The organism is Clostridium sp. 2218st1_F5_2218SCRN_220325 (assembly GCF_039062665.1).
Classification (GTDB): Bacteria; Bacillota; Clostridia; order Peptostreptococcales; family Peptostreptococcaceae; genus Intestinibacter.
Genome location: NZ_JBCLNH010000011.1, coordinates 1 through 57671, shown reverse-complemented (window position 1 = coordinate 57671; position 57671 = coordinate 1). Strand labels below are relative to the sequence as shown.

General features: G+C 28.8%; 57 protein-coding genes and 1 pseudogene (1 of these 58 running past the window's edge). 54 read left to right on the top strand and 4 right to left on the bottom strand.

The window, feature by feature from the left end; translation table 11 throughout:
* From rnmV to ABCM86_RS08135, 5 genes are all read left to right on the top strand, one after another.
* Positions 1 to 329: the 3' portion of a ribonuclease M5 gene (rnmV, locus tag ABCM86_RS08155; RefSeq protein WP_195930216.1), read on the top strand. Its footprint begins 217 nt before the window's first position; only the last 329 of its 546 coding nucleotides appear in the window; its start codon lies beyond the left edge, outside the window; its stop codon occupies positions 327 to 329.
* Between the two features lie 131 nt (positions 330 to 460).
* Positions 461 to 1327 (top strand): 16S rRNA (adenine(1518)-N(6)/adenine(1519)-N(6))-dimethyltransferase RsmA, encoded by an 867-nt coding sequence (gene rsmA / locus ABCM86_RS08150; protein WP_195930215.1) that lies wholly within the window; start codon positions 461 to 463, stop codon positions 1325 to 1327.
* Between the two features lie 64 nt (positions 1328 to 1391).
* Positions 1392 to 2726, top strand: a complete 1335-nt coding sequence (locus tag ABCM86_RS08145; protein WP_343003818.1) for a hypothetical protein — start codon at positions 1392 to 1394, stop codon at positions 2724 to 2726.
* A gap of 314 nt (positions 2727 to 3040) precedes the next feature.
* On the top strand, positions 3041 to 4015 hold the full coding sequence (locus ABCM86_RS08140) for a cation diffusion facilitator family transporter (RefSeq protein ID WP_343003817.1): 975 nt from the start codon (positions 3041 to 3043) through the stop codon (positions 4013 to 4015).
* A 68-nt stretch (positions 4016 to 4083) separates the two neighbouring features.
* Positions 4084 to 4875, top strand: coding sequence for a hypothetical protein (locus ABCM86_RS08135; protein WP_295778772.1), 792 nt, complete (start codon positions 4084 to 4086; stop codon positions 4873 to 4875).
* Positions 4876 to 4984: 109 nt separating this feature from the next.
* On the opposite strand, the gene murC is transcribed toward ABCM86_RS08135, so the two are convergent.
* Positions 4985 to 6337, bottom strand: coding sequence for a UDP-N-acetylmuramate--L-alanine ligase (murC, locus tag ABCM86_RS08130; protein WP_343003816.1), 1353 nt, complete (start codon positions 6335 to 6337; stop codon positions 4985 to 4987).
* Positions 6338 to 6567: 230 nt separating this feature from the next.
* Between murC and purR the strand changes: the two genes are divergently transcribed.
* From purR to ABCM86_RS07930, 40 genes are all read left to right on the top strand, one after another.
* Entirely contained in the window at positions 6568 to 7416 is an 849-nt protein-coding gene (gene purR / locus ABCM86_RS08125) for a pur operon repressor (protein ID WP_195930210.1), read from the top strand.
* Between the two features lie 128 nt (positions 7417 to 7544).
* The gene (gene spoVG, locus ABCM86_RS08120) at positions 7545 to 7823 is read left to right on the top strand and encodes a septation regulator SpoVG (protein ID WP_343003815.1); all 279 of its coding nucleotides are present in this window, start codon (positions 7545 to 7547) and stop codon (positions 7821 to 7823) included.
* Between the two features lie 345 nt (positions 7824 to 8168).
* The gene (gene glmU, locus ABCM86_RS08115; protein WP_295778766.1) at positions 8169 to 9551 is read left to right on the top strand and encodes a bifunctional UDP-N-acetylglucosamine diphosphorylase/glucosamine-1-phosphate N-acetyltransferase GlmU; all 1383 of its coding nucleotides are present in this window, start codon (positions 8169 to 8171) and stop codon (positions 9549 to 9551) included.
* A gap of 63 nt (positions 9552 to 9614) precedes the next feature.
* Positions 9615 to 10565, top strand: a complete 951-nt coding sequence (locus ABCM86_RS08110; RefSeq protein ID WP_343003813.1) for a ribose-phosphate pyrophosphokinase — start codon at positions 9615 to 9617, stop codon at positions 10563 to 10565.
* 339 nt (positions 10566 to 10904) lie between these two features.
* Positions 10905 to 11960: a PilT/PilU family type 4a pilus ATPase gene (locus ABCM86_RS08105; RefSeq protein ID WP_343003812.1), complete on the top strand. Its 1056-nt coding sequence runs from the start codon at positions 10905 to 10907 to the stop codon at positions 11958 to 11960.
* 111 nt (positions 11961 to 12071) lie between these two features.
* On the top strand, positions 12072 to 12638 hold the full coding sequence (locus ABCM86_RS08100) for a prepilin peptidase (protein WP_243269575.1): 567 nt from the start codon (positions 12072 to 12074) through the stop codon (positions 12636 to 12638).
* A gap of 13 nt (positions 12639 to 12651) precedes the next feature.
* Positions 12652 to 13215 carry an aminoacyl-tRNA hydrolase gene (gene pth, locus ABCM86_RS08095; RefSeq protein WP_195930206.1) on the top strand — a complete coding sequence of 188 codons (564 nt, stop codon included), beginning with the start codon at positions 12652 to 12654 and terminating at the stop codon, positions 13213 to 13215.
* 11 nt (positions 13216 to 13226) lie between these two features.
* Positions 13227 to 16622: a transcription-repair coupling factor gene (gene mfd / locus ABCM86_RS08090; RefSeq protein WP_343003811.1), complete on the top strand. Its 3396-nt coding sequence runs from the start codon at positions 13227 to 13229 to the stop codon at positions 16620 to 16622.
* A gap of 18 nt (positions 16623 to 16640) precedes the next feature.
* Complete coding sequence (locus tag ABCM86_RS08085) at positions 16641 to 17663, top strand: peptidylprolyl isomerase (protein ID WP_295677477.1); 1023 nt, start codon at positions 16641 to 16643, stop codon at positions 17661 to 17663.
* 325 nt (positions 17664 to 17988) lie between these two features.
* Positions 17989 to 18528 (top strand): stage V sporulation T C-terminal domain-containing protein, encoded by a 540-nt coding sequence (locus ABCM86_RS08080; protein WP_195931679.1) that lies wholly within the window; start codon positions 17989 to 17991, stop codon positions 18526 to 18528.
* 266 nt (positions 18529 to 18794) lie between these two features.
* Entirely contained in the window at positions 18795 to 20411 is a 1617-nt protein-coding gene (locus ABCM86_RS08075) for a polysaccharide biosynthesis protein (RefSeq protein ID WP_295574733.1), read from the top strand.
* Between the two features lie 76 nt (positions 20412 to 20487).
* A complete protein-coding gene (gene mazG, locus ABCM86_RS08070) occupies positions 20488 to 21936 on the top strand; it encodes a nucleoside triphosphate pyrophosphohydrolase (protein ID WP_343003808.1) in 1449 nt (482 codons plus the stop codon).
* 81 nt (positions 21937 to 22017) lie between these two features.
* Positions 22018 to 22299, top strand: coding sequence for an HU family DNA-binding protein (locus tag ABCM86_RS08065; RefSeq protein WP_007287615.1), 282 nt, complete (start codon positions 22018 to 22020; stop codon positions 22297 to 22299).
* A 201-nt stretch (positions 22300 to 22500) separates the two neighbouring features.
* Complete coding sequence (locus ABCM86_RS08060) at positions 22501 to 22743, top strand: RNA-binding S4 domain-containing protein (RefSeq protein ID WP_039906471.1); 243 nt, start codon at positions 22501 to 22503, stop codon at positions 22741 to 22743.
* Between the two features lie 57 nt (positions 22744 to 22800).
* The gene (locus ABCM86_RS08055; RefSeq protein WP_295574743.1) at positions 22801 to 23055 is read left to right on the top strand and encodes a YabP/YqfC family sporulation protein; all 255 of its coding nucleotides are present in this window, start codon (positions 22801 to 22803) and stop codon (positions 23053 to 23055) included.
* A gap of 496 nt (positions 23056 to 23551) precedes the next feature.
* Positions 23552 to 23833: a septum formation initiator family protein gene (locus ABCM86_RS08050; protein ID WP_295777016.1), complete on the top strand. Its 282-nt coding sequence runs from the start codon at positions 23552 to 23554 to the stop codon at positions 23831 to 23833.
* 148 nt (positions 23834 to 23981) lie between these two features.
* Positions 23982 to 24908, top strand: coding sequence for a Ppx/GppA phosphatase family protein (locus tag ABCM86_RS08045; protein ID WP_295777013.1), 927 nt, complete (start codon positions 23982 to 23984; stop codon positions 24906 to 24908).
* Between the two features lie 86 nt (positions 24909 to 24994).
* Positions 24995 to 27361: a stage II sporulation protein E gene (gene spoIIE, locus ABCM86_RS08040; RefSeq protein WP_343003807.1), complete on the top strand. Its 2367-nt coding sequence runs from the start codon at positions 24995 to 24997 to the stop codon at positions 27359 to 27361.
* Positions 27362 to 27695: 334 nt separating this feature from the next.
* Positions 27696 to 29645 carry an oligoendopeptidase F gene (gene pepF / locus ABCM86_RS08035; RefSeq protein WP_207743870.1) on the top strand — a complete coding sequence of 650 codons (1950 nt, stop codon included), beginning with the start codon at positions 27696 to 27698 and terminating at the stop codon, positions 29643 to 29645.
* A 112-nt stretch (positions 29646 to 29757) separates the two neighbouring features.
* Positions 29758 to 30696, top strand: a complete 939-nt coding sequence (gene galU, locus ABCM86_RS08030; RefSeq protein ID WP_195931356.1) for a UTP--glucose-1-phosphate uridylyltransferase GalU — start codon at positions 29758 to 29760, stop codon at positions 30694 to 30696.
* 356 nt (positions 30697 to 31052) lie between these two features.
* Positions 31053 to 32057, top strand: a complete 1005-nt coding sequence (gene glpX, locus ABCM86_RS08025; RefSeq protein ID WP_343003832.1) for a class II fructose-bisphosphatase — start codon at positions 31053 to 31055, stop codon at positions 32055 to 32057.
* A gap of 275 nt (positions 32058 to 32332) precedes the next feature.
* Positions 32333 to 33994: a transcription termination factor Rho gene (gene rho, locus ABCM86_RS08020; RefSeq protein WP_195930119.1), complete on the top strand. Its 1662-nt coding sequence runs from the start codon at positions 32333 to 32335 to the stop codon at positions 33992 to 33994.
* 182 nt (positions 33995 to 34176) lie between these two features.
* Positions 34177 to 34377: a 50S ribosomal protein L31 gene (gene rpmE / locus ABCM86_RS08015; protein WP_039906460.1), complete on the top strand. Its 201-nt coding sequence runs from the start codon at positions 34177 to 34179 to the stop codon at positions 34375 to 34377.
* Positions 34378 to 34587: 210 nt separating this feature from the next.
* Positions 34588 to 35499, top strand: coding sequence for a DUF1385 domain-containing protein (locus ABCM86_RS08010; protein ID WP_295676486.1), 912 nt, complete (start codon positions 34588 to 34590; stop codon positions 35497 to 35499).
* Positions 35500 to 35509: 10 nt separating this feature from the next.
* Positions 35510 to 36361: a peptide chain release factor N(5)-glutamine methyltransferase gene (gene prmC, locus ABCM86_RS08005; RefSeq protein WP_195930121.1), complete on the top strand. Its 852-nt coding sequence runs from the start codon at positions 35510 to 35512 to the stop codon at positions 36359 to 36361.
* Between the two features lie 12 nt (positions 36362 to 36373).
* Positions 36374 to 37438 carry a peptide chain release factor 1 gene (prfA, locus tag ABCM86_RS08000; RefSeq protein WP_195930122.1) on the top strand — a complete coding sequence of 355 codons (1065 nt, stop codon included), beginning with the start codon at positions 36374 to 36376 and terminating at the stop codon, positions 37436 to 37438.
* Between the two features lie 169 nt (positions 37439 to 37607).
* Positions 37608 to 38288, top strand: coding sequence for a ZIP family metal transporter (locus ABCM86_RS07995; protein WP_295676488.1), 681 nt, complete (start codon positions 37608 to 37610; stop codon positions 38286 to 38288).
* A 20-nt stretch (positions 38289 to 38308) separates the two neighbouring features.
* Positions 38309 to 39349 carry an L-threonylcarbamoyladenylate synthase gene (locus ABCM86_RS07990; RefSeq protein WP_295574760.1) on the top strand — a complete coding sequence of 347 codons (1041 nt, stop codon included), beginning with the start codon at positions 38309 to 38311 and terminating at the stop codon, positions 39347 to 39349.
* Positions 39350 to 39655: 306 nt separating this feature from the next.
* Positions 39656 to 40108 (top strand): ribose 5-phosphate isomerase B, encoded by a 453-nt coding sequence (rpiB, locus tag ABCM86_RS07985; protein ID WP_295574763.1) that lies wholly within the window; start codon positions 39656 to 39658, stop codon positions 40106 to 40108.
* A 74-nt stretch (positions 40109 to 40182) separates the two neighbouring features.
* Positions 40183 to 40812, top strand: coding sequence for a uracil phosphoribosyltransferase (gene upp / locus ABCM86_RS07980; protein ID WP_195931157.1), 630 nt, complete (start codon positions 40183 to 40185; stop codon positions 40810 to 40812).
* 293 nt (positions 40813 to 41105) lie between these two features.
* Positions 41106 to 41333 carry an AtpZ/AtpI family protein gene (locus tag ABCM86_RS07975; RefSeq protein WP_195931156.1) on the top strand — a complete coding sequence of 76 codons (228 nt, stop codon included), beginning with the start codon at positions 41106 to 41108 and terminating at the stop codon, positions 41331 to 41333.
* A 4-nt stretch (positions 41334 to 41337) separates the two neighbouring features.
* Positions 41338 to 41727 carry an ATP synthase subunit I gene (locus ABCM86_RS07970; RefSeq protein WP_195931155.1) on the top strand — a complete coding sequence of 130 codons (390 nt, stop codon included), beginning with the start codon at positions 41338 to 41340 and terminating at the stop codon, positions 41725 to 41727.
* Positions 41728 to 41730: 3 nt separating this feature from the next.
* Positions 41731 to 42435: a F0F1 ATP synthase subunit A gene (atpB, locus tag ABCM86_RS07965; protein WP_195931154.1), complete on the top strand. Its 705-nt coding sequence runs from the start codon at positions 41731 to 41733 to the stop codon at positions 42433 to 42435.
* Between the two features lie 86 nt (positions 42436 to 42521).
* Positions 42522 to 42767, top strand: a complete 246-nt coding sequence (atpE, locus tag ABCM86_RS07960) for an ATP synthase F0 subunit C (RefSeq protein ID WP_007287638.1) — start codon at positions 42522 to 42524, stop codon at positions 42765 to 42767.
* Between the two features lie 95 nt (positions 42768 to 42862).
* Complete coding sequence (gene atpF / locus ABCM86_RS07955) at positions 42863 to 43363, top strand: F0F1 ATP synthase subunit B (protein WP_195931153.1); 501 nt, start codon at positions 42863 to 42865, stop codon at positions 43361 to 43363.
* Positions 43360 to 43899, top strand: coding sequence for a F0F1 ATP synthase subunit delta (locus ABCM86_RS07950; RefSeq protein WP_195931152.1), 540 nt, complete (start codon positions 43360 to 43362; stop codon positions 43897 to 43899). The genes atpF and ABCM86_RS07950 overlap by 4 nt, the downstream gene beginning before the upstream one ends.
* Positions 43900 to 43917: 18 nt before the next feature.
* On the top strand, positions 43918 to 45420 hold the full coding sequence (gene atpA / locus ABCM86_RS07945; protein ID WP_195931151.1) for a F0F1 ATP synthase subunit alpha: 1503 nt from the start codon (positions 43918 to 43920) through the stop codon (positions 45418 to 45420).
* Between the two features lie 29 nt (positions 45421 to 45449).
* A complete protein-coding gene (atpG, locus tag ABCM86_RS07940) occupies positions 45450 to 46316 on the top strand; it encodes an ATP synthase F1 subunit gamma (protein ID WP_195931150.1) in 867 nt (288 codons plus the stop codon).
* Positions 46317 to 46328: 12 nt separating this feature from the next.
* Complete coding sequence (gene atpD / locus ABCM86_RS07935; RefSeq protein ID WP_195931149.1) at positions 46329 to 47720, top strand: F0F1 ATP synthase subunit beta; 1392 nt, start codon at positions 46329 to 46331, stop codon at positions 47718 to 47720.
* A 3-nt stretch (positions 47721 to 47723) separates the two neighbouring features.
* Positions 47724 to 48008 carry a hypothetical protein gene (locus ABCM86_RS07930; RefSeq protein ID WP_195931148.1) on the top strand — a complete coding sequence of 95 codons (285 nt, stop codon included), beginning with the start codon at positions 47724 to 47726 and terminating at the stop codon, positions 48006 to 48008.
* Between the two features lie 65 nt (positions 48009 to 48073).
* Here the strand turns inward: ABCM86_RS07930 and ABCM86_RS07925 are convergent, their stop codons facing one another.
* Positions 48074 to 49012 carry a DMT family transporter gene (locus ABCM86_RS07925; protein ID WP_343003805.1) on the bottom strand — a complete coding sequence of 313 codons (939 nt, stop codon included), beginning with the start codon at positions 49010 to 49012 and terminating at the stop codon, positions 48074 to 48076.
* A gap of 214 nt (positions 49013 to 49226) precedes the next feature.
* On the opposite strand from ABCM86_RS07925, the pseudogene ABCM86_RS07920 reads away from it, so the two are divergent.
* The 8 genes and pseudogenes from ABCM86_RS07920 to ABCM86_RS07885 all read left to right on the top strand — a co-directional run bounded on the left by ABCM86_RS07920 (position 49227) and on the right by ABCM86_RS07885 (position 54586).
* Positions 49227 to 49869, top strand: a pseudogene (locus tag ABCM86_RS07920) (LysR family transcriptional regulator).
* 51 nt (positions 49870 to 49920) lie between these two features.
* On the top strand, positions 49921 to 50301 hold the full coding sequence (gene acpS / locus ABCM86_RS07915) for a holo-ACP synthase (protein ID WP_295574779.1): 381 nt from the start codon (positions 49921 to 49923) through the stop codon (positions 50299 to 50301).
* Positions 50302 to 50374: 73 nt separating this feature from the next.
* On the top strand, positions 50375 to 50971 hold the full coding sequence (gene gerS / locus ABCM86_RS07910; RefSeq protein WP_195931479.1) for a germination lipoprotein GerS: 597 nt from the start codon (positions 50375 to 50377) through the stop codon (positions 50969 to 50971).
* Positions 50972 to 51392: 421 nt separating this feature from the next.
* On the top strand, positions 51393 to 51674 hold the full coding sequence (locus ABCM86_RS07905) for an antitoxin (RefSeq protein WP_195931478.1): 282 nt from the start codon (positions 51393 to 51395) through the stop codon (positions 51672 to 51674).
* On the top strand, positions 51667 to 52032 hold the full coding sequence (locus ABCM86_RS07900) for a type II toxin-antitoxin system PemK/MazF family toxin (protein ID WP_195931477.1): 366 nt from the start codon (positions 51667 to 51669) through the stop codon (positions 52030 to 52032). The genes ABCM86_RS07905 and ABCM86_RS07900 overlap by 8 nt, the downstream gene beginning before the upstream one ends.
* Positions 52033 to 52253: 221 nt before the next feature.
* Entirely contained in the window at positions 52254 to 53081 is an 828-nt protein-coding gene (locus ABCM86_RS07895) for a transketolase (RefSeq protein WP_195931476.1), read from the top strand.
* Positions 53074 to 54012 carry a transketolase family protein gene (locus ABCM86_RS07890; protein WP_295734978.1) on the top strand — a complete coding sequence of 313 codons (939 nt, stop codon included), beginning with the start codon at positions 53074 to 53076 and terminating at the stop codon, positions 54010 to 54012. Before ABCM86_RS07895 ends, ABCM86_RS07890 begins: the two co-directional genes overlap by 8 nt.
* A gap of 133 nt (positions 54013 to 54145) precedes the next feature.
* Entirely contained in the window at positions 54146 to 54586 is a 441-nt protein-coding gene (locus ABCM86_RS07885) for a hypothetical protein (RefSeq protein ID WP_243269618.1), read from the top strand.
* A gap of 83 nt (positions 54587 to 54669) precedes the next feature.
* Here ABCM86_RS07885 and ABCM86_RS07880 read toward each other — a convergent pair whose 3' ends face one another.
* Positions 54670 to 55239: a 5-formyltetrahydrofolate cyclo-ligase gene (locus ABCM86_RS07880; protein WP_343003802.1), complete on the bottom strand. Its 570-nt coding sequence runs from the start codon at positions 55237 to 55239 to the stop codon at positions 54670 to 54672.
* A 173-nt stretch (positions 55240 to 55412) separates the two neighbouring features.
* Here ABCM86_RS07880 and ABCM86_RS07875 point away from each other — a divergent pair, with 173 nt between their 5' ends.
* Positions 55413 to 56555, top strand: a complete 1143-nt coding sequence (locus ABCM86_RS07875) for a S41 family peptidase (RefSeq protein ID WP_343003801.1) — start codon at positions 55413 to 55415, stop codon at positions 56553 to 56555.
* A gap of 454 nt (positions 56556 to 57009) precedes the next feature.
* On the opposite strand, the gene ABCM86_RS07870 is transcribed toward ABCM86_RS07875, so the two are convergent.
* Positions 57010 to 57207: a hypothetical protein gene (locus ABCM86_RS07870; protein WP_195931472.1), complete on the bottom strand. Its 198-nt coding sequence runs from the start codon at positions 57205 to 57207 to the stop codon at positions 57010 to 57012.
* Positions 57208 to 57671 lie beyond the last annotated feature (464 nt).

Here is a 57671-nt window from a genome sequence, read left to right as displayed (position 1 = left end):
GATGTAAACATGCATTTTTACCAAGGGAAGAAGCTAAAAAAGATGGAGATATAGGGATAGAAAATGCATCTCCAGAAAGTATAATAAAAGCACTTAATAAAGTTAGAACTGAAAGTAGCAATAAGAGAGACGAATTTGGACAAGTTGACTTAATAAGAAATAATTTAATCGGAAATGAAGATGCATCTTATAGAAGAGATAAAATCGGTCAAATATTAGGGATAGGATACGGAAATGCAAAACAATTCCTAAGCAGATTAAATAATTATGGAGTTTCAAGAGAAGAATTTGTTGAAGCTGTAAACTCTATAGATAATACTGAAGAATAATAAAATAAAGATAGCTTTTATATTAAAATTGAAAATGTGTCAATAAAAATGTCTTAGTATTAATAAGATAATAATTGATAAAAATAATAGAAATATTTTAATAAAATATTATTTAAGGAAAGGAAAAAATAATGGATAGACTTTCATCACATAGAGCTACCAAAGAAGTAGTAAATAAACACAACTTTAAGTTTTCAAAGTCTTTAGGACAAAACTTCTTAATAGATGATAATGTAATAGACAGAATATTAGAAGGAGCTAGATTATCAGAAACTGATAAAATAATCGAGGTTGGACCTGGTATAGGAACACTAACAAGAGAGATGGGAAAAGTAGCTGAAAATGTAGTTTCTATCGAGATAGACAAGACATTAATCCCAATATTAAAAGAAACATTAGCTGATTTAGATAATGTTGAAGTTGTAAATGAAGACATATTAAAAGTAGACGTACAAGGATTAATAAAAGAAAAGTTAAATGGAGGACCAGTAAAATTAGTTGCCAATCTTCCATACTATATAACTACACCAATAGTTATGAAATTCTTAGAAGAAGATATTCCTGTTACTGACATAGTAGTAATGGTTCAAAAGGAAGTTGCAGACAGAATGAATGCACAACCATCTACAAAAGATTATGGTGCATTATCAGTAGCTGTTCAATATTACTGTGATACAGAAATAGTTGCAAAAGCTCCGAGACATATGTTTGTCCCACAACCAAATGTAGATTCAATAGTTATAGGACTTCATGTTAGAGATGAGAAAAAATATATTGTTGATAATGAAGATATTTTCTTCAAAACAGTAAAAGCATCTTTCGGACAAAGAAGAAAAACTTTATTAAACTCTTTAGGCGGCTTAGGATTCTTATCAAAAGATCAAATAAAAGAGGCGTTAAAAGCTGCAAACATAGATGAAAAAAGAAGAGGAGAAACTCTTAGCATAGATGAATTTGCTAATTTATCTAATGAAATAAATAAATTTTCATCTAAATAATACTATTTTCCAAAACCTTAAACATATAATATTTTGAGCAAGTATGTTTAAGGAGGGATAAGTAGTGGTTTCTAAAAGAAAATTTAAAAGAGACTATATCATATTAGAGGCAAAGGACATGAACTTTAGAAGTAAAGAACGTGTTCTTCCTAAAGCCTTTGCTAAAATAGAAGTAAATGATGAAAAATCAATAGTAGCGCTATATGTTGAAAATTTAAAAAATCTAAAAGATGGATATGATGTAATCGCTCTTCGTACTGATTATGAAAGATTAAATTTAGGAAGAATTAATCTAAACTCTCAAGGAAAGGGTGAATTTGTACTAGATTTAGGTGAAGATGATAGTGATATTAAGGCAATTGCACTTACTTATGATAAATATGTTCCACTTATCGGATTTAAAGGTAATAAAATAGAAAATTATGAAGAGTTAATATTTGAACCGGAAGAAGAAATCGAGGAATACACAGAAAGTGATGAAGAAGAATATATCGATAGAAATGATGTATACGAAGAAGTAGAATATGTAAATCCTGATGAAGGCGAATATGAATATGAAGAAGTAGAATATATATATGAAGATGATTTAGATAATGAAGATGACAACCTACAAACACAAGATACAAGTGAACCGGAAGAAATACAACAGACAGAAGAGGTCGAACAACAAGATACAGAAGATATTGAGGAGTATGAATATATTGAATACGAAGAACCTGAATACGAATATGAAGAGGTAGAAGAAATAGAAGAAACAAATCAAGAAGAAAATACACCAAATCAACAGTCAAAACCGAAAAAAGAATGCGCAAAACCTCTACAAATGCCAAAAGATGAAAGAGACAACAATATCAAACCAAAACAACAAAAATTAATTTCTAAAGATAGAACCCAAAACAAACGAAAAAATATGAAACAAGAACAATACAATCAACCAAAAACTATTCAAAAAAGCAACACAGATTTTGATGAAAAATTAAGTGCAGGAAAATTACTTATGCCTAGACAAATAAAGAAAGGTCTAAAATATTTTAAAGAAGTTAAACCATTTGCAGCAGATTATATCCCAAATACAAGATGGTGGAAGATAGAAATTACACCAACTACAATGAGTGGTTATACAATGCCTTATTTAGGATATGTAAATAGTTTAAATTATACTATGTATAGTGATATAGCTATGAATTCATATAAATATAGACATTACTTATTTGGAGTTCAATATGATGAATATAACAAGAGAAAAAATTATATTTATGCAATACCGGGCAAAAAATCTGAACAACCGGATAAAGGAACAACAGGTTTTACAACATATCAAACATGTGACAATAGAAGTACTAGTCTTGGATATTGGTTGTGCTTTATAGATTCTAAGGCTAGAAAAATAGAAAAATAGCTGTAAAATCAATTGAGAATTAATTGAAAAAACTTGCTTATTTTGATTACAATTTCTACTTTTAGGTGTTATAATATAATGAATAACACAATAAAATATACAAAAATTGTTTTAAAACGAACTTAATGGGTATATATAAATAAAATAAAAAATATCATATAAGTGGAAATAATAAACATAATTTAATATAAAAATAGAAAAATCGCCTAGAATTCCTAGGTGATTTTTACGTTTTAGGGAAATGATAATTAATATTGAAAGAAACATATATCCATTAGCAATATAGAAGTTTATTTAATTAGGAGGGAATTTATATGGAAACAAGATATGAAGAGGCAAGTAAAGTAACAATTTTGGCGATTTTGTGGAATGTATTTTTATCAATTATAAAAGTATTAGCAGGGGTAATTGGTAATTCAACTGCTATGATAGCAGATGGTATTCATTCTGCATCAGATATTATAACTTCAGTTGGAGTTTTAATAGGAAATAAAATTTCATCAAAACCAGGCGACAAAGAGCATAATTATGGGCATGAAAAAGCAGAAACATTAGTATCATTTTTATTATCAATTATGTTGATTGTTGTATCTGTAACTATAGGTGTTGATGGAGCAAAGAAAATATTTAATTTAGATGAAGTGAAGGTACCGACATTAATACCACTTATAGTGGCAGTAATATCAATAGCAATAAAAGAATATCAATATAGAATAACTATAAAGGTAGCAAAAAAAATAAATTCACCATCTCTTAAGGCTGATGCATGGCATCATAGATCTGATGCACTTTCATCAGTAGCAGCATTTATAGGTATCGGTGGAGCTATGCTAGGTTATAAAATTTTAGAACCGATAGCAACTATAGTAGTTGCGCTTATAGTGTGTAAAGTTGCATTAGAGATATTTACAAATTCAATGAATGAACTTATGGATGTTTCTATAGATGAGGAACAAGAGAAACAAATAATAGAATACTGTAAAGAAACAACAGGCGTAAAACATATAAAAACTATGAGAACGAGAAAACATGGTGCATTTGCATATGTAGATTTAGTTATTTGTGTAGATGGAGCTTTAACAGTAAAACAAGGTCATGATATAGCTAATGATTTAGAAAAGAAATTAATTAATGAATTGGCAATTATAAAAGGAATAACAGTCCATGTAGAACCATGTATAAGTGAGTTTGATTTATGTAATAAAGAAGTAGAGATAGAGCCTAAAATAATAGATGAAGTTCCATGTATTGACTGTAATTCTAAAGAATGTCTTAATAATGATAAATAATACTTAAAAAATTAAATAAAAAGTTATATAATTATCATAGATAATTTTAAGGCATGGAGGGAAATATAATGTCAAAAAGAAAGGTGAAGAAAAGTGCCATTTTAATAATGGGGATAATTTGTTTCTTTATAATATATTTTGCTGCTTTTAATTACTTTTCTAATATAGGAAAAGGTCAGGGTACTAAGATTCCAGATGTGGAAGAAAAAGTAGATGCAAGAAGTCTTTTAAGTCAATTTAAAAGCAAGAAGAAAATATATATATCAGATGGGAATGTTTCTAACGTTAGAATGGAAGAAGAAAAAGTACAAGAATTCCAATATTCTTTCAATGAATTTAGTAAAATTAGAACACCGGATTCTTATAAACCTATATATGAGGGATATACAGATGATGATATAAAATTTTCTACAGATTTAAATGTATTTAGGGTTTATACAGTAAACAAAGAAGAATATTATAAAGTGCCAGTAGCTTATAAAAAAGAATTCAAAGAAATTTTAGATACGAGTATATATACTTCTTTTGATTTTATAAAACAATATAAAACATGGAAGCAAGTAACAATAGATTATGGAGATGAAACAAAGAAAATAAGTGGATGGAGTTATGACGATTTGGCTAGTAAAATGGTACAAAAAAGATTAGTCGGAAAAATACAACCAGAAAAAGCTAGAGAAAGATGTAAATATAAATTTACTATTAACATAACTTCAGATAATTATGAAGCTAGAGTAGATATAATGGGAGAGGATTATGTAAAAATAACAGTGAATAATTTAATCTCTTATTATGAAGTTTCAAATAATCTTTTTGACTATATAAAAACAGATATATTTAAAATATCAGATAGTGAATAATTTAAATATATGTAAATTTTATAAAATAGATAACTTTTTAAAATTAATAAAAATAAAAATAGACTAATTTGTTTTTCAAATTAGTCTATTTTTTTATAGAAATATACAATTAAGCTTCTTTTATTAATTGTTCACCAACTAAGTAAATTGGTCCAGCACCAGTAGTTATTACTACATCGTTTGGTTGAACATTTTCTTTTAAGTATTTAACTATATCATCAAATTCTGATATATATATAGCATCTACGTTATTGTGTTGTAATTTTTGAACTAAGTCTTTTGAATGAACAGTTCCTGGGTCATCTTCTCTAGCAGCATAGATATCAGTTATTATAACTTTATCAGCTGAGTAGAATGCTTCTGCAAACTCATCTAGTAAAGATATTGTTCTACTGTAAGTATGTGGTTGGAATACGCACCATAAAGTTCCTTTTTTGAATCTTTTTGCAGTAGATAATGTTGCTTTTATTTCAGTTGGATGATGTGCATAATCATCTATTACAGCAGCATTATTATATTCACCTTTTCTTTCAAATCTTCTACCAACACCAGTATAAGCTAAAATTCCTTCTTGTATAGTTTCTAAATCTATTCCAGAAACTAATGAAACGATTATTGCTGATGTAGCATTGTATATATTGTGAAGTCCAGGTACACTTAATTTAAATCCAGTTAATTTTTTACCCATGTAATTTAAATCAAAAGATCCACATCCTAAATCATCAAATTCAATGTTTTCTATTATAACATCATTTGATTCTTTTTTACCAAATTTAATAGCCTTTGCCTTAACATCATGTAATATATCCATGTTAGGGTTATCTCCATTGATTACAAAGTAACCATCTTTAGGTAAAAGTTTACCGAATTTGTTGAATGATGCTTTTATTTCATCTATTCCAGAGAAGTAATCAAGATGATCTTCTTCTATATTTAATACTATTGAAATTTTAGGGTTGAAGTTTAAGAAACTATCAACATATTCACAAGCTTCTGTTATAAAATGATCTGAATGACCTATTTTAACATTTCCGCCTATTGATTTTAAGTTACCACCAACTAATATTGTAGGGTCTAATTCAGCCTGTTCAAATACAGTAGATAACATTGATGTTGTAGTAGTTTTTCCATGCGTTCCTGAAACTGCAATTGAGTTTTTGTACTCTCTCATTAATTGGCCTAAAAATGCCGCTCTATTTATTGTCAATTTATTTTTATTTTTTGCTTCAACTAATTCTGGGTTTTCTGGATGAATAGCAGCTGTATATACAACTATATCTATATCATCAGATATATTTTCTTTAGCATGACCTATAAAGATTTTTGCGCCTTGAGATTCTAATTTTTCAGTAAGTTCTGAGCCATGCATATCAGAACCAGAAACAGTATAATTTTTATTAAGACATATTTCTGCTAAGGCACTCATACTGATACCACCAATACCAATAAAATGTATATTCATAAATAAAACCACCTTTCTTTTTAATTAAGTCCTATAATCTGAACTATTTATGTGGTATAATTAACTAATGTTCAATATTTAAAGTATAATATGTACATACTATTAATATATATACTTTTATTTATTAAATATTATGTTTAAACATAAATCTTATTATACCATATTATGAGAGATTATGCATTAAATACTTTAAATTGTAAGGATAGTCGTTTTAGGAGGTTTTAATAATTATGAAGTTTAAAAGAACGGAAAGAATAGGCGCTATAGTAAAAATATTATCAGATAACCCCAACAAAATATACACATTAAGTTACTTTACTGAGAAATTTAATGCTGCAAAATCTACAATAAGTGAAGATTTATTAGTTGTAAAAAATGTTTTTGAAAAATTAGAATTAGGAAGAGTAATTACAATTTCAGGAGCTGCTGGAGGAGTTAAATATATACCAAAAACATCAATTGAAGAAAATAAACAATTCTTAATGGAATTATGTGAAAAAGTAAATGATGACTCAAGAAAACTTTCAGGAGGTTTCTTATATTTAATAGATTTAATCTACAATCCAGCTATAGTTGCTAAAATCGGAAAAATCTTTGCTTCTAATTTAGATTACACTGAAGCTGATTATGTAGTAACTATGGAAACAAAAGGTATTCCTATGGCACTTATGACAGCTAAAGCTATGAATCTACCTCTAGTTATAATAAGAAAAGATATGAAAGTTTCAGAAGGACCAACATTAAGTATGACTTATGTTACAGGTGGAAACAACAAAGTAGAAAGTATGAGTTTACCTAGAAAAGCATTAAAACCAAATAGCAAGGTTATATTAATTGATGATTTCATGAGAGGTGGCGGAACATTAAAAGGTATGACAGATTTAATGCATGAGTTCGGAGCACAAGTAATGGGTACAGGTGTATTTATATCTACAACAAAACCTCAAGAAAAAATGGTAAAGGATTACATATCATTAATTGAAATAGATAATAACGGAGATAGTATAATAGCAAAACCTAATTTCAAAACATTTAAAGATGAATATAGAGATTCACAATTTGAATCTGATGATAAATAATACGATAGTTAGAAAAATTTAATTAAAATTCAAAAAAAAAGAGGATATCAGTTTTCTTTATAGAATTATTTAGAATACAGTTTATAATAAGTAATATTTTGTCAAAATCATAAAGGGGGATATTGAGAATGAACATAACTGACGTAAGAGTAAGAAAAATAACAAACGAAGGAAAGATGAAATGTATAGTTTCTATAACTTTCGATAACCTATTTGTTGTTCATGACATTAAGGTAATAGAAGGTCATAATGGACTATTTATTGCTATGCCAAGTAGAAAAGTAGGAGAAGGTAACTTTAGAGATATAGCTCATCCAATAAATGCAGAAATGAGACAAGTTCTTGAAGATACAGTTTTAAAAGCTTATCATGAAGCTTTAGCTCAATTAGAAGTTGCTGCTGAATAAGTTTATAATTTAATTTGTTATATATTAAAACCGAATCATAAGATTCGGTTTTTTTGTATAAAAATACATAATTTGAGATATTATCATACTGTGGTAAGAACTCATTTTTACACTAATTATTATTAATGCGAAAAACCTAGCAATTTTCAATAAAAAATGTTATATTATTAGAGATAAATACGGATATTAATATGTATCTATACGATTTATTTAGCATACTATAATATTTTTCATACGTTTTTGAAAAAAATACAACTTTATTGAGAAAAAAAACGGACAAAAGTATATAATATTGTATGTAAATAATTACTTTACAGAAAATATTTATATGAATGGAGTGAAATAATGAACTTTAAAGCAATAATACTTGCTGCTGGAAAAGGTACTAGAATGAAATCTAAAAACCCTAAGGTAGTACATAAAGTATGTGGAAAAGAAATGGTAAACCATGTAATTGATATTTCAAATAAATCAGGTGTGAACGATGTCGTAGTTATATTAGGACACGGTTCTGAAACTGTAAAAAATGTAATACCAGAAGATGCTATTGTAGTAATGCAAACTGAGCAATTAGGAACAGGTCATGCTGTTAAAATGGCTAAAGATACTATTAATGATGATGATATAATAGTTGTACTATGTGGAGATACTCCTTTAATAGAAGAAGAAACTCTTAAAAAGCTATTTGATTATCATTTAGAAAATGAATATATGGCTACTGTTTTAACAACTAAAGTTGACGATCCAACAGGATACGGAAGAGTTATAAGAGATTCAGAAGGAAACTTCGCAAGAATAGTAGAACAAAAAGATGCTAATGAAGAAGAATTAGCTGTCAATGAAATCAATTCAGGAATTTATTGTTTCAAAGGTGATAAACTAAAAGAAGCATTAGATCTATTAGATAACAATAATGCTCAAGGAGAGTATTATTTAACTGATACTATGAAAATAATAAAAGATAGAGGTTCTAAAGTAGGAGCTTTTGTAGGAGCTACTATAGAAGAACTTATGGGTGTAAATTCAAGAGTTCAGTTATCACAAGCCGAAGCAATCATGAGAAAAAGAATAAATAAAAGACATATGGATAATGGAGTTACAATAATCAACCCAGAAAATACATATATAGAGTCAAATGTACAAATCGGTAAGGATACAATTATAGAACCAGGTGTAATGTTGAAAGGAAACACTGAAATAGGTGAAGAATGTATAATAGGAATGAATTCTTCTATAACAAATTCTAAAATAGGTAATTTTACAGAAATAAAAATATCTACTATAATAGATAGCGCTGTTGGCGAAAATACGACTGTTGGTCCTTATGCTTATTTAAGACCAAAAAGTAACGTAGGAAACCACGTTAAAATAGGAGATTTCGTAGAAGTTAAAAATGCTAACATAGGAGATTACTCAAAAGCATCACACTTATCTTACATAGGAGACGCAGATGTAGGAAAAGATGTTAATATTGGATGTGGAGTAGTATTTGTAAACTATGATGGTAAAAATAAATTTAGGTCAGTTGTGGAAGATGGAGCTTTTATAGGTTCTAACTCAAACTTAGTTGCCCCAGTTCATATACAACATAAAGGATATATAGCAACAGGTTCTACTATAACTGAAGATGTTCCAGATGGAGCATTAGCTATAGCAAGACAAAGACAAGTTGTTAAAGAAGGTTGGGTAGCTAGAAAAGAAGCAAAAGACGCTAAAAATAATAAATAAATTTGCTTTTAATAGACATAATTGTCTAATAATATAATATATAAATTTTTCGGGAGGATAATAATGAATACTAGCGGAAGTGAGATTAAAATAATCACTGGTAATGCAAACCCAGAACTAGCAGCTAAAATAGCTGAAAAAGTAGGAGTTAAACTTTCAGATTGTGTAGTTACTAAATTCAGTGACGGAGAAATATCTGTAAATATGAATGAAACGGTAAGAGGATGTGACGTTTTCGTAGTTCAATCTACAAACAATCCAGTAAACCAAAACTTAATGGAATTATTAATAATGATAGATGCATTAAAAAGAGCATCTGCAGGTAGAATAACAGCTGTTATTCCTTATTACGGATATGCAAGACAAGATAGAAAAGCAAAATCAAGAGATCCAATCACTGCAAAATTAGTTGCAAACTTATTAACAGCAGCTGGTGCAGATAGAGTTTTAACTATGGACTTACATGCTGCACAAATACAAGGATACTTCGATATACCAGTAGATCATCTTTTAGGACAAAACCTACTAGCTAACTACTTCAACAAAATGGGATTAGAAGACTTAACAGTTGTTTCACCAGACTTAGGAAGTGTTACTAGATCTAGAAAATTTGCTAACCAATTAGATGGAGATGTTCCACTAGCAATAATCGATAAGAGAAGACCAAAAGCTAACGTTTCAGAAGTTATGAACTTAATAGGAGACGTTAAAGACAGAAATATCATAATGCTTGATGACATGATAGATACTGCAGGTACAATAACAAACGCTGCTAATGCATTAAAGAAATTTGGTGCTAGAGATATATACGCTTGTTGTACACATGCTGTTTTATCTGGACCAGCTATAGAAAGAATAAAAGAATCTTCTATAACTAAGTTAATAGTATTAGATACTATAAAACTTCCAGAAGAAAAGAAATTAGACAACATAGAAGTATTAACAGTAGCAGACTTATTTGCAGATGCAATCAAGAAAATATTCAATAACGAATCTGTTAGTGTATTATTCTAATAAGAAAATTATATAAGAATTTATTGATCGTAGGTATTGCCCAAGTGATAATCACTTGGGCAATATTTTTTTAATTTCCAACTTATTACCTTAAGCAACGGAATCTCCGATTCATTGGCGCCATGAGCAAAGCGAATTTTTTTGATTTTTAGTTAAATCTAGGATTATATTAAAAATCCATAAATCATAGAGCATCTGTATAGGTCAAAAAATAAAGTTATTTAATCTAGAATTGTATATAAATATTAAAATTTAGCGATAATACAAATACTTAAAAAATAAATTACTTGTATTTATATGATTATCCACATATAAGTAATTTTTAGAAAGGAGAGATAGATGGATTTATATCAAATAATAGATAAAGCAATCACTTTAAATGCATCAGATATCCATATTACCGTCGACTTATCCCCAGTTGCTAGAATAAATGGCAAATTTAAAAAATTATCAAATGAATTATTAACAAATGATAATGTGTATAACTTAGTAAACCAGATTACGGATGAAAGTCTTATGAATAAAATCAAAGAATATGGAGATGTGGATTTTTCTGTTTCATTACCTAATAGACATAGAGCTAGAGTAAATATTTATAAACAAAAAAACAATTACGCTATGGCACTAAGAATAATTCCAAACAATATCCCTAAATTTGAAGAATTAAAACTTCCAGAAGTCATGAGAGAATTTACTAAAAAACAAAAGGGATTAGTTTTAATTACAGGACCAACTGGAAGTGGAAAATCTAGTACACTAGCAAGCTTAATTGATTTGATTAACGAAAATAGAGAATGTCATATTATAACTTTAGAAGACCCTATAGAATATATCCACACTCATAAAAAAAGTATTGTAAATCAACGTGAAATAGGAAGAGATTCAAAGAACTTTAATTCAGCATTAAAATCAAGCTTAAGACAAGACCCAGATGTAATTTTAATAGGAGAGATGAGAGATGCTGAAAGTATTTCTATAGCATTAAGAGCAGCAGAAACGGGTCATTTAGTTTTTTCTACTATGCACACTATAGGAGCGGCTAAAACTATAGATAGAATAATCGATACATTTGAATCATCTAAACAGCAACAAATTAGAAGTCAATTATCCACAGCATGCACAGGAATTGTATCTCAACAACTAATTCCTACAATTGATAAAAAATCTCGTATAGTTGCAACTGAAGTCATGATTACAAATACTGCAATAAGTAATCTTATTAGAGAAAATAAAATATATCAAATTCAAAATATTATCCAAACTTCATCAAAACAAAATATGTTCTCTATGGACCAAGACATTTCGAGACTCTATAAACAGGGTTTGATATCTAAAGAAACCTTAATAAATCGATGTAATGATTTACAATATATCGAAAAAATAATAAAAATTTAAAATGAAAAGTAAAATCCATCTTAAAAATTTTATATGATTTATGCAATAATAACTATTTTTTTTATAATTTCTTATATAGAAAATAAATTAATATACTTAATATGCAAGGAAATGAAGTACTCTTTATCTAATAGTATAATAGTGTATTTAACAAGTATAATAACTTTACTGTTAATATATAATAAATATGATATAACTTTAAATTCTATAAGTTATTTACTATTAATCCCATTTATAGTTGTGATTTCTATAATAGATTTTCGAACAAGTTTTGTATACGATATAACAGTAGTTAGTGGTATAATAGTTCAGAGTATAATATTTATATTGGCTAGAATTCCTCATACAGAGTTATTAGACCATTTTATTGGTTTAATAATAGGTCTTCTATTGTCTTTTTTAATTTGTAAATTTACAAGGGCATTTGCAGAAGGCGATATAGGAGTTTATGGATTATGTTGCTTTGTATTAGGTGCAAAACACAGCTTTAATATATTCGCATTATCTTTTATTATAACTTCTTTATTTGGAATTTTAATAATCTTGAAGCAAAAGAAAGTGGACTTAAAGAGGAGAATACCTTTTACGCCATTTATTTCTATGGCTACAATTTTAATTATACTAACACAATATGATATAATAAAAATCTATTTTGAAATGATAAACAATGGTTTATAAGGAGGCGAAAATTTTGTATATAATAGTGGGATTAGGAAATCCAGGAGACAAATACGAAAAAACAAGACACAATGTTGGATTTAATGTTATAGATCTTTTGGCAAAGGAATATTCAATAGACGTAAGTAAATTAAAACATAAAGCATTGATAGGTGAAGGAAGAGTTGGAACTGAAAAAGTAATTTTAGTTAAACCTATGACTTATATGAATTTAAGTGGAGAATCAGTAGTAGATATATGCAATTACTATAACGTTGATTTAGAAAATGTAATAGTAATATATGATGATATCGACTTAGATGTAGGTAAAATTAGAATTAGAAAAAAAGGTAGTGGTGGAACTCATAATGGAATGAGATCTATAATTAAATGCCTAGGTTCTAATGAATTCCCAAGAGTAAGAGTTGGAATCTCAAAACCTAAAAATGGACAAGATTTAGCAGATTTTGTTTTATCTAGATTTGCAAAAGAAGATGAAAAATCACTTAATGAAAGTTTTGAAAATGCTGTAGCCGCAATTGATTGCGCTATTAGACAAGATCTAGATTTAGCAATGAATAGATATAATGTAAAATAAGGAGGGGCTATATGGAGGATGTTTTTGTATACCCTTTAAAAAACTCAAATGAGTATAAGGAGATTATAAATACAATATGCAATAAAGAGGGATCATTACAACTAAATGGTCTCTTAGATATGCAAAAGCCACATATAACTTATTCTATATTTAAAGAACTAGCTAGACCTACTTTGTTTATTGCAAACAGTGATTTGGAGGCAAAGAAGGTCTACAATGAACTTTGTTTTTATACTAAGGATAAGGTGGAGTATTTAGGCAGTGATGAAATTTATTTTTATCACCTAGATGCAAAAGATAGAAATGAAGAAGCAAAGAAATTAAGAGTACTATTAAAACTGGCTAAAAAACAAAAAACAATCGTTGTTACATCTGTAGATGCAATATTAAGAAAGTATATACCTAAAAATGTTTTATTAGATAATATATATACTTATAAAATTGGAGATATTATCGATTTAGAGGAATTGAGTCAAAAATTAGTCAGACTGGGTTATGAAAGAGTCTCAAGAATAGAAGGGCTAGGTCAATTCAGTATTAGAGGTGGAATAATAGATATATATTCATTAGAATATACTAATCCTATCCGTATAGAGTTATTCGATGATGAAATCGATTCTATACGTACTTTTGATGTTTTTTCACAAAAATCAATAGAAAAAATTAAAAAAGTAGTGATCACACCATCACGTGAATTTATATATCCAGAAGATACAACATCAGCAGTTGAAAAGATACAACTTGAAACAAATCAGTATACAGATGATGATGTGTTTAATAATATAGAAAATATTGTCCAAAAGACATACTTCCAAGGGGTAGAAAACTATATAGATTATTTATATGAAGAAAATAATAAAAGTATATTTAGCTACTTACCAGACAACGCAATAGTAGTTATGAATGATATATCTAGGCTAAAAGAAAGATGTGAAAACTTTGTAAATGAGTTTAATGATAATTTTAATCTAAATCTTGAAAGAGGTTTAGCAATAAAAAACCAAGGTAATTTAATTTATTCATATGACGAGTTACCATTCTTATTAGAGAACAAGAATTTAATTATAAATTCTCTGTTACCAAAGCCAGTAAACGGATTTTCTGTTACTAATATTATTAATTTTGATTCTAGAGAAGTACCTTCTTACAACTCAAAATTAGATGTGCTAGTAGAAGATTTAAATAAACTTAGATATAACGGATACAAAGTTATACTAGCTGTAAATTCTACAGATAGATGTAAAAAGCTACATAAAGATTTATTTGACTTAGGTTTAGAAGTAGCTATATCAAAAAGCAGAAATATAGAATTAAAGTCATCACAAATAGTTATTGTTCCAGCCAATCTTAGCAAGGGATTTGAATATAAATCTATTAAATTCCAAGTAATAACTGATAGTGAAATAATAGGCGTAAATAAAAAAGTTTCTAAAAAATCTAAAAAGAAGAAAAATAAAAACGGACAAAAAATAGAATCATTTTTAGATTTAAAAATAGGAGACTATGTAGTTCATGAAAATAGCGGTATAGGTAGATATACAGGTATTGAACAGATATTAGTTAATGGAGTTAAGAAAGACTACCTAAAAATAATTTACCAAGGTGGAGATAATTTATATGTTCCTATAGACCAAATGGACAAAGTTCAAAAATATATAGGTGCAGATGCTCAAAAGGTTAAATTAAATAAGCTTGGAACAAATGAATGGACTAAAGCAAAGGCAAAAGTTCAACGTGAAATAGAAGATATGACTAAAGATTTAGTTGAACTTTATGCAAAAAGAGAAAAGGTAAAAGGATATAAATTCTCTAAAGATACAGTTTGGCAAAAAGAGTTTGAATCAATGTTTCCATATGAAGAAACTGAAGATCAGTTAAAAGCAATTAAAGAAACTAAAAAAGATATGGAATCATCAAAAGTAATGGATAGACTTGTCTGTGGAGATGTTGGGTATGGTAAAACAGAAGTTGCTATAAGGGCAGCATTTAAGGCTTGTATGGACCAAAAGCAAGTCGCTATATTAGTTCCAACAACTATATTAGCTCAACAACATTACAACACATTTAAACAGAGATTTGAAAACTATCCAATAAGAGTAGAAGTTTTAAGTAGATTCAAAACGGCTAAACAACAAAGAGAAATAATAAATGATGCTAGAAAAGGTTTAGTGGATATTCTTATCGGAACACATAGAATAGTATCTGATGATATAAACTTACCTAATCTAGGACTAGTAGTAATAGATGAGGAGCAAAGGTTTGGAGTTAGACACAAAGAATCGCTTAAAAAGATAAAAAATACTGTTGATGTACTTACATTATCAGCAACTCCTATTCCAAGAACGTTACATATGTCATTAAGTGGAATAAGAGATATGAGTGTAATTGAAGAGCCACCACAAGAAAGACATCCAGTTATAACTTATGTTGTAGAAGCAAAAGAAAGTATAATTCAAGATGAAATAGAAAGAGAAATCGCTAGGGGTGGACAAGTCTTTTTCGTCTACAATCGAGTGGAACAGATTGAAGAGATGGCGAGTATGGTACAAAAATTAGTACCAGATGCTAGAGTAGCTGTTGCACATGGTAGAATGACATCTAAGGCACTTGAAAATATTATATTAGGATTTTTAAATAAAGAATATGATGTGTTAGTCTGTACAACAATAGTTGAAACAGGAATGGATATATCAAATGCAAATACAATGATTATATATGATGCAGACAAAATGGGGCTTGCTCAGCTTTATCAGTTAAGAGGTAGAGTAGGTAGAAGTTCTAGACAAGGTTATGCATATTTAATGTATGAAAAAGACAAAGTATTAAGTGAAATAGCAGAAAAAAGACTAAAAGCAATTAGGGAGTTTACAGAATTTGGTTCTGGGTTTAAAATAGCTATGAGGGACTTAGAAATAAGAGGTGCTGGAAATATCCTAGGAGCACAACAACATGGTCACATGGCAGTGATAGGTTATGATTTATATGTAAAAATGCTAAACGAGGCTATAAAGAAAGTAAAAGGCGAGGTAATAGAAGAACCTATAGATGTCGAAATTAACTTAGCTGTAAATGCATATATTCCTAATTCTTATATTTCAGAAGAGATTGATAAAATAGAAATGTATAAGAAAATAGCATCTATAGAAAATAAAGATGATATGGAAGAAGTTAAAGAAGAATTAGTAGATAGATTCTCAGATGTACCTAGATCAGTTCAAACTTTACTTTATATAGCATATATAAAATCTATGTGCAAAAAACTAAAGATAGAAAGAGTCACTCAAAATCAAAATGAAATTAGTTTAGTACCTTTAACAAGATACAAAACTAAAGAAAAGGTTGGCTACAAAATTGTAAATGAATTAGTAGATTTACTAGAAAAAATGTGTAAGCTAAACGAAAAATAATATGAAGAGGTGCATGATATGAAAAAAGTTATGGCGTTAGTACTATCATTTGTTTTAGGGATAAGCATGATAGGGTGTTCTGACAAGGCAGTTGCAACAGTAAATGGTGAAAAAATACCTGCTAAATATTTTGAAACTTATGTTAACTGGACTAAGTTAGTATATGAATCTAATTACGGATATACATCTTCAGTTTGGAAAACTGAAATGGAAGATACAGCAAGTTCTAGTGATTCAAAAAGTAAAAGTGATGAAAAACAAACTTATTGGGATGCTTTCAAATCTCAAATACTTGTATCTATGGAACAATCAGAAGTAGTATATCAAAAAGCTAAAGAAGTTAAAGTAACTCCAACAGATAAAGAAGTTCAAGAACAAGTAGATACTTTTAATAAAACTGTAAATAGCAATGATTCGACAAAAGAACAAGCTAAAAAAGCTGGTATAAATGATGAATTCTTAAAATATATTTTAACTAGAGAATTAGCATATAGTGCTTATAAAGAGTATTATAATAAAAATACAAAAGTAGATGAAAGTACTTTAAAGAAAGAATATGAAAAAAATAAAGAGTCATATGATACAGTAACTGCATCTCATATATTAATATCAACTCAAGATGATAGTGGAAATGAGTTATCTGATAAAGAAAAAGCTGCAGCTAAACAAAAAGCTGAAGAAGTACTTCAAAAAGCTAAATCAGGTGAAGACTTTGCTGAATTAGCTAAAGAATATTCAGATGATAGTGCAAATGCTTCATCTGGAGGTAATTTAGGCGATTTCACTGCTGGAGAAATGGTTGAAGAATTTAGCAATGCTGCATTTGCATTAGATAAAAATGAAATTTCAGACATAGTTGAAACTCAATATGGGTATCATATAATTAAAGTAACAGATAAAGCTACTACATTTAATAAAGCAAAAGACCGCGTTAAATCTGCTGTTTTATCTGAAAAATTTAATAAAGAAGTAACAAAATTATTTGAAGAAGCAAAAATAGAAGAAAAAGATGATGTTGTAAAATCTATTTCATACAAATAGATTTTACAAAAAATACAGTCAAAAAAATGGGGGAATAAATTGAAAAATTTGTTCCCCTTATTATTTCGAAAAAAAATAAAAATATAGTAAAAAATGGATATTATCTTAAAAAATAAGGGGATATGCCAAAAAAACGGTGTAAAAATTTATCGAATTTAAGCGAAAATAAAAAAATACATAAATTTTAAAATTATAAATATAATTAAAATAGAAAAAATTTTTGACAAAAAATAAATAATTATTATATAATTGTAACCGAAATTTGTATATTTTTCTTTTCAATGGCAAAAATACAATAAAAGAAATTAATGGAGGATTATCATAAATGAGAGCGACAGGTATAGTTAGAAGAATAGATGACTTAGGAAGAGTTGTTATTCCAAAAGAAATAAGAAAAACTTTAAGAATAAGAGAAGGGGATCCACTAGAAATATTCACAGCTAAAGACGGAGAAGTTATATTAAAAAAATATTCTCCAATAGGTGAATTAAATGAATTCTCACAAGAATATGCTGAAACATTAGGTGAAACATTAGGATACGGAGTTGTTATAACAGATTTAGACTCTATAATATCTGTATCAAAATTACCTAAAAAAGATTACAAAGAAAAAAGTATAAGTAAAGAATTAGAACAATTAATAGAAAATAGAGAAACAAAAGAAATAAAAGACGAGAATAAAATACCTCTATACAAAGAAGATAGCAATTCATATAGTGAACAAATGATAATGCCTATAATAAGCGTATCTGGGGACTGTATAGGAAGTATAGTTATAGTTGCTAAAGAAAACGAAAAGTTACAAGAAGGAATCGACAAAATCCTTAAAGTAGCATGTAGTTTCTTAGGAAAGCAAGTTCAATAATTTATCAAGAGACCCTTTTTATAGGGTCTTTAATTTTTAGATATTCTGAAACGATTTATAAACAAAATCTTAAGACATTATTAAAAATGTGGAAAATATTGAATAAATCATTAGAAGTGTGATATATTAAAATTTATTACAAATGTTTATATACAAAGAATCGGAGTTTGTATATAAGCAGTCTTTGTATTTTAAAATGAAATGATATTATTTGAAATTTGAATGAATATAATTTCATATGTTTAATAAAATGGAGGTCATGTGTCATGGATAACAACAAAAATAAAGACTCCTTCTTAAAGGGAGCACTTATACTTGGTGCAGCAGGTGTTGTTGTTAAAATAATGGGGGCATTCTTTAGGATACCACTTGGGAACTTAATAGGTTCTACTGGTATGGGATATTACCAAGCTGTATACCCTGTTTATACATTATTTTTAACATTAGCAACAGCTGGGTTTCCGACTGCCTTAGCTAAATTAGTTTCAGAAAAAAGGGCTATTGGGGATTATGGCGGAGCTGCTAAGACGTTCAGAGTGGCATCAACTGTATTATTCCTTACAGGTCTTGTTTCATTCTGTATATTCTATTTTGGAGCTGATTTCATAGTTAATGGTATTATGAAAAATGAAGGTGCATTAGCAAGTATGAAGGCGATAGCGCCAGCACTTTTATTTGTACCGTTAATGTCTTCATTCAGAGGATATTTCCAAGGTAGAAGAGAAATGAGCAAAATTGCTATTTCTCAAATGGTAGAACAATTCTTCAGAGTTGTTTTAGGTATAGCAATCGCTTATTATTGGATGGTTAGTTTTGGACCAGAACAAGGAGCTGCTGGTGGTGTATTAGGAGCAGCAATAGGTGGATTTGCATCAATAGTATTTTTAATTTTAGCGTACTTAAGAACTTCAAAAGAGCGTCGTGCAGAACTTGAATTAAGTAAGAACTTTAGAGTTGAAAGTACAAAAACAGTATTAAAAAGAATTTTATATGTTGCAGTACCAATAACTATAGGTGCTTGTGTTATGCCTTTAGTTAATATGGTTGATAGTATAGTGGTTGTAAGAAGACTTCAAGAAACTGGATTTGATGTTGATACAGCAAACTCTTTATTAGGTCAATTAACAGGTATGGCTATGGCAACAGTTAACTTACCGGTATTTATAGATCAAGCTATAGGTATGAGTTTAGTTCCATCTATCTCAGAAGCTTATGCGTTAAATCAACGTGGAAGAGTTAAAAAAGAAGCTAGAAACGGAATTAAATTAATATTAATAATAGTATTACCATGTGCATTTGGATTAGCTGCATTAGCAACTCCAATAATGAGTTTATTATATCCAAGTGAAACAGGGGCAATAGGAAAAATGTTATTTGCTTGTGCGCCTTCTGCTATATTCTTAGGATTAATATATGCGCAAAACGGTATACTTCAAGGTATGGGTAAACCAATGGTACCAGTTATTGCATTAGCAATAGGTATGGTATTTAAAGTAATACTAAGTTATACATTAACAGGAATACCATCTATAAATATATTTGGTTCAGCTATAGGAACTTTAACAGCATATGCAGTTGCAGCGTTAATAGAGTTTTTATACATAAAGAAACACTTAAATATGAAATTCTCGAAAAAAGAATTTTTATTAAAACCATTATTAACAGTAATAACTATGTTTGTTGTTGTTAAAATGAGTTATGCATTAACATTCAAAATATTAGCTAGTAACACACTTTCAACTTTAATATCAATCATGATAGGTGGATTAGTATACGTTATAGTATTACTTGCTATCGGTGGTATGAGAAAAGAAGAAATATTACTAATGCCAAAAGGTGAAAAAATCTATAGAATGTTAAAAAAATTAAAGTTAATGAATTAGAATAGGAATAGATATTGAGATAAAGACAATAATTATAATGATATTGTTTTAAAGTGTAGTCATTAGGAGTGGTAAAATGGGTAAAATATCAATTGTAGGTTTAGGACCTGGAGATTATTCTTTAATAAGCCAAGGGGCCTTAGAATTATTACAATCATCTGATAGAATTTTTCTGAGAACAGAAAAGCATCCAACTGTGGATCAATTAAAACAACAAATAAACTATACAAGTTTAGATTACTTCTATGAAAAAGAAGAAAACTTTGAAAATGTATATTTTCACATATCAGAATTCATAATAGAAGAATCTAAAAAAGGAGATTTAGTGTATGCAGTTCCTGGACATCCAAGGGTCGCAGAAAAGACTGTAGGAATAATAGAAGATTTAGCTAAACAAAACAACATAGAAGTAGATGTAGTAGCCTCTATGAGCTTTGTAGACGCTATGTTCAACTATTTAGCAGTAGATCCAGCAGATGGATTTAGATTAATAGATGCTTTTGAACTTGAAAATTCGCCTATTGATCCAAGAACTAATACAATTATCACACAGGTATATGATGAGTTTATTGCATCAAACGTAAAGATTAAACTTATGGATTACTATGACGACGAACAAGAAGTATATATCGTAAATGGAGCTGGAATCAAAGGTCAAGAACAAAAGGTTTTAGTTAAATTATACGAAATTGACAGACATAGAGATTTATTTAACTACTTAACAAGTTTATACATACCTAAGTCTGCAACAAAAATGTATAATACTGTTTATGATTTACAATCAGTTATGAAAGTTTTAAGAAGTCCTGAGGGATGTGAGTGGGATAGGAAACAAACTCATGAAACATTAAAAAAATCTTTAATTGAAGAAGCTTACGAAGTAAATCAAGCAATAGACAACGACGATATAGACGAACTTATAGAAGAGCTAGGAGATGTATTATTACAAGTAATATTCCACTGTCAGATAGGGGAAGAAGATGGATACTTCAACTTAGGAGACGTTACAAGTGCAATATGTAAGAAATTAATACATAGACATCCGCATGTTTTTAAAAATCAAGAAATTGATATGAATGAGTTTGATAAAACATGGGAAGACCTTAAACGAGAAGAAAAAGGTGAAACAACTGTTACAGAAGGATTGGAAAGAATTCCTGCGTATTTACCAGCTTTAATGAAAGCCCAAAAAATTCAAAAAAAGGCGTCTTTAGTTGGATTTGATTGGGACGATATCGAAGATGTCCACAAAAAAGTTAAGGAAGAATATAAAGAACTACTTGACGAATGTAAATCTGGGAATATAAAATACATAAAGGAAGAGTTGGGAGACTTATTATTTTCAATAGTAAATTTAGCGAGATTTTTAAAGGTAGATCCAGAGGAGGCGCTTAACCTTACAAATGACAAATTTATCAAAAGATTTGACTTTGTAGAGCAGGGTGCTATAAAATTAAACAAAAGACTGGAAGATATGACACTAGAAGAAATGGACGAACTTTGGGAAAAGGCTAAATTTCAATAAATTTTAGAAGGAAATTTCTAGTACGTATAGAACTAAGAATTAATAAGTTTTATATGAGAAACAATTTAGGAGGTAAATATTGTGAATAAAGCTGAATTAGTATCAAGAATGGCAGAAAAAAGTGAATTAACAAAGAAAGAAGCTGAAATGGCATTAAACGCTTTAATGGAATCAATCCAAGAAGCATTAGTATCAGGAGATAAAGTTCAATTAGTTGGATTTGGGACTTTCGAAACTAGAGAAAGAGCTGCAAGAAAAGGTAGAAACCCAAGAAACCCACAACAAGAAATAGATATACCAGCTTCAAAAGCTCCAGTATTCAAAGCTGGAAAATCTCTTAAAGAAGCAATAAACGAAGCATAATATAAATTTAGGTATTTAAAATCTAAACATTAATAATATAGTATAGTAATTTTAAATAATTACTTTGCAAGAGATGAATAATATTTTTAAGATAAAAAGAACTAAGTAATTATAATGCTTAGTTCTTTTTTGTCTTTTTATAGTAATTTTAGATATTTATAAATACCAAATATTTTTACATACAATTAAGGAGGAAGTTTCATGAGATTAGATAAATACTTAAAAGTTTCAAGAATTATTAAACGTAGAACCGTAGCAAAAGATGCATGTGATAAAGGAATCGTTACAATAAACGGTAAAGTTGCAAAATCATCTTCGGAAGTTAAAATAGGGGATGTATTAGAAATAACTTTTGGTGAGAAAAAAATGAAGTTCAAAATAAGCGAGATAAAAGAGCACGTTTTAAAAGCTGATGCAAAGGAAATGTATGAAATAGTAGAATAATATTAAAAAATCCTCAGTATATTTATATTAATATATAAATAAATTTGAGGTGATAAAGTGGAACATAGTATAAGTTTAAAAGGTAGATCAGATTTGTTAATATCCGGAGTGGAACATATATATTCCTTTAGCGACAAAAGAGTAGAGATACAGACTTGTGAGGGTAAGATGGTTATAGATGGAGAGGGCTTAGATATGAATAAGTTAAATCTTGAAGAAAATATAATAAGTGTTCAAGGTACTATAAATTCCATCGTATATTCTAAATCTAAAAATCCGGAAGAAAGTTTTTTCAAAAAGGTATTTAAATAGATGAATTACTTTATACAAGATTTAAATGTATTTTATGCAACTATTTACGGTGGAATAGTAATAGGAATATTATTTGATATTAACAGGTCATTAAAAAATAACTTTAAATTTATTAAAAAGTTATCTTTTATATTTGATATACTGTTTTGGCTGATTATAACAGCTATAATTTTTATTGTTGTTAATACAATCAGTAAGTTTCAACTGAGATATTATCATTTTGTAGCACTAGTTGTTGGATTTGTTTTATATTACAACACTATAAGCAAGTTTATACTTAAGTTTAATAATATGGTTATAAATTTCATAAAGTCATTAATAAAGAAAATAATATTGACTTTAGTCGCAATATTGGAGAATTTGTATTACGTTATAGTCTATACAATCCATTTTTTATTTGATATCATATTTTACATACCAAACATCATTTTTACAATAAAGAAGAATATATCTAAAAAAACTTTGGTAAAAAAGAAGATGAAAAAGGGTGTGTAGTATGAACTTAAGAAAAAAGTTTTCAGGTCAATATATGTTAATATGTATGTTTGCATTTTTTATAATTTTTTCTCTAACAATAGGAGTTATAGTTCAATTACAGAACATAAGAGACTATAAAGAACAAATAACTACACTAAAATATGAACTAGATGATACAGAAAAACAATTAAAAAGCGTTAAAAATAGTAAAGCTTATAAGAATGATGCAGAATTAGAAGATTTAGCACGAAATCAACTAGGAATGGTAAAACAAAACGAGATAATATATTTAGAAAAATAATTTAATATTAAAATAAGCAAATGGTGACTCTTTTTGGGTTGCCTTTTTTGTTTTATAATAAAAACTATATAAATAAACAAATTGATTTTTATGAAATAATTATCAAGGAAAATATAATTAAAGGTAATTATATAGTTAGGAGGATAAGATGAAAATAGGAACAATAGATATAGGCACAAATTCTATGAGATTATTAACTGCTGATTATCAAGATGGAAAAATAATAAATAGAAAAAAATATGTAAACACTACTAGAATAGGTCAAGGTGTAGACAATAATGGTTATATATCAAAAGAGGCGATTGATAGGAATATACAAGCTTTAAAAGAGTTTAAGGCTATATGTGATGAAGAAGGATGCGAATATGTTTGTTGCATGGGGACATCAGCATTAAGAGATAGCAAAAATTCTGATGAATTTATAGCATTAGCTAAAGAAGAAGCTGGGGTAGATGTTGAAGTAATCACAGGAGATAGAGAGTCTAACTTAGGATTTTTAGGAGTGTTAGAAGGCGTTGAAAAGGACGAACTTGAAAAAATATTAGTTATCGATATAGGTGGTGGCTCAACTGAGTTTATCGTTGGAGATAAAAATGGCGTTAATTTCTGCAAAAGTGAAAATATAGGTGCGCTTAGATTAACAGAAAAGTTTTTAAAACATGAGATAGTTAGTGATGAGGAATTAAAACAAACTATATTATTTATCGAGGACACAATCGAAGATACTATTAATAATATAAAAAGCAAAAATATAAAAAAATTAGTTGGGATAGGTGGCACAGTGACATCTGTATCAGCAATGAACCAACAATTAGAAGTCTATTCTATGGAAAAGGTGCATAATAGTAAAATATGCAAAAAAGAATTAGACGAAATTCTACAAATGCTAAAAAATATGACACTAGAGGATAAAAAGAGACTAAAAGGGCTACAACCAAAAAGAGCAGATATTATAACAGCTGGTGTAGTAATTTTGGATATAATAATGGAAAAGCTTGAATTAAACGAAATAATTGTAAGTGAATACGATAATTTGGAAGGCTTAATGTGTCAAATAGCAAAAAAGATGTCTTAAAGTTTTTTGATTCTATGTACTGAAAATGACAAATTAATTTCTCCTTCTTTGCTACAATTTTATGTAAACAAAGGAGGAGATTTTTTATGGATAGAACAATCACCATTAAAAATAAGAGGTTGAGTACCAACAACTTAAAACTCTCGAAAATGTTTGATTCAAAGACTTTCATTTTCATGATAATTGGATTTTTATTAAGCAGATCAATCTTAATTGATGGAATTGCTCCATTAGGATTAGCTTTTTTCTTATATATATGTAAAGTAGACAAATATCGTATACCAGTTTATATTGCAACCCTAGCTGGAACCTTACTATCATTTAACGAAATGCCGATAATAATTAAATATGCTGTATGCTTAACTTTAATATTGATTTTTAGTAAAAAAATTAAAGAAATTACAGCAATAATTAAATTAAGTTTAGTAGGTGTGTTCGTAATATTACCAACATCAATAATATGTACATGCATCACTAAACCAGGATTATATAGTTTTATAATTGTAGGAATAGAAACAATGATCGTATTTACATCATCTTTTATATTTGCATATGGTGTAAAATTCTTAATATCAAATCAAAATAAAATGGCGATAAAAACAGAAGAAGTAATATCTATTAGTTTATTAGCTACTTTCAGCATAATGGGAGTAGGACAAACTGCTATATTGGGGATTTCCCTTAGAGCAGTTTTAGCAACAGTGTTTATATTGATATCAGCCGTTGTAGGAGGAGCAAGTGTAGGTTCATCTTGCGGAGTAATAGTTGGACTAGCTTTTATAATCAATAATGCAGTATCAGCAATATATATGGGAATATATGCATTTGCAGGATTAATCGGTGGCGCATTTAATAAAGTAAATAGATATTTATGTATTCTGGGGTATGTGTTGAGCTGGATAATTATATTTGCATATACTTCTGGAATAGAATCAAATATAAATTCAATAAGGGATATATTGATAGGAGCCTTGATTGTATCAGTTCTTCCAAAATCACTATTTTCAAGAGTTGAATCGGCTATAAAAATAAATATAAATACATCCCAATCAGTGAACAATTACATAATGAGAACTAAAAATTTAACAAATAGCAAATTAGAAAATATGCAAAGAGCTTATAATGAGCTTGCAAACACATTTGAAAAAATAAGACAAAAAGATGAAATCATAAATCAAAATGACATGGCAGAGTTAATTGACATGATTTATGCAGATGAGTGTACTTCTTGTAGTATGAAAAAAGTATGTTGGGAGGTGAGATTTAATAAAACATATACACTTATATACGATATGATTCAGAATTTAGAAGAAGGTCAGTTAAGTACAGAGGCGATACCAGAAGAATTTAGAAGATCTTGTATGAATCCAGAGCAAATTATGAAAATAGCTAATTATTATTATAAATTATTTGCTCTAAATTATGATTGGAGCATGAAGTTTGAAGAGGGTAGAAAGCTAATAGCGGACCAAATAAGAAATATCTCCAAATCAATAAAGGGATTATCTGAGGATATCGAAAATAGTGCTATGCTAGATTTAGTCAAAGAAAAAAACATACTAGAAGAATTAGAAAGACATAATATCATAGTTAATAAGATTAACTATTTAACAAAAGGAAAAGATGAATTTAAAATCACAATTGATAAAAATACATGTGCAAATGGGGGGTTATGCGATGAAAAGTTGATAAAAATAATATCAGATTATTTAGGAGAACAGTTATCGGCCCAAAAGTATGGTTGTAATATATACAAAGATACTTGTAAAATAGTTCTTACTAAAGCGGAGAAGTACACTGCTACAACCCAAGCAGTTTCATTATCTAGAGACGGACACGTATTGTGCGGAGACAATTATACATATATGGAGATTGATAATGGGCAATATATGATGGCCATATGTGATGGCATGGGAAAAGGAAAAAGAGCTTATGATGAATCTTCGACGACTATCGATATACTAGAGAAAATGATTGAAGCGAGAATTGATAATGAAATTGTAATTAAGACAATTAATAATATGCTTTTACTTAGCAATTCAGATGAGATTTTTTCAACATTAGATTTAGGCATTATAGATTTGAAACAGGGCAAATTAGAGACTGTTAAAATGGGTGCTTGTTCAACATATATCAAAAGAGCAAATAATGATATAGATTTTATATCATCATCATCACTACCTGTTGGAATTTTATCTGATATTAAACTAGATAGACATAATTATAAACTAAACGATGGAGATTACATTATCATGGTTTCTGATGGGATTATAGACGCAGGTAAAAATAATGATATCGGTGAAAACTGGTTAATTTACTTCCTGAAAAAATTAAATACTTATGATCCAAAAGAAATGATAGATAAGATAGTGGATAGGGCTTTAGAATTACAACTTGATAAAATTGAAGATGACATGACAGTTATGGTCACAAAAGTAAATAAGATAAAATAAATTCGATACGTAATCGATTAGGAGTATTGATAAAATTGAAAAAGATGAATTTAAACTCCAGTTATCTACAAAAAATGTGTACAACTTATAGGTAACTGTTAATAAATAGATGAAAAGTGTTGATAAGTATGAAAAATATTCACAATTATACAATATATAACTAAATATAAAGCGGACTAAATAAGCCAAATATGAACAAGGAAAAGGTTTGTTGATATGTTGATAAGATTGTGGATAACTTGATTATAAACTGTATAAAACTTATAAAAATTGAATAATAAAATAAAAAAAAGTCATCCTAATATTAAGTAATAATAAGAAAGGATGACTTTTTATGGGCAAAAAGTTAAATATAATAGGAATAATAGTATTTATAACTGTTTTTACAGGCGGTATTTTTTATGGAATAAATAATTATAACGAAAAGGAAGTTAATAATGTATCATCATCACGCACTAATAATAAGATAAGGTATTTAAATAATAACGAATATAGTAGTGTATTTTCTCCTACTGATAATAGAAATGAAGTTGGTGATGAAGAATCACATGGAAATTATAAATATGTGACATGGAATCTACAATCACTATTTAAATCAGATGAAGCATGGGAAAAAGAATTATCCAAATTTAATAAAGATATAAATGAATTGGAGAATTACGTAGGCAAAGTGACTAAATCAAAAACTCATTTTGTATCAGCACTTAAAATTAAAGAAAAACTAGATATAAGATTAGAAAAATTATATGCTTATGCTAAATTAAGCAAAGATATAAATAAAAATTCTTATAAGTATTTAGACATGATAAATAAAGTTAGCAAGGTTGACTCAAAATACAGCAGAATATGTGCAGAATTAGAATTAGAAATACTTAAATTACCTGATTCTACTTATAAGGAATATACGAAAAGTAAAAAAGTAGAAAAAAAGTTTAAAATGTATCTACAAGAAATTCGAAAAAGTAAACAACATTATTTAGATGAAAAATCAGAAAGTATATTAAACAAAATGGGAAATATACTTTCACTTCCTTCAGATATATACGACTTATTCAGTAATATGGATAAGGATAGTGGAGATACTCCATCAGAGTATTCATCTAAAATTAAATCATCAGATAGAGAAACAAGAAAGACAGCATTTACAAATGAATTTGTAATATATAATGACAATATAAACACACTATCAGGATTATTAATAGGACAGGCGAACACTAATATTTTTTATTCAGATATTAGAAAATATAATTCAAGTTTAGAGATGTATTTAGATAGTGATGAAGTAGATCCCAAAATCTATGATAACTTAATAGATACAGTAAATAAAAACAGTGAATCATTACACAAGTATATCTCATTAAGAAAGAAAATATTAAACATCGATAAAGTACATTATTATGATATGTTTGTGCCAATTGTTGAAGAAGAAGAGAACTATATATCTTATGATAAGGCAATTCCTTTAGTTTATGCTGCGCTTGAACCATTAGGAGAAGAATATGAAGATATAGCATATAAAGCTTTTAATGAAAGATGGATAGATGTATATTCCAGCGAAGATAAAGTAGGGGGCGGATACTGTCTATCTGTATATAACAATCATCCATATATATTGCTTAATTACGATAACTCATTAGACTCTGTATCTACATTAGTCCATGAGTTAGGTCATGGTGTTTATGGCTACTTAAGTCAAAAAAATCAAGAATATTATAATGCACAACCATCAATATTTACACATGAAGTTGCATCAACTACAAACGAAGCATTACTATATGAATTTTTAATAAAAAATGCAGGCAATGATAAACAAAAAGCGTACTATATAACTCAATATATGGACTTTATCAAAGATACTCTTTACACACAAACTATGTATGCGGAGTTTGAACGAGATGTGCATGCTATGTTAGAAAATAACGAAAATGTAAATACATTAGTATTAAATGATTTATGGTCACATTTATTAAAAAAATATTATGGAAATGACTTTGAAGTAGACCCACTTGCAATGATAGGTTGGGCTAGAATACCACATTTTTATAATAGTTTTTATGTTTATAAATATGCTACAGGATGTAGCAGTGCGATAAGTTTTGCACAAGACATATTAAATGATGGGCCAGAAGACTACCTAAACTTCCTAAAAAAAGGTGGTTCAGATAAGCCACTTAATTTATTAAAAAGTGGCGGTGTTGATTTAACAAATGATAAATCCATCCAAGTAAGCATAGATAAATTCAATAAATTATTAGTTGAGCTAGAGAAGTTAACTAATAATTAAAGTGACAAAAATATATTAATAATGTAGAATAATATGTAAATATGATAGTTTATTTAATAATTAATTTAGGATATATTTTTGTATAACAATGCATTTTGGAGGGAGGATTTATATGCAAAAGAAAATAAGAAAAGCTGTTATACCAGCTGCAGGATTGGGTACTAGATTTTTACCAGCAACAAAGGCTCAACCAAAAGAAATGTTACCAATAGTGGATAAACCAACATTACAATATATAATAGAAGAAGCTGTTGAATCGGGAATAGAAGAAATTCTTATAATTACAGGAAAAAATAAAAAATCTATAGAAGATCATTTTGATAAATCAGTTGAACTAGAATTAGAATTAGAGCAAAAAGGAAAAACTGAATTATTAGAAATTGTAAGAAATATAACAAAAATGGTTAATATATACTATATAAGACAAAAAGAACCTAAAGGATTAGGTGATGCAATTTATTGTGCAAGAAGCTTTATAGGAGATGAACCATTTGCTGTTATGTTAGGTGATGATATTGTTGATAATGATGTACCTTGCCTAAAACAATTAATGTCAGCATATGAAGAATACAGAACAACTATATTAGGTGTTCAATCTGTTGCACCAGAAGATGCTAATAAATATGGAATAATAAATGCTAAATATATAGAAGATAGTGTTTACAAAGTTAAGGATCTAGTGGAAAAACCAGAACCAGGCAAACAACCTTCGAATATCGCCATATTAGGAAGATATATAATAACACCTGAAATCTTTGAGATTCTTGAAAATCAAAAACCAGGAAAAGGTGGAGAAGTTCAATTAACAGATGCATTAAAAACTTTATCTAAAAAAGAAGCAATGTATGCATATGAATTTGAAGGAAGAAGATACGACGTTGGAGATAAATTAGGATTTTTAGAGGCAACAGTTGACTTTGCTTTAAAGAAACCAGAACTTCAAGGTCCATTTATGGAATACTTAAAAAAAGTATGTAGTGAAAGAACTGTTGAGAAAGAAGTAGCATTATCTGCAGAATTAACTTCTGAAGATGACAATACTGAAAAATAGAAAGAGGGAATAAAGTTGGCTAAAAGTAGACAAGCTAAGATGAACAAAATTCTAGCTATTGGAATAGCTGTAGTATTACTTGTAACTAGTTTAACTACGTTAATAAGTGTTATTTCATGGTATTTATAAAAAAATGTAGGAAGATAAATTTTTATTTGTTTTCCTACATTTTTTTTGATTTTAATTATCTATGATTTTGAATATATTAATAAAATTATGTTTATTGGAATTAAATAGTAGACATTAAATGAATATAAGGTATAATATTAGTGGTAATAATAAATAAAAAAGTTAAAAAAATACATATAATTTAAATTAATTAGAATGATATAAATTAAAATTATAAAAAGGAGAGAATTATGGATAGAAATTTAGCGTTAGAGCTTGTAAGAGTTACAGAGGCTGCAGCATTAGTTTCATCACAATTTATGGGAAGAGGAGATAAAAATGGAGCTGATGGAGCTGCAGTAGAAGCTATGAGAAGAGCCTTTGAATCAGTAAAAATTAAAGGTGAAGTTGTAATTGGGGAAGGGGAAATTGATGAAGCCCCAATGTTATATATAGGTGAAAAAGTAGGTAGTCAAGAAGATGGAGCTATGGAAGTCGATATAGCAGTTGACCCTCTTGACGGTACTGAATTAATAGCGAAAGGCCTTCCAAATGCAATAGCGGTAATAGCTATGGGGAAAAAAGGTTCTCTATTAAATGCACCCGATACATATATGAAAAAAATAGTTGTAGGACCAAAAGCAAAAGGTGCTATAGATTTAAATAAAAGTGTGGAAGAAAATATAATAAATGTTTCAAAAGCATTAGGAAAGAAAACTACTCAAATGACAATTATGGCTCAAGATAGAGAAAGACATAATTATATATTTGAAGTTGCAAGAAAATTAGGATGTAAAATAAGAATGTTTGATGCTGGAGATATAGCAGCTGGTATAGCAACTTGTTTTGAAGAAACAGGAGTTGACATGCTTATGGGAATCGGTGGAGGACCAGAAGGCGTAATAACAGCAGCAGCAATAAAATGCATGGGTGGAGATATGCAAGCTCAAATATATCCATTAAGTGATCAAGAAAGAGAAAGATGTCATGAGATGGGATATTCAGATGAAGATATCGAAAAGATATTAACAATAGATGATTTAGCAAAAGGTGATGACTTATTCTTCGCTGCTACAGGAATAACAGAAGGAAACTTATTAAAAGGTGTTGTTAATATGGGCGGAAATAAGGCAAAAACAGAATCTGTAGTTATGAGAGGAAAAACAGGAACTATAAGATTTGTTAATGCTATACATAATCTAGATAAAAATGAAATATTAGTGGATTTAATGAAAAAATATAATATGGAATAAGAGAATAAAGATATATAAAATAATCTATTGTATTTATACTACGATAGATTATTTTTAATTTATAAATAATTATAAGATAAAAGTTACTAATGAATTAAAATGTAAAATAAAGGCTATAAATATGTATTTTATTTTATTTATTGACCATAATACAAAAATAATGCTATTATTAAGTTGTTATTATGTTCGAACTTATAGTAAAAACAACTTCTCTTTTTCATGCCGTTTATTTCCAATGAAACTATTAAAAATTGAGAGCAAGGAGGTCTAGTTTTTTGAATACAGAAAATATCAATCTAAATGATTTAAATAATCAAACACTAGCTCAATTAAGAGAAATAGCTAAAGAGCTAAATATCAAATCAGTTACTAAGTATAAAAAAGCTGAACTGATTGATAAAATAAATGAAAATGCTAACAAATCAAGCAATAGTGACTCGGACGAATTAAAACAAAATAATAAAAAAGTACAAAACATTGAAGATACGGCTAAAAAATACAATGTGAAAAAGGAAGAGAAAAATACTCAAATAGATGATTATAATAGTGCAAATTTAGAAAATACAAAACAACCAGCATTTAAATCTGAAAATAATAAAAATAATAAATACGATAATAGAAATTACAATAATAAGAATAATACTCAACAAAATATAAATACACAAAGAAATTATAATAAATTTCAAAAAAATGATAATAAACAGTTAAATAATAATGAGAATAAGCTTTCTAATAATGATTTAAAAATTCAAAAAAGTAACAATATAAAGGGAAATTATACACCAAAAGTAGTAGAAGAATCTAAAATAATTAATGAGTTTAATACTTCTAAAGAAGATGAAGTAGTAGGTGTATTAGAAATATTACCAGATGGATTTGGTTTCTTAAGAGGTTCAAATTATTTATCAACAGAAAACGATGTATATGTATCACCATCCCAAATAAGAAGATTCAATATGAAAACAGGGGATAAAATAAGAGGTATAACAAGACATCCAAAAACAGGTGAAAAATTTAGAGCACTTTTATTTGTTCAAAAAATAAATGATGAAGACCCTGAAACAGCAATACAAAGAAAAGCCTTTGAAACATTAACTCCTATATACCCACAAGAAAGATTAACTTTAGAGAAACAACCAAATGAAATATCTACAAGATTAATCGATTTAATATCACCAATAGGAAAAGGACAAAGAGGATTAATTGTTGCACCCCCAAAAGCAGGTAAAACAATTCTTTTAAAAAGTGTCGCAAACAGTATAGTTAAAAATTATCCAGATGTAGAATTAATAGTACTATTAATTGATGAAAGACCTGAAGAAGTTACAGATATGAAAGAGTCTATCAATGCAGATGTTATATATTCAACATTTGACCAAGTATCAAGCCACCATGTAAAGGTAGCTGAAATGGTTTTAAATAGAGCTCAAAGACTTGTTGAACATGGAAAAGATGTAGTTATCTTATTAGACAGTATAACTAGATTAGCTAGGGCGTATAACTTAACTATTTCACCAACAGGAAGAACTTTATCTGGAGGTTTAGATCCAGGAGCATTACATGGACCTAAAAAATTCTTTGGTGCAGCTAGAAATATAAGACAAGGTGGCTCACTTACAATCCTTGCAACTGCACTAGTTGAAACTGGTTCAAGAATGGATGATGTTATATTTGAGGAATTCAAAGGAACAGGTAATATGGAATTAAATCTAGACAGAAAATTAGCTGAAAAGAGAATATTCCCTGCAGTTGATATTTATAAATCTGGAACAAGAAGAGAAGATTTATTATTATCAGACAAAGAAAAGGCTGCTTTATGGAAATTAAGAAAAGAAATGAGTAACAGTTCTATCTTAGAAGTAACAGATAATATATTAGAGGCATTAAAAAGAACAAAAACTAATGAAGAGTTTATAAATAATATAAATGGAATTTAACAAATTTTGTAATAAATAAAATTGGAAATAAAAAGTAAAATAACTAATAATAAAAAGTAAAGAGTATGAAAAATGCTTGAACCCTTCAAAAACATATGATATAATGTGATAGTTGATATTGAAGAAGTAAAAAAATTAGTATAATTAATTTTAAAATATAAAAGAAAAAAGAGGTGACAATGATGCAAAAAGATATACAACCAAAATACAATGAAGTAGAAGTACGTTGTGCTTGTGGAAATACTTTCATGGCTGGTTCAACTAAGGACGAAATAAGAGTTGAGATTTGTTCTGAATGCCATCCTTTCTATACTGGAAAACAAAAGAATATAGAAAAAGGTGGAAGAATCGACAAATTCAAAAAAAGATTCAACATGGAATAATATTCATAAAAAACAGGGGTTGGTTTTTCCAACCTCTATTTTATTATGCATAGGAAATTTATTTTAAGATAATTCTAATAAGCACAAGGGATGTACAAAATAAAAGATTTTTTATTTTCTAACATGCCCTTTTTTAATATTATAAATTTGATATAATAGTAGTTGTGTAAAATTAATATGTTAACTTAATCTTAGGTTAAGGAGAGAATTATGAATAAAGACAAATTAGGGAAAGTTGGAGGCCAGGCTGTAATAGAAGGTGTGATGATGCAATCACAAGATTATAGGGCCATTGCAGTTAGAAAATCTGATGGGGAAATAGAAGTAAAAAAAGAAAGAATCAAAAGCTGGGTAAAAGATAAAAAAATAGATAAAATCCCATTCTTAAGAGGAGGTTTTATCTTAATAGATACAATGATCAGCGGAATGAATAGTTTAAACTTCTCATCATCTTTCTTCTTAGATGATGAAGAAGAGGAAGATGCTATAGATAAATTTCTTAAAAAGGTATTTAAAGATAAAGCTAATGATGCAATTATTGCAGTATCTTTAATAATATCAATATTACTTTCTATTGGAATTTTTGTGTTAATACCTACTTTTCTAGGGGGATTATTTGCAAGAATAATAAATAACCATATAGTACTTAATTTAATTGAAGGCGCAATTAGAATTGCAATATTAATACTATATATGGCGTTAGTCTCTTTAAATTCCGATATCAAAAGGTTATTTCAATATCATGGAGCGGAACACAAATCAATTTATTGTTATGAAAATGACTTAGAGTTAACTGTAGAGAATGCACGAAAATTCGGCAGATTACATCCTAGATGTGGAACTAACTTTTTATTTATAGTTATGTTTACATCAATTATATTGTTTTCGTTTTTTGGATGGCCAAATCCATTACTAAGAGTAACAATAAGGATTGTATGCATTCCAGTAGTAGCTGGCATAGCTTATGAAATAATCAAGTTTCTTGGTAAATATAATAATATTTTGAGTAAAATTGTTGCATATCCGGGAATGATGATGCAAAAAATAACAACGAAAGAACCAGATGACGAACAATTAGAAGTTGCTTTAGCAGCGCTTAAAGCAGCATTAAATGAAAAATAAGAGGTAGTTTATGACTATTAAAGAAATACTTATACAATATTCTAAAGAACTAGAAAATATAAGTGATACACCTAGATTAGATGTAGAAATGCTTCTAAAAAAGGCTTTAGGAGATGTTGATTCTATGTATATAAGAATGTACTTAGATAAACAATTAACTGAAGAACAAGAAAAATATTTTCTAGAAATGATAAAAGAAAGATTGAATGAAAGACCGATTGCTTATATTATAGGTAATAGAGAGTTTATGGGATTAGACTTTTTTGTACAAGAAGGTGTATTAATTCCTAGGCCGGATACTGAAACATTAGTGGAAGAAATAATAAATATATGCAATAATAGAACAGGATTGAATATTTTGGATATAGGTACAGGTTCAGGAGCAATCACGATAAGCCTAGCAAAATATTTAGATAAATCACATGTAATATCAGCAGACATTTCTGATATTGCTTTAGAGATAGCATCAAAAAATGCGATTTCTAATAATGTAGATGAACGAATAGATTTTATTAAATCAGACGTATTTTCAAATGTACCAAAAGAAGAAAAATTTGATTTAATCGTATCTAATCCACCATATATCAGAAAAGCAGATATAGACGGATTAGATAGACAAGTAAAAGATTTCGAACCTTATAATGCGCTAGAAGGTGGAGAAGATGGACTTGATTTTTATAGAAAAATTACAAAGGAATCTAAGGCTTTTCTTAAAAATAAAGGAATTTTAGCATACGAAGTGGGCCATGACCAAGCACAAGACGTAAGTCAAATTATGCAAGAAAATGGCTTTGAAGGTATATATACTAAATGCGATTTACAAGGATTCGAAAGAGTAGTAATAGGATTTTATAATAATTAGGAAGGTGAAAAGATGTTAAATAAGCTGCAAGTATTAGAAGATAAATACAAAGAACTTACAGAAAAAATCAGTGATATAGAAGTTATCAATGATCAAAAAACATGGCAAAAATACATGAAAGAACATGCTGATTTAGAGCCAATCGTAATGAAATATAGAGAATACAAAGAAGTTGTAGACAATATAAAAGAATCAAAAGAAATACTAGAAGAAGAATCTGATGAAGAATTAAGAGAATTAGCTAAAATGGAATTATCTGATTTAGAATCTAGAGTAGAACCAATAGAAGATGAACTAAAAATATTATTATTACCAAAAGACCCTAATGATGAAAAGAACGTTATAGTTGAAATCAGAGGTGGAGCAGGTGGAGATGAAGCTGCTTTATTCGCTGGAGACTTATTCAGAATGTATTCAAGATATGCAGAAAGAAGAAGATGGAAAACAGAACTTCTAAGTGCAAGTGATACAGGAGTAGGTGGATATAAAGAAGTTTCTTTCATGATAAAAGGGAAAGGTGCTTATTCAAGACTTAAATACGAATCAGGAGTTCACAGAGTACAAAGAATACCATCAACTGAATCAGGCGGAAGAATCCATACTTCAACAGCAACAGTTGCAGTTTTACCAGAGGTAGAAGATGTAGAAGTAGAAATCAATCCAAATGACTTAAGAATAGACGTGTTCAGAGCATCTGGTAATGGTGGACAATGTGTAAATACAACTGACTCAGCAGTAAGAATTACACATATACCAACAGGAGAAGTAGTTTCTTGCCAAGATGAGAAATCACAGTTAAAAAATAAAGAAAAGGCTATGAAAGTATTAAAAGCTAGATTATATGATAAAGCATTGGCTGAACAACATGATGATATAGCAGCTGAAAGACGAAGCCAAGTTGGTACTGGTGACAGATCTGAAAGAATAAGAACTTACAACTTCCCACAAGGTAGAGTAAGTGACCATAGAATAAATCTAACATTATATAAATTAGACTCTTTCTTAGATGGAGACTTAGATGAAATGATAGATTCACTTATAACAGAAGATCAAACTAAAAAAATGTCAGCTATATAATAAGTATAATGAGCCAAATGATTTAAGAATATCATTTGGCTTTTTTATAAAAACTATAATAAAATGACTTTCTAAAACCTTATACTAAATATTAACTCTCCCAAATATTAATTTTAAATATTTTGGCCTCATATAATTAAATAAATTAAATTTTGAGGAGAGGACAAAGATGATTTTAAAAATTACTTTAATTGGTTTAATGGCAGGCGTATTAGGAACTGGTTTAGGCGGGGTTTTATCTGGAATCTTTAAAAAAAAGGTAGATAAGTACATAGATTTTTTTATGGGTTTATCAGGTGGCATAATGTTAGCAGTTGTAGTGTTTGACTTAATGAAAGAAGCAATAGACCAAAAGGGTATCTGGATAACAGTAATTGCAACTTTATTAGGTGTAATTATAACAATGCTTATAAAAGAAAATTTACATATGTCTAAAGATAAACAAGCTGGATACCTTATATTTATAAGTATTTTACTACATAATTTGCCAGAAGGGTTAGCTATTGGTTCATCTTTTGTATCAGCAGAAACTTTAGGATGGACACTAGCTTTAGTAATAGGTATACATAACGTTCCAGAAGGACTTGCTACTGCACTTACCCTGGCAGGAACTAAAATGAAGACAAGTAAGATAATACTATATACAGTTATAGCAGGAATTCCTATGGGAATTGGAAGTTTTCTAGGTGTATATTTTGCAGGAAACTTTAATTACCTAATTGGTGTATTTTTATCAATTGCAGCAGGAACTATGTTGTATGTTGTTCTTGAAGAAATATTGCCAAGAACTACAAATCTTTTTTGCATAATAGGATTTTTAATAGGAACAATAATTGTATATTGCATCTAAATTAAAAGAGGTGGAATAAAATGGATACATTGATTAGTAAAATTGACGTAGACAATATAGACATGGAACAAATAAAAAAACAAGCAGAAATTTTGAAGGCTGGTAAAACGGTAATATTTCCAACAGAAACAGTTTATGGATTAGGAGCCAATGCTTTAGATGAGGATGCAGTTAGCAAAATTTATGAAGCTAAAGGTAGACCGAGCGATAATCCATTAATCGTACATATTGGGGACAAAAAACAAATATATAATCTAGTTTGTGATGTGCCTGAACAAGCTGAAATTGTAATGGATAAATTTTGGCCAGGACCTATAACTATCATCTTAAAGAAAAAGGATATAATTCCTGAAAGAACAAGTGGTGGTTTAGATACAGTTGCAATTAGAATGCCTTCAAACAAAATAGCAAGTGCGCTTATAAATGAAGCAAATCTTCCAATTGCAGCTCCATCAGCAAATATATCTGGTAGACCATCACCAACAAGAGGAGTCCATGTTTATGAACAGATGAATCATAGAGTGAGTGGTATAATAATGGGAAATGACTGTGTATATGGATTAGAATCAACAGTTTTAGATTTGACTGGTGATATTCCAACAATTTTAAGACCAGGAAGTATTACAAAAGAACAACTAGAAAAAGAATTAGGAAACGTTCAATTAGACCCAGCATTAGCGAAAAAAGAAGATAATATCAAAGCTAAGGCACCTGGAATGAAATATACACACTATTCACCAAATGCAGATGTATACATAGTAGATGGTGAACAATCGAAGGTTATTGATAAAATAAATAAATTAACAGAAGAAAATAATGCTAAAAATTTAAAAACATGTATTATATGTCTAAAATCTAACGAAAAATGCTATATAGGAAAAACTATATGTCTAGGAGAAACTTTAGATGATGTAGCTTCAAATCTATTTGATGCATTAATACAAGCAGATAAGGAAAAATGTGATATAATATACTCTGAATCGTTTACAAATGAGGGTATAGGATGTGCAATAATGAACAGGCTTTTAAAGTCTGCCGGATATAAGATTATAAACGCTTGATAATAATTTAATTTTATTGAAATTATATATAAATTTAAGTTATTATTACCTTGGAATGGTTTTCCTAAATGAATTAATAAGCAATAATTATAAATTTGGTTAAAAAAATACAATAAATTAGAGCAAAAAATTCAAACAGGGAGAGCAAATAATACATACTTTATAATAGGTAAATGTTAAAAATTCATAATATAAATTAGAAATCTAAAAAAATATATGGTGGTTTACAAAAAATGATTGTACTATTATAATGTAATAGTTAAAAAATAATCAATCATTTTAAAATATATATAGGAGTATTATAAAATGAAAATAGGTTTAGGATGCGACCATGGCGGTTACAATTTAAAATTAGAAATCAAGCAATATTTAGAATCTAAGGGAGTAGAATGTGTAGATTATGGTACAAATAATGCTGAAGAATCTGTAGATTATCCTATCTATGGACAAAAAGTTGCAGAGGCAGTTGTAGCAAAAGATGTTGATTATGGAATATTATGTTGTGGAACGGGGATAGGAATATCACTAGCAGCAAATAAAGTTCCAGGAATAAGATGCGCAGTAGTATCAGATACATTCTCTGCAAAAATGTCAAAAGCTCATAATAATGCTAATATGCTATCTTTAGGTGAAAGGGTATTAGGCAAAGGTTTGGCTTTAGAGATAGTTGAGGCATGGATAAATACAGAATTTGAAGGTGACAGACACCAAAGAAGAGTAGATTTACTTGGTGACATAGAAAAGAAATATAATAAATAATAAACTTATAGGAATTATAAGAAATAGAACAAGCTAAAAATATAATTAAAATACAATAATCTAGGAGGTAAATGATGAGCAAAGTAATAGTTACAGATCATCCATTAATACAACATAAGTTAACTCTTATGAGAAAGACGACAACAGGATCAAAAGATTTTAGACAGTTATTAACAGAGATATCGATGTTAATGGGTTATGAGGTAACAAGAAATTTACCGTTAGAAGACACAGAAATAGAAACACCTATCGTAAAAACAAAATCTAAAGTTATATCAGGTAAAAAATTAGGAATAGTACCTATATTAAGAGCTGGTTTAGGAATGGTAGAAGGATTCGTAACATTAGTTCCATCTGCAAGAGTAGGTCATGTTGGACTATATAGAGATCCAGAAACTTTAAAACCAGTTGAATACTACTGTAAATTACCACAAGATATAGAAGAAAGAGAAATGATAGTTGTAGACCCAATGCTTGCAACAGGTGGTTCTGCTATAGCTGCTATAGACGTATTAAAAGAAAGGGGAGCAAAAAACATAAAATTAGTTAATTTAGTTGCAGCTCCAGAAGGTATAGCAGAAGTACAAAAATATCATGATGATGTAGATATATATGTTGCATCAATTGATGAAAAGTTAAATGATCATGGATATATAGTGCCAGGATTAGGTGACGCAGGAGATAGAATATTCGGAACAAAATAATAAGGGGGATCTATAGAAATATAGGTCCTTCAAAATTGGAAATTGGCTGAATATTTTGTATACATAATTGCGCACAATAGAAAATAGACACATTAGCGAAATGTGTCTATAAAATGGAAAAATAATGAATAAAATTAGCGAAATTCATAGAAAATATTTGAAAAATTTTAATAGTATGATAAAATAAATAAATAATTTTAATTAAATTTATTTATCAATTTAAAAGCATAGTTATGTAGTAAATATGTGAATTGTAGCTATATTTTAATAAATTAAAAAGGTGTGTTTATATCATGAAAAACAGAAGTGTATTTAGCATAGCAGCAGAAATGCTATCTTTGATAAGTCAGCTTGGAATAATCGTATTAGTTTGTATATTTGGATGTTTCTTTGTAGGAAAATTCATAGATTCCAAACTAAATACTGAGCCAATATTTACAATTATATTTTTAGTATTGGGAGTTGCAAGTGGATTTAACTCTGTATATAGATATCTTCGCAAATACACAAAAGGGAAGTGATTAGATGGATGTCAAAGTAGCAAAAGAGGTCAAAGCTGTTACAGCTGGAGTTCCTATATTTGATGTTGTGGCTGTTATCTTATTAATGGTAATATCACAATTTAGTATTCCTATGCTTATGGGAATAATATTTGGGAGCATTATAGCTGTTTTAAACTTTAGGCTGTTAGCGCTGACATTAGAAAAAGCAGTAAATCTACCACCAGGAAAGGCACAAGCATATACTGGCGTTAGATATATGATAAGGCTTACAATAACCGCTGCGGCACTTATTGTATCTATTAAGAATCCTAATTTACATATAATAGGTACTGCAATAGGATTAATAAGTACTCAAGTTGTTATATTTATAAAAACATTTATAGTTTCAAAATTTAAGAGAAAGGAGGTATAGGTTGTGAAATACGCACAATGGATTATTACATTTTCAAATGGTTTCCGTATAAGTGAGACTGTAGTTACGAGCTGGATAATCATGGCGTTCTTAATAATAGCATCATATTTCCTAACTAGAAATTTAAAGTTAATCCCAACTAGTAAAGTACAAATTATGTTGGAATATGCAGTTGTTACGCTTAAAAATTTAGTTGAGAGCAATATGGGTAAAGATATATTTAAGAAAATGCCTAATATGTTCTACTATATAGGATCATTATTTTTATTCTTCGTATGCTCGAACTTAATTGGACTAGTTGGATTTAAATCTCCGACAACAGACGTCGACACAACACTTGGATGGGCATTACTTACTGTATTTTTAATTTATTTCGAAGGTATGAAGTCAAAGGGACTTGCATATTGGAAAGGTCTGTTAGAACCAGTTCCATTCTTATTACCTTTAAATATAGTCAGTGAGATAGCAACTCCAATATCACTTACATTCCGTCCATTCGGTAATATATTAGGTGGTACTGTAATTATGGGACTTCTTTATCAGTTATTAGCATTTATATCAACACTAATACCTGGTGTATCAATTCCATTCTTACAATTAGTAATACCAGTGCCTTTACATCTATATTTTGACTTGTTCTCAGGTTGTCTACAAGCCTTTATATTTGTAATGTTAACAATGGTATTTATTTCAAATGCAACAGAGTAGTAAGCTAAATTTAAAATTTTAAAATTTAAAACAAAAAATAAAAACAAAAAGAAAATAAAATTATATCTTTCAAGGAGGAATTTATTATGGAACAAGCATTAATGGTATTAGGATCTGCTATAGGAGCAGGAATAGCGGTTTGCTCAGGTATAGGTTCAGGTATAGGACAAGGATACGCAGCTGGGAAAGGTGCAGAAGCAGTTGGGAACCAACCAGAAGCTAAAGGAGATATAATCTCTACAATGTTACTTGGGGCTGCAGTTGCAGAATCTACAGGTATATATGGTCTAGTTATATCTATAATCCTTTTATTCGCAAATCCATGGGTATAAAAAATCAAATAAAAATATTTTCAAATTTACAATTGGGAGGTGTTTGGTCATCTCCTAAATGTAAGTTTTAGGATTTGTCAAGAGGAGGAATAGTTATGGATTTTAAACCGGTTGTAACCATATCATGGGAATTATTATTCCAGATTATAAATACAGTTATACTATTCTTAGTATTGAAAAAAGTATTATTCAAGCCAGTTCTAAACATAATTGAACAAAGAGAAAATATGATTCAAGATGATTTAGCTGCTGGAGCAAAAGCTAAGAATGAAGGTATAGCTTTAAGAAAAGAATATGAAGAAAAAGTTAGCTTAGCGAAAGAAGAAGGTAAAGAGATAATAAAACAAGCTACTGCTAGAGCTGAACAAAAATCTAACCAAATAATCGCAGATGCACAAGCTGAAGCATCTTCATTAAAATCAAAAGCAACAAAAGAAATTGCTCAAGAAAAAGAACAAGCTATTGCTGAAATCAGAAATGATATATCAGATATAGCTATACTAGCAGCATCAAAAGTATTAGAAGAAGATATAGATAAATCTAAACATGAAGATTTAATCGAAAAATTTATAAAAGAGGTAGGGGAAGCTGAATGATAGATGTAATAGCTAACAGATACGCTGAAGCTCTATTTCAAATAGGTGAAGAAGAAAATAAAACTGATAACCTATATAATGAACTAAAAGAAGTATCTTCTCTAATAACTACAAATAACGAATTAAACAATGTTATGAAGTCTCCATTAGTATCAAAAAAGGAAAAAATCCAATTAATTGATACTTTATTTGCTGGAAAAATAGACAATGATTTAAAAAACTTTTTAAAAATATTAATTGAAAAAGGTAGAATCACATCTATAAGTGCAATAGAGGCAACATATAAAGGACTGTTAAATGAAAAGAACAATATCTTAGAAGGATATGTAATCAGTGCAGTTCAAATGGATAACGAGAAAATCAAAGAGCTTGAGACAGAGCTTTCTAAAAAATATAATAAAAATGTTACTTTAGAAAATAAAGTTGATAAGAATGTATTAGGTGGAGTTTTAGTAAGACTTGGTAATACGGAAATAGACGGAACAATAAGAACTCGTTTAAATGGATTAAAAAATCAACTTTCACAAGTAATTTAGTAGGAGGGCGGTGAACCCATGAACTTAAGACCTGAAGAAATCAGTTCTATAATTAAACAACAAATAAAGAACTATGATAATAAAATAGAATTAACAGATACAGGAAGTGTCCTAAAAGTTGGGGATGGTATAGCTACAGTCTATGGATTAGAAAATGTTATGTCAAGTGAATTACTTGAGTTCCCAGGTGAAGTATTTGGGATGGCACTTAACTTAGAAGAAGATGTTGTTGGGGCCGTTTTATTCGGTGATGACAGCGGAATCAAAGAAGGAGACATAGTAAAAAGAACTGGAAGAATAGTAGAAGTTCCAGTTGGTGAAGCTATGATAGGTAGAGTTGTAAGTCCACTTGGTTTACCTATAGATGGTAAAGGACCTATAAACACTAACAAAACTAGACCAGTTGAAACTCCAGCACCTGGTATAATGGCAAGAAAATCAGTTTTTGAACCATTACAAACAGGTATAAAATCAATTGACTCAATGATACCAATCGGTAGAGGTCAAAGGGAGCTTATAATCGGAGATAGACAAACTGGTAAAACTTCTATAGCAATAGATACTATACTAAACCAAAAAGGTAAAGATGTTATATGTATATATGTTGCAATAGGACAAAAACGTTCAACAGTAGCACAATTAGTTACTAGATTAGAAAATGGTGGAGCAATGGATTACACAATAGTTGTTTCTGCAACAGCTTCAGAATCTGCACCACTTCAATACTTAGCACCATATGCAGGAGCTGCAATGGGTGAAGAATTCATGTACAATGGAAAACACGTTCTAATAATATATGATGATTTAAGTAAACAAGCAGTTGCTTACAGAGAAATGTCATTATTACTTAGAAGACCACCAGGCCGTGAAGCATACCCAGGGGATGTTTTCTATCTACATTCAAGATTATTAGAAAGAGCAGCTAAATTATCTGACGAATTAGGCGGAGGATCAATGACTGCTTTACCAATAATAGAAACTCAAGCAGGTGACGTTTCTGCATATATACCAACAAACGTTATATCAATCACTGACGGACAAATATACTTACAACCAGAATTATTCTACTCAGGTGTAAGACCAGCAGTTGACCCTGGTATATCAGTATCAAGAGTTGGTGGTAGTGCACAAATAAAATCAATGAAAAAAGTTTCAGGTACATTAAAACTTGCTTACTCTCAATACAGAGAGCTTGCATCATTCTCTCAATTCGGTTCTGACTTAGATGCTGATACTAAGAGAAGACTTGCTCAAGGTGAAAGAATCGTTGAAGTATTAAAACAAGGCGAAAATGCACCTCTTCATGTTAGTAACCAAGTTATGATAATATTTGCTGTTACAAATGGATTTGTAGATGATATCCCAGTTAGTGAATTATCTAGATTTGAATCTGAATTATTTAAATTCGTAGATGCAAATTATCCTGAATTAAGTGAAAAAATACTAGCAAATAAGGATTTCACAACTGATTTAACTGCAGCAATAAATGAATTCAAAAAGACATTTGTTGTTGAAGCTTAAGAATCCTTTTTAAAAAGGAGGTAAACTAATTGGCAGGCGCTGGAATTAAAGAGATTAAAAACCGTATAGGCAGTGTTCAAAGTACAAAACAAGTTACAAAAGCTATGGAATTAGTTTCTTCATCAAAAATGAGAAAAGCTAAGGATAGAGCTTTAGCTAGTAGACCATACTTTAATACAATGTATGAAACGGTTAAAGATATAGCTTCTAACACAAGAGGTGTTAGAGACCCATTCTTAAAACAAAGAGAAGTAAAAAATAAATGTTATATCGTAATAGCTGGAGATAGAGGTCTAGCTGGAGGATATAACTCAAATATATTCAAACTTACAACTGCTCATATGGATGGAAAACAAGAAAAAGTTATGACAGTAGGTAAGAAAGCAACGGAATTTTTCCAAAAAAGAGGCTATGATATATTAGCCGCTGAAGAAAGTGTTGAAAAATGTGATTATGATAGCACATTAGCACTTGCTAATCAAGCAATGGATTTATATAAAAAAGGTGAGATAGATGAATTATATATCTGTTATACAGAGTTTATATCACCTCTAACTCAAACTCCTAAATTAATGAAGGTTTTACCATTAGCTTTCGATAAAGAAGAAGGAAAATCAAAAGATAATTCAGGAAGTAGAGCTAGGGTTCAATATTTACCATCACCAGAAGCAGTTTTAAGCTACCTAATACCTAAATATGTATCAGGTGTAGTTTATGATGGTGTAATAGAATCTTTTGCATCAGAACAATCAGCAAGAAGAAATGCTATGAAGTCGGCTTCAGACAATGCAGATGAAATGCTTTCTACTCTAGAATTAAGTTACAATAGAGCAAGACAAAGTGCGGTTACTCAAGAAATAACAGAAATCGTAGGTGGAGTTGAAGCTCTAAAATAAGGAGGTTAGGAAATGGCCAACGTAGGTAAAATAGTATCAATCGTAGGGGTTGTACTAGATGTTAAATTTGAAAATGAACAAAGCCTACCTAACTTATTAAACGCATTAGTTATAAAGTTAGGGGATCAAGAAATAGTTGCTGAAGTTGCACAACATATCGGTGATGATACAGTTAGATGTATAGCGATGAGTGCTACTGACGGACTAGTTAGAGGTATGGAAGTTATAGATACAGGTAAACCAATAGCGGTTCCTGTTGGAAATAAAACTTTAGGAAGAATATTCAATGTTCTTGGTGAACCAGTTGATGGATTTGAAGCACCAAAAGATGCTCCAAGAGATCCAATACATAGAGCTGCACCAGAATTTAATGAAATAGCAGGTAGTGCTGAAATACTTGAAACAGGTATAAAAGTAGTTGACTTATTAGCTCCTTACTTAAAAGGTGGTAAAATCGGTCTATTCGGTGGTGCCGGAGTTGGTAAAACAGTTCTTATACAAGAGCTTATAAACAACGTAGCTAAACAACACGGTGGTATATCAGTATTCTCAGGTGTTGGAGAAAGAACAAGAGAAGGTAATGACTTATACTTCGAAATGAAAGAGTCTGGAGTTTTAAATAAAACAGCTCTAGTATTCGGACAAATGAATGAGCCACCTGGGGCAAGAATGAGAGTTGCATTAAGTGGTCTTACTATGGCTGAATACTTCAGAGATAAAGAAAACCAAGACGTGTTATTATTCATAGATAATATATTCCGTTTCACACAAGCAGGTTCAGAAGTTTCTGCACTTCTAGGACGTATGCCATCAGCAGTTGGTTACCAACCAACACTTGCTACTGAAATGGGTGCATTACAAGAAAGAATAACATCAACAAAACAAGGGTCAATCACATCAGTTCAAGCAGTATATGTACCTGCCGATGACTTAACTGACCCAGCACCAGCTACAACATTCACTCACTTAGATGCAAAAACAGTTCTTTCAAGATCTATAGCATCATTAGGTATATACCCAGCAGTTGATCCACTTGAATCAACTTCAAGAGTACTTGACCCTAATATAGTAGGTGAAGAGCATTATGCGGTTGCCAGAGGAGTACAATCTATACTTCAAAGATATAAAGAATTACAAGATATAATCGCTATACTTGGTATGGATGAACTTGGTGACGAAGATAAATTAATCGTTGCTCGTGCTAGAAAAATACAAAGATTCTTATCTCAACCATTTACAGTTGGTGAACAATTTACAGGTATACCTGGTAAATACGTTCCAGTAAAAGAAACTATAAGAGGTTTCAAAGAAATATTAGAAGGTAAACATGATGATTTACCAGAGTCTGCTTTCTTATTCGTAGGAAGTATAGATGAAGCAGTTGAGAAAGGAAAGGAGAATTAGTCTATGGCAAACCAATTTGCATTAGAAATAGTAACTCCTGAAAATATCTTTTACAACGATCAAGTTGAAATGGTAATAATGAGAACTACAAAAGGCGATAGAGCTATTTTAAAAGACCATATACCATTTGTAGCAGGATTAGTTGAAGGACAATTAAGAATAAAAAAAGATGGTAAATTTAAAGAAGGAAGAATTTCTGGAGGATTTATCACTGTTACTAAAGAAAAAACTACTATATTAACTGAATCAGCATCATGGGATAATGGAGCTGCAAAAGAAACTATATAGTAAAATATAAATAAAAGAGGAGTTATCTAGAATAGTTTAATACTAAAAAGATAACTCCTTTTTATTTACTTGCTTACTGATTTATCAGCTGATAATTCACATGAATCCTCTATTTCACAGTATGAATCTTTTGATTGATAATTAGATAATTTTATATATTTATATGATTCTGCAAATATTGCGCCTCCAATGATACAAATTGCACCTATTATTTGTATAAATGATAATCTCTCACTCAATAATAGTGCTGAAAATAATAATGCAGATAGTGGTTCTAAATAACCACAAATAGCAACACTTCCAGCAGAAAGTTCTTTTATAGCTGAGAAATATAGACAACATCCAATGCCTGTATTTACAATTCCTAAAAATAAAACAGGGAATATATTTTGCATAAGATTTGGAATATAAGGTCCTTGTTTTATTGTTAAGTATATACCAACTGTAATTAAACATGAGATAAGTTGTATTAAAGTATATTCAATTCCAGATACAACTTTAACTTGTTTTGCAAATATAATTAATATACTATAAGTTAATGCTGCAAATATACCACAGACTAATCCAAATGACAGACCCGCATTTGAGCATTGGTTACCATTTGTAAGGATCATTCCTATAAAAATAACTACAGAACCTAATATCTTATAAATATTTAAACTCTCTTTAAAAACAAAAGGTGACAATAATATTATAATTATCGGACCACAATAATAAATTAAAGTCGCTAAGCTAACACCAATTTCTGCATATGCTTGGTATAAAAATATCCAAGAGACTCCAGTTGTTACTCCTAGAGCTACTAAATATAAAAAATCCTTTTTATTTTCTAATACTTCTAATTTATGTTTAGATAACAGGAATACACATAAAAGAAATATACTAGCGATTAGCGTTCTTAAAAATACTATTTCATAGCCATTTAAATGAATATAGCTTGCAACAATTCCATTTGAACCAAAAATAAATAATGCTGATATATATTTTAGATATGATTTTTTCATTTTTAGTTATACACTTATCATTAAAGTGTATAAGAATTCACCGCTTTTTTTATTTAATTGTAGATATTATAAATTTAAAAAGGTTGCGCAACCAATTAGTTTGTTTTCGTTGAAAACTCTTTAATTATAGTATATCATTGGTTTATAAATTACAAAAACGAATATTTATCATGTTAAACATTACAAAAACAGATTTAAAAGGTGGGAAATATGTATGGATACGAATATACAAAAATATATGGCTTTTGTTAAAACTATTGAATATGGAAGTTTTACAAAAGCAGCAGAAATACTTAATTATTCACAATCTGGAATAAGTAGAATGATTAGTGATTTAGAAAAAGAATGGAATATATCACTTCTTGAACGCAGCAAATCAGGTGTTGAATTAACATCAGAAGGATTAACTTTTAAAAGGTAGAGTAGACTTTGGATTTTTAAGATTGCCTACAAAATCAAGGTTAGAAACAATATTTTTAATGGAAGATGAGCTAATGGTTGTTTTACCAGAAAATCATAAATTAGCTGATAAAGAATATTTTCCAATAAAAGAATTATTAAATTATCCGTTTATGCTATTAGAAAAGGGAGTAAAAATGGAAATTACGGAGATATTTGAAAAGTATAATATTACACCGGATATACATTTTACTACATTAGATGATTATGTGATAATGTCTATGGTTGAAAATGGTTTGGGAATAAGTATATTACCAAGACTAATTTTGCAACGAAATCCATATAAAATTACAGCAAAAGGATTAGAAGTAGCTACTTATAGAAATATAGGGCTGGCATATAGAAATAAAAAAAGTTTGTCATTAGCTGTTAAAAAATTTTTGGAGTATATAGAATAATTTGTATTAAAAAATATATATAAGAACATACTTATTTTAAGGAGAATAAATATGAATATATTTGGAATAGGGATAGATATTATAGAAATAGATAGAATAGAAAATGCTATTAAAAAAAATCCTAGGTTTTTAGAGAGAAATTTTACAGAAAAAGAAGTTTTATATTTTAAAGAAAATAATTTTAAATTTGAAAGTATTGCCGGTAATTTTGCATCAAAAGAAGCAATAAGTAAAGCTATCGGAACAGGAATCAGGGGATTTAAGCTAAAAGATATAGAAATTTTAAGAGATGAATTAGGAAAACCAATTGTTAATACTTATAATAATTTAAGTGAAATTTGCATAAAATATAACATTAAAGAAATAAAAGTAAGTATATCCCATAGTAAAAATTATGCTGTAGCAAATTCACTAATAATAAGTGGAAATTAACAGAATGTCCTAATAATATTAATAATTAACTTCCTCCATGAATATTAATATAAAAGGGGAGGGAGTTAACTATATGAAAAAACGAAAAACGATAGTATTAATTTTTCTATTAGTATTTACAGTAATAAACTTAGTAGGATGTAAAAACTTAAGCAAACAAACAAAAGAAGATATATATGAAGATTTCCAAAAGAAAATAACAAAGATGACGTCGTATACATGCAAAGCAGAAATAACAATAATAAATAATAAAAGTGAAAGTAAATACATAATGAATCATACCTATAAAAAGCCGTCATACTATAAACTAGAAATAATTGAACCAAAGAACTTAAATGGTAAAACTACAGAGTACTATAAAGATAAAATAATTATAAAAAATAAACAGTTAGATGATGTAATAGAACTTCCAAACGTAGGAGATAATAAACTATATTTATTTATAGGTGACTTTGTGCAAGATTTTTTACAAGAGGATTCTATAAATATGAGTGTTTCAGAAAAACAGTTAATTTTAGAAAGAGATTTATCACATGAAAATTCTTGTCTAAGCAAGCAAATATTGTATATAGATAAAAAGACTAAAAATCCTGTAAAAATGGAAATACTAAATAGTGAAGGTGAAAAAAAGTTTATTGTAAATTATACCGATTTTCAACCAAAGAATTAATAACCTCTAAATTGAGTCTAGATAACAAGGTCTCTATAATTTTATAAGAATCTCATTAATATAATTAAGCTAATAATCTAATTTAAAGGATTATAATACTTAAATTGCAAAGTGTTTAAAAATCTATATTATAAATATTTAAATTGAAGATTTTTTATAGCATATAAAAATTATATTCATTTATATACTTCATATAAATATAATTTCATTAAATATGCCTTAAAAAATATACATCTTTAAAAGGTTTTATAATAAAGGTTTCTTTATAACTTTAAGGAGTAACATTAAAAATAAAAAAATGAATAGAATACTATTAGCTAGATCGGATATAGACGTATATTGGATGGTAAGAAATGCAATTTTACATTCGTGTATCTATTTGGTAAAATTAGAATAGATAGTATTCCTAGGAGGCGGTTTTGTGAACAATAAAAATAAAGAAAAAATTGTATTTACTTTGCCAGAGGGAATTTTATCAGAGGTAGATAAAATTATTCAAATGGAAAATAGTAATAGAGAAGATTTTGCAAAGGCTGCATTTCAATTTTATATAACCCAAAAGAAGAAATTAAACTTAAAAGAAACTATGATAAAAGGTTATAAAGAAATGGGAAGGATTAATCTTTCATTAGCTGAATTAGGAATGACAGATGAGATTTCTTTAGAAAATGACTCTAAAGGAGATATAGCAAAAGTTGAGTAATCTCAACTCTGAGATAAGACGAGGAGATCTATATTATGCAGATTTAAGTCCTGTTGTCGGTTCTGAACAAGGAGGTGTGAGGCCTGTTTTAATAATTCAAAACAATATCGGAAATAAATACAGTCCTACAGTTATTGTAGCGGCGATAACATCACAAATTAATAAAGCTAAGTTGCCTACACATATCGAGATAAGTGCCAATGAATATGGACTAAATAAAGATTCTGTTATTCTCTTAGAACAAATTAGAACTATAGATAAGAAGAGGCTGAGAGAAAAAATAGGTTGTCTAGATAAAAACATGATGTTAAAAATAGATAATAGCCTTCAAATAAGTTTAGGTTTGTTTAATATGTAAAAGACTATTGAAATTAGAAAATCAATAGTCTTTTTTAATTTCCAACTTATTAACTAAAGCAACGGAATCTTTGATTCGTTGGAGCCATGAGCGAAGCGAATTTTTTAATATATAAAAATATAAAGATTAAAAAATAATTTTAATAATGATATAATAAGTAAGAATGAGTATTATAATAGTACTATATAGTGATATCAGTTTAAAATTAGGAGGTAAATCACATGAGAGACCATAAGGGATTAAATGAGATTGCGAGTATCATAAGAAAAGAAATCGTTACTATGATACATGGAGCAAAATCTGGACATCCAGGAGGATCTTTATCAGCTGTTGAAATTTTGACGGCATTATATTTTGATGAAATGAATATAGATCCAACAAATCCTAAAATGGAAGATAGAGATAGATTTATTTTGTCTAAAGGACATGCTGCACCTGTGTTATATGCTACTTTGGCGGAAAGAGGATTTTTTGATAAAAATGAATTATTGAGCTTTAGAAAATTTGGGGCAATGTTACAGGGACATCCTGATATGAATAAGGTGCCAGGAGTTGAGATGTCTACAGGTTCTTTAGGTCAGGGATTTTCAGTAGCTTGTGGTATGGCAATGGGGTCAAAACTAGATAATGCGCCATGGAATGTATATGCACTATTAGGAGATGGTGAAATACAAGAAGGTATAGTGTGGGAAGCTGCTATGAGTGCATCACATTATAAACTAGACAACCTAATTGTATTTTTAGACCATAATGGACTTCAAATAGACGGCAACATAGAAGATGTTATGAATGTAAATCCAATAGAAGGTAAATTTAAATCATTTGGATGGAATGTAATAACAATAGATGGACATGATTATGACCAAATATTTGCTGCTTTAGATATTGCAAAAGATACAGTAGGTAAACCAACTATGATAATTGCAAAAACAGTAAAAGGAAAGGGTGTTTCTTTTATGGAGAATCAAGCTAGTTGGCATGGGAATGCGCCAAGTCATTCAGAATTAAAACAAGCTTTATTGGATTTAGGAGGTGTTTGCCGTGAATAATATTGCAACAAGAGAGGCTTATGGACAGGTTTTAGTGGAATTAGGCGATTTAAGAGATGATATAGTAGTTTTAGATGCAGATTTATCTAAATCGACAAAAACGTGTGAATTTGCTAAAAAGTTTCCAAAGAGATTTTTTAATATGGGTATAGCCGAACAAAATTTAATAGGGGCTGCTTGTGGTTTATCTACAACTGGAAAAATACCTTTTGTAAGTACTTTTGCTGTATTTGCAACAGGGAGAGCTTTTGAAATAATAAGAAACTCGGTTTGCTATCCTAATTTAAATGTAAAGATATGTGCTACACATGCAGGGATAACTGTTGGTGAAGATGGAGCATCACACCAAAGTATAGAAGATATTTCGATAATGAGATCAATACCTAATATGACTGTTTTAGTTCCAGCAGATGGTGTTGAAGCTAGAAAGATGATTTTCGAAATATCAAATTATACTGGACCTGTATATGTAAGATTAGGTAGAAGTTCAGTTCCAACAATATTTAATAATGATTATGACTTTAAAATAGGAAAAGGTGTAATACTAAAAGATGGTACGGATGCAACAATAATAGCTTGTGGAATAATGGTAAATGAAGCTATTAAAGCAAGCGAACAATTAGAAGAAGAAGGTATAGAGGTTAGGGTAATTAATATGCCTACAATAAAACCGATTGATAGAGAATTAATAATTGATTCTGCGAAAAAGACAGGTGCAATTATCACTGCTGAAGAACATAGTACAATAGGTGGACTAGGTAGTGCAGTAAGTGAGGTAGTAACGGAAGAATATCCTGTTATAGTAAAGAAAATAGGCGTTACTGATGTTTTTGGACAATCTGGAACACCATCAGAATTAATATCAGCATATGGATTAACATCTGATAATATTATTAAAAAAGTAAAAGAAGCTATAGAATATAAATCATAGTTTTGAATATAAATATAAACTGATTATGCAAGATACATTAAAAGTCTTGAATTAATCAGTTTTTTTAATTTGAAAATTTTAGAATAGGAAAAATATAAGCCTCATATATTTTAAATATATGGGGGTGATATAATTGGATGTTAAATTCAATATGAAGGGTATGGTCTATGGCATTTGTTTAATTATATTTATATTGGCAGGATTTATAATACTTCCAAAAATGTTTGGTGAGGATATAAAAGCTGTAGACTATGTTATAGTTCAAAGAGATTCCATTCCAGATAAAATACTGGATATGATGGATGATTACATAGACCAAGAAAGAGCACTAGCTACCATAATCGATGGCAAAGTATATGTTATAGTAACTAGGGGTCAAAATGAAGAGTATGGTATAGATGTTGAAAAAATAAATCTTCAAGATAAAGATGGAAAACAGGTTATGATAGTTGAAGCTGTATATAAAGAAAAAGAGGATGCATATCCTTTTGTTGTTTTAGAGACAAACATGGAATCATTACCTGATAAGATTGAGTTAAATCAGAAATTCCAAGGACAAAATAATAGCAAATAATATACTTAAAATATAAAGCACATGAGTATAATGCCCATGTGCTTTTTATATATCAATATTTATATAAATTTAAAAATAAATGATTACTTATTTGGAGTTAATATTCTACTTTCTGTTACTATGTAGTCGAGTTGAGCATCATGAGGTTCTTTTGGTACCTCTGGGAAAATCTGAAGTTCAAAAGCAATACCTATAGTGACTGCATCATCTCTCAATCTTTCAATAAATCTATCATAATACCCACCTCCATAGCCAAGTCTATAACAATCTTCGCTATAAGCAACTGCAGGCACAATAACTAAGTCTAAATCTTTAACATCTAATGTTGGAGCATCAGGTTTTGGCTCTCTAATATTATAAGCTCCAACCTTGATTCCATTTTCTAAATCTGTAATTTGTGCAGGAATTAATACTCTATCTTTTACAATAGTTATAGGAGATGTTACAGTTTTTCTAAGAGAGATAAGCTTGTTAATTAGATGATCAGTTTGAACCTCATTATTAAAGTCTAAATAGAGCATTATATTTTGAGCGTTTTTTATACAATCCATTTGAAGTAATTTTTTTGTTATTATGTCTGAATTTTTTTCAATAAAGTCTTTGTCTTTAGCTTGTCTTGCTGCGATTACTTTTTTTCTAAATTCTTTTTTCATAAAATCTACCCCTTTGTATATATATGGTATAATATTGAAGATATAATTAATATCCTTTACTATAAATTCTAGTATAGTTGATTGCTTTAAATCAACAAATTTGGCAAATAGTAATAAAAAGGATAGATTATCATATAATAGTAATAGTTTATTTAAAAGGAGATGTAGGAAATATGTCAAAGAAGAAGCTCATTATAGGGTCTGTAAGCTTAGTTGTAGCAACTGTAATATGTACGATTTTAGTCCAAGTTTTCTTATTTAAAGGGGTATTTATGTCTAGAAGTTTATACGAAAAATATAAAAAATATGATAAGTTGATAGCTTTAGAAAATATTGTTGAAGAAGATTACTATCAAGATGTAGATGAAGATAAATTAATACTTGGTGCAGAAAAGGGGTTAGTACAATCTTTAGAAGACCCTTATTCTGAATATTATACAAAAGAAGAATTTAATTTATTAAAAGAACAAACTCAAGGCTCTTTTGTAGGTATAGGAATTTATATGAGTGGCAATGATAATGATAACATTGTTGTTCAATCAGTAATAAAAAACTATCCTGCGGAAAAAAGCGGACTTAAAGCAGGAGATATTATCTTAAAAGTAGATGGAGATAAAGTAAAATACTCAGAATCTACATTAGCAGCGAGTAAAATAAAAGGCAAAGCTGGAACTTCAGTTGTATTAACTATAAAAAGAGACAATAAACAATTTGATGTAACAGTTAAAAGAGAAGAAATAATCGTCGATAGCGTACATAGTGAAGTAAAAGACGACAATATTGGATACATACAAATAACATCATTTGATAAAAATACATATAAAGAATTTAAAGAAGCTGTAACTTCTTTACAAAAGAAAAATATAAAATCATTAATTATAGACCTTAGGGATAATCCAGGTGGATTATTAGATATATGTGTAGATATAGCTGATTATCTATTAGGAGAAGGAACAATAGTATATACAAAAGATAATAAGGGAGAAACTCAATACTATAAATCTGATAAAAATAAAGTTGATTTACCTATAGTTGTCTTAATAAATGAAAATAGTGCATCAGCATCAGAAATATTAACTGCAGCAATTGTTGATAATAAAGCAGGTATAGCAGTTGGTACAACAAGCTATGGTAAAGGTCTTGTTCAAAGCGTTAAAGAATTTAACGATGGAACAGGATATAAATTAACAACAGCACAATACTATACTCCAAATGGAGATTATATAAACAAACAAGGAATTAAGCCTAACATAGTAGAAAAGGATAAAGAGAAACAATTAGACAGAGCAATTGAATATATAAAAACTAATAAATAAATTTATTACATTTCTATCTAGCTTTTAAATTTATATTTTAAGTACAATATAAGTTAAGAATATATTAAAAAATTGATATTTTATACTATTTTTTTGTATTTTTCGATTTATGACACCATATCTCTGAAAAATATATCCTTTTTTAGATAAAATATTGGAAATTTGTTTTTAAAAATAAAGGAGATTATAATCTAGTATAGAATATCTATAAATAAGTTAATAATTTGTATTAGGAAGTGAAATTTATGAAAGAAACTAAGAAAAAAGTTGTTAACATCCAGGAATATAAAGAAAAAAGAAAACAAACAGAAATAGATCGAAATGAACTAATAGCTCTTATTAAACAGATAGCAACATTAAAATAGGAAATTTAGCGCTTTTATTAAAATTTAAAAAATAAAAAACTATACATATTTTTTTAAAAATATGTATAGTTTTTTTATGCAAAGATTTATTATCCTCTAAGAGAATTTAAAGAATCTAGATAATCTTTAAATTGTGTGAATTGGTCTTCATCTTCAAATTGGATTTCTTTAGAATCTTCGCTTTCAAAATTTTTTAAGTAAACAGCAGGATTACTTTGGTTATTGTCATAGTAGATACATCTATATCCGTCTTCATATAAGTTTTTAACACTTTCAAAATCATACATAAAAAATCACCTTTCCTTATCTTAAGGTTATTTTTATTATATGGTTTTTTATAAAAGAATATGTATTGATGATAAGTTGGAAATTATGTATTATCAATAGACTAGATAATACATAATTTCATTAGAATTAAAAAAAATGAAAAAAATATCAAAAAAAGTGTTGACGTATATATTTTATGGTGGTATAGTATTACTTGTCCTTGAGAGAGGGCAAGAACTTAGAAAGCGAGTAAGTCTGAAAGAGCGACGAAAGCTAAAAAAGTTTTTAAAAAAAGAGTTGACAAACAAAACTAAGTTTGTTAAACTAAAGAAGTTGAAACGAGCGAAATGAAATAAGTTGAGCGAGTTAAGTAAATGAACTTTGAAAATTAAACAGTAGGTTAATTAATAAACTTTAATTCACACGAATTAAAACCAACAACAAACCAAGCCAGATATTTCAGATAATGATTAGTCTGAGCAGG

Excerpts from the sequence above, each read along its gene's own strand:
- rsmA (WP_195930215.1), top strand. The coding sequence starts at position 461 with ATGGATAGACTTTCATCACATAGAGCTACCAAAGAAGTAGTAAATAAA.
- ABCM86_RS08140 (WP_343003817.1), top strand. The coding sequence starts at position 3,041 with ATGGAAACAAGATATGAAGAGGCAAGTAAAGTAACAATTTTGGCGATT.
- ABCM86_RS08135 (WP_295778772.1), top strand. The coding sequence starts at position 4,084 with ATGTCAAAAAGAAAGGTGAAGAAAAGTGCCATTTTAATAATGGGGATA.
- murC (WP_343003816.1), bottom strand. The coding sequence starts at position 6,337 with ATGAATATACATTTTATTGGTATTGGTGGTATCAGTATGAGTGCCTTA.
- purR (WP_195930210.1), top strand. The coding sequence starts at position 6,568 with ATGAAGTTTAAAAGAACGGAAAGAATAGGCGCTATAGTAAAAATATTA.
- spoVG (WP_343003815.1), top strand. The coding sequence starts at position 7,545 with ATGAACATAACTGACGTAAGAGTAAGAAAAATAACAAACGAAGGAAAG.
- glmU (WP_295778766.1), top strand. The coding sequence starts at position 8,169 with ATGAACTTTAAAGCAATAATACTTGCTGCTGGAAAAGGTACTAGAATG.
- ABCM86_RS08110 (WP_343003813.1), top strand. The coding sequence starts at position 9,615 with ATGAATACTAGCGGAAGTGAGATTAAAATAATCACTGGTAATGCAAAC.
- ABCM86_RS08105 (WP_343003812.1), top strand. The coding sequence starts at position 10,905 with ATGGATTTATATCAAATAATAGATAAAGCAATCACTTTAAATGCATCA.
- ABCM86_RS08100 (WP_243269575.1), top strand. The coding sequence starts at position 12,072 with ATGAAGTACTCTTTATCTAATAGTATAATAGTGTATTTAACAAGTATA.
- mfd (WP_343003811.1), top strand. The coding sequence starts at position 13,227 with ATGGAGGATGTTTTTGTATACCCTTTAAAAAACTCAAATGAGTATAAG.
- ABCM86_RS08085 (WP_295677477.1), top strand. The coding sequence starts at position 16,641 with ATGAAAAAAGTTATGGCGTTAGTACTATCATTTGTTTTAGGGATAAGC.
- ABCM86_RS08080 (WP_195931679.1), top strand. The coding sequence starts at position 17,989 with ATGAGAGCGACAGGTATAGTTAGAAGAATAGATGACTTAGGAAGAGTT.
- ABCM86_RS08075 (WP_295574733.1), top strand. The coding sequence starts at position 18,795 with ATGGATAACAACAAAAATAAAGACTCCTTCTTAAAGGGAGCACTTATA.
- mazG (WP_343003808.1), top strand. The coding sequence starts at position 20,488 with ATGGGTAAAATATCAATTGTAGGTTTAGGACCTGGAGATTATTCTTTA.
- ABCM86_RS08060 (WP_039906471.1), top strand. The coding sequence starts at position 22,501 with ATGAGATTAGATAAATACTTAAAAGTTTCAAGAATTATTAAACGTAGA.
- ABCM86_RS08050 (WP_295777016.1), top strand. The coding sequence starts at position 23,552 with ATGAACTTAAGAAAAAAGTTTTCAGGTCAATATATGTTAATATGTATG.
- ABCM86_RS08045 (WP_295777013.1), top strand. The coding sequence starts at position 23,982 with ATGAAAATAGGAACAATAGATATAGGCACAAATTCTATGAGATTATTA.
- spoIIE (WP_343003807.1), top strand. The coding sequence starts at position 24,995 with ATGGATAGAACAATCACCATTAAAAATAAGAGGTTGAGTACCAACAAC.
- pepF (WP_207743870.1), top strand. The coding sequence starts at position 27,696 with ATGGGCAAAAAGTTAAATATAATAGGAATAATAGTATTTATAACTGTT.
- galU (WP_195931356.1), top strand. The coding sequence starts at position 29,758 with ATGCAAAAGAAAATAAGAAAAGCTGTTATACCAGCTGCAGGATTGGGT.
- rpmE (WP_039906460.1), top strand. The coding sequence starts at position 34,177 with ATGCAAAAAGATATACAACCAAAATACAATGAAGTAGAAGTACGTTGT.
- ABCM86_RS08010 (WP_295676486.1), top strand. The coding sequence starts at position 34,588 with ATGAATAAAGACAAATTAGGGAAAGTTGGAGGCCAGGCTGTAATAGAA.
- prmC (WP_195930121.1), top strand. The coding sequence starts at position 35,510 with ATGACTATTAAAGAAATACTTATACAATATTCTAAAGAACTAGAAAAT.
- prfA (WP_195930122.1), top strand. The coding sequence starts at position 36,374 with ATGTTAAATAAGCTGCAAGTATTAGAAGATAAATACAAAGAACTTACA.
- ABCM86_RS07995 (WP_295676488.1), top strand. The coding sequence starts at position 37,608 with ATGATTTTAAAAATTACTTTAATTGGTTTAATGGCAGGCGTATTAGGA.
- ABCM86_RS07990 (WP_295574760.1), top strand. The coding sequence starts at position 38,309 with ATGGATACATTGATTAGTAAAATTGACGTAGACAATATAGACATGGAA.
- rpiB (WP_295574763.1), top strand. The coding sequence starts at position 39,656 with ATGAAAATAGGTTTAGGATGCGACCATGGCGGTTACAATTTAAAATTA.
- upp (WP_195931157.1), top strand. The coding sequence starts at position 40,183 with ATGAGCAAAGTAATAGTTACAGATCATCCATTAATACAACATAAGTTA.
- ABCM86_RS07975 (WP_195931156.1), top strand. The coding sequence starts at position 41,106 with ATGAAAAACAGAAGTGTATTTAGCATAGCAGCAGAAATGCTATCTTTG.
- ABCM86_RS07970 (WP_195931155.1), top strand. The coding sequence starts at position 41,338 with ATGGATGTCAAAGTAGCAAAAGAGGTCAAAGCTGTTACAGCTGGAGTT.
- atpE (WP_007287638.1), top strand. The coding sequence starts at position 42,522 with ATGGAACAAGCATTAATGGTATTAGGATCTGCTATAGGAGCAGGAATA.
- atpF (WP_195931153.1), top strand. The coding sequence starts at position 42,863 with ATGGATTTTAAACCGGTTGTAACCATATCATGGGAATTATTATTCCAG.
- ABCM86_RS07950 (WP_195931152.1), top strand. The coding sequence starts at position 43,360 with ATGATAGATGTAATAGCTAACAGATACGCTGAAGCTCTATTTCAAATA.
- atpA (WP_195931151.1), top strand. The coding sequence starts at position 43,918 with ATGAACTTAAGACCTGAAGAAATCAGTTCTATAATTAAACAACAAATA.
- atpD (WP_195931149.1), top strand. The coding sequence starts at position 46,329 with ATGGCCAACGTAGGTAAAATAGTATCAATCGTAGGGGTTGTACTAGAT.
- ABCM86_RS07930 (WP_195931148.1), top strand. The coding sequence starts at position 47,724 with ATGGCAAACCAATTTGCATTAGAAATAGTAACTCCTGAAAATATCTTT.
- ABCM86_RS07925 (WP_343003805.1), bottom strand. The coding sequence starts at position 49,012 with ATGAAAAAATCATATCTAAAATATATATCAGCATTATTTATTTTTGGT.
- acpS (WP_295574779.1), top strand. The coding sequence starts at position 49,921 with ATGAATATATTTGGAATAGGGATAGATATTATAGAAATAGATAGAATA.
- gerS (WP_195931479.1), top strand. The coding sequence starts at position 50,375 with ATGAAAAAACGAAAAACGATAGTATTAATTTTTCTATTAGTATTTACA.
- ABCM86_RS07895 (WP_195931476.1), top strand. The coding sequence starts at position 52,254 with ATGAGAGACCATAAGGGATTAAATGAGATTGCGAGTATCATAAGAAAA.
- ABCM86_RS07880 (WP_343003802.1), bottom strand. The coding sequence starts at position 55,239 with ATGAAAAAAGAATTTAGAAAAAAAGTAATCGCAGCAAGACAAGCTAAA.
- ABCM86_RS07875 (WP_343003801.1), top strand. The coding sequence starts at position 55,413 with ATGTCAAAGAAGAAGCTCATTATAGGGTCTGTAAGCTTAGTTGTAGCA.
- ABCM86_RS07870 (WP_195931472.1), bottom strand. The coding sequence starts at position 57,207 with ATGTATGATTTTGAAAGTGTTAAAAACTTATATGAAGACGGATATAGA.